Genomic DNA, 54423 nt, shown 5'->3' with positions numbered 1-54423 from the left:
GACGGCTTCCGGGTCTTCGACATCAGCAACCCGAAGTCCCCCAAGACCGTCGCCCAGGTACTCTGCCCCGGCTCCCAGAACGACATCTCCGTCTCGGGCGACCTTCTGTTCCTGTCCACCGACTCCTCCCGCAGCGACAGCAGTTGCAACAGCACCACGCAGCCGGTGACCGAGAAGTCGTCCTGGGAGGGCATGAAGGTCTTCGACATCAGCGACAAGGCGAACCCCAAGTACGTCGCCGCCGTCGAGACCGCCTGCGGCTCGCACACCCACACCCTGGTGCCCGAGCGCAAGAACGTCTACATCTACGTCTCCTCGTACTCGCCGAACGCGGCCTACCCCGACTGCCAGCCCCCGCACGACGGCATCTCGGTCATCAAGGTGCCGCGCAAGACGCCGGAGAAGGCCGCGATCGTCAGCTTCCCCGTGCTGTTCCCGGGAGACGGTCCGGACGGCGGCGGCAATCCTGGCTCGCCCACCAATCCCGGGGTCTCCAAGACCACCGGCTGCCACGACATCACGGTCCTGCCCTCCAAGGACCTCGCGGCGGGCGCCTGCATGGGCGACGGCATCCTGTTCTCCATCAAGGACCCGGAGCACCCGAAGGTCATCGACCAGGTCCAGGACAACGTGAACTTCGCGTTCTGGCACTCGGCGACCTTCAACCAGAAGGCGAACAAGGTCGTCTTCACCGACGAGCTCGGCGGCGGCGGCGCGGCCACGTGCAACGCGGTGACCGGGCCGGACAAGGGCGCCGACGGCATCTACGACATCGTCGGCAAGGGCGACAAGCGCAAGCTGGTCTTCCGCAGCTACTACAAGATCCCCCGTCACCAGGCGGACACCGAGAACTGCGTGGCCCACAACGGCTCGCTGATCCCGGTCAAGGGCAAGGACATCATGGTGCAGGCCTGGTACCAGGGCGGTGTCTCGGTCTGGGACTTCACCGACTCGTCGAAACCGGCGGAGATCGCCTACTTCGAGCGCGGCCCGCTCGACACCCAGGTGCTGAGGGGCGGCGGCTCCTGGTCGGCGTACTACTACAACGGTTACATCTACTCGAACGACATCGCCAAGGGCTTCGACGTGCTGAAGCTCAGCGACCGGCGCACCGACCCGGCCAAGCGGGTCCGTGTCCACGAGCTCAACGTCCAGACCCAGCCGGACTACTTCGACTGACCCTCGCTCCGCGGAGTCGTCGGGTCGGTCGCGAAGAAGCGCGACAGATCGGTGTCACTCCTCCCGTCGGGCGCCTCGGCGTCCGGCGGGACCCCCTGCTCCCAGTCGAGCCGGTAGCGCGCGAACAGTTCGGCGCGCAGCGTCGTGAGGGGCAGGGACACGTTCGGCAGCACCATCGCGTAGACCGCTCCCATCAGCTGGGAGCGCAGCATCGGGTAGTCGTGGTCGAGGTCCTGCGACCCGTGCCGGGCCGCGGTCTCCCGCAGCAGCTCGGCCAGCCGTTGCTGCTCCGGACACTGCACGAACCCCTCGGCCTGCAGAAGGCCCGCCATGTGCTGGCGCATCAGCACCGTACGGTCCCGTGCCAGGCCCAGGATGCCGTCGATGGCCCGCGCCATCCGCTCCCGGCCGTCCTCGGTGCGCGGCTCCCGCTCCAGCGCCTCCTCCAGCGTGCGGTGCATCAGCCGGTGCACGGCCGACTGGACCAGCTGCCGCTTGCCGGGGAAGTAGTACGACACCAGACCACGCGCCGAGCCGGCCCGGTCCGCGATGTCACCGAGCGTCGTCGCCTCGTACCCGCGCTCGCCCACCAGCTCCACCGCGGCCTGAAGGAGCCGCTCCCGGGAACGCCGCCGCAATTCTTCATTGACCGAGGCGCTGCGCGGGGACATCCTGGAACTCCTGCGTTGACTGGCTGGCAGCCAACTATACTCAGGGTCGACCCGGTGGGGTTCCGCTTCGGAGCACACCGGGCTGCCGCCTGCTCTGGGCGACGCGGGGGATCGTCCAGAGTGGGCGCGCTTCTCCCGTAATGGTGGCCTCAGGCGACCGTCGTCGGAGCGGGCCGAGGGTATCGGGTCACCCCGCCCCCCACCAGGTCCAGCACCGTCCGCAGCGTGTCCGGACGTTCGGCCGCCGGCAGATGTCCACGAAGTGCACCGCATCCCAGCGCCGCCGCCCCGCCGTCCGCGCGTCGGTCGTCGCCCACCATCAGGGTCCCGCCGGGATCGGTGTCCAGCGCCTCGCACGCGACCGTGAACACGCGCGAGCCGCGACAGGCCGTCGAGCCCGACGACGTACGTGAACGGCTCCCGCTCCTGCGCCACCGCGTACCCCTCCAGGTCCGCGGCGCAGCGGATCACCCGGCCGCCGGCACCCGGCCGCCGGCACCCGGCCGCCGGCACCCGGCCGCCGGCGCCCGGCACGACCGCCCGCCGCAGGTCCTACGGGCCCACGTAGCCGTACCGTCGCCACCGTCCCCCCGGCAGGATCACGGGCGCCAGCGCAGGTGTGCCGCGATCGCCAGCGCCACCAGCATGGCGCCCAGCAGCCAGCCGCCCAGGACGTCCGAGGGCCAGTGCACGCCCAGCCAGATCCGGGTCAGCCCCACGCCCGCCACGGAGACCACCGCCACCGCCACCGCCGTACGCCACACGACCGGGGCGACGCCGTGCCGGTGCAGCAGCCACAGCAGGAGACCGAACACCACCGTGGCCGTCAGGGCGTGCCCGGAGGGGTACGCCGCGTAGTGGGCGGAGTCGACCGGGTCGGGCCAGACCGGGCGGGCGCGGCCCACCCCCGCCTTGAGGGACTGCTGGATCAGTGTGCCCACCGCCGATGTGACGACCAGCCACCCGGCCGTCCACCAGGCCCCGTGCCGCCACACCAGCCACACGGCGACCGCCGCGCCCAGCAGACGCATGGTCAGGGGGTCCCAGACCCAGTCCGTGAGGATGCGGCAGACCTGGGTGACGTCGGGGTCGGCAACGGCCCAGCGGTGGGTCGTGCGGGAGATGTCGCCGTCGGCGGAGAGCAGGGGATGCCAGTCGGCCGCGACCAGGGCGAGGAGCAGGGCCGAAAGCAGCCCCAGGACCAGGGCGGTCCGCAGCGGCGTGCGCAGGGCGGGGCGGCGGGGCGGGGAGTCGACGGACGGATGGGGCATATGGAGATCCTCGCCGAACGGTGGGGCCAGATGCGAACTCGGGGCGCCCGGTCCGGGTTCCGGGGCGGCCGGCCCCCGTTCCGGGGTCGGTCGGGAGGGCTTCTGACGCGGCTGCCCCGACGGCCGACGACAGCTGTCCCGGGTGCTGGGGTGGCCCGCCCTGCGTCGAGGGTGTCCGTCGTGGGTTCTGGGTGAATGGCCTGCTCAGGTGCGGTGGCGGGTGAGGTCCGGGGTGGTCGGGGTCGGCCGGGTGGGATCGCGGGGCGGTACCCGGGGGGTGCTGCTGGTGGCGGTGACCCTGGGACGGCTGGGGGCCTCGGTGGTGTTCGGTCCTGGCCCGGCGGGACGGCCTGTTCGAGGAGGGCGGATGGGATTCCTGGTGGTCGGGGTCGGCCGGGTGGAGTCGCGAGGTGGTGGCAGTGGTGGCAGGGCTGCTGGTCGTGACCCTGGCACCCGCCCCAGAACCGGAACCAGCCGCTCCGTAGACGGCTGCGCACCCCACTGTCCGACCACCCGCCCCGCAAGCCCGGCCAACCACCACCGGCGCGTCCACTGCAGCGGCCGGAACAACCGCCCCAGAAGCCCCAACGGCCACCCCAGGGGTTCTTCGGGCCGTGGGGTTCAGCCCAGTGCCCGGAGGGCGGGGACCAGGGTCACCAGCACGGGGATCACCGGTACGAGGGAGGCTCCCGCCGTCAGTCGTAGTCTGCGGGCCGCGGTGAGGCGGTCGGGCGGTGTGAGCAACCGGTGCACGCGCTGAGGGACATGGGCCTGCGGGGCGGGGGCGGGGCCGAACACGCCCCGGTCCTCGTTGAGTTCGACCAGCGCGAGCGCGGTCGTCCGCCGGCCGAAGCGCCGCGAGGCCATGTCGTCCGCCGACAACTCGACCAGCCGGTGTATCTCGTCGCGGAACGCGGCGAACACCGGCACCTGCGGAAAGCCGGTGGCCAGTGCGGTCGAACAGTTGAGCAACCAGTCATGGCGTGCCTGGGCGTGCCCCTGCTCGTGCGCCAGCACGGCATCCAGCTGACGTCCCTTCAGGCGCCGCAACGCCGCTGTGGTGACGACCAGTTGGGGTGCCGCACCCGCCAGCCACCAGGCGTCGGGCCGCTCGCCCTCCAGCACGAGCAGCCGGCCGGACGCGGACTCCTCACCCGGCAACAGCGGTGCAAGCAAACGGAGTTCGGCGTGCCGCGATCGGCGTCCGGCGCGGCTGCGCAGCACCTCCCGTACGAGCATCGCCCCGCTCCACAGTCCGCCGCACGCGAGCGCCACCGCTGTCGCGGCCGCCCAGGGGCCCGTCGTGCCCAGCGCGTACGCCTCCACCACCGAGCGCGGGGCCGGCGCGAAGACATGGCCGCGCACCGCCTGCCAGGCCGCCGCCGCGCTGAGCGTCATCGACAGCGCACAGCACAGCAGGACCGCGGCCACCACGCACTGCCACGCCCACAGCGCGACCACCGGTTCGCGGTCCGGCCAGTCGGCCCGGGCGATCAGCCGGGGGGCGATGACGGCGGTCAGGGCACCGAGCAGCAGCAGTACCGCGGGGACCATCATGGGCTGCAGCCTATGAGCGGCGTCCCGCTCAGGGGTACGGCTTGTCACAGCGAAGTGACCTAGACCACGCCCGAGTTGGGTTCACATCGTCAGCAGCATGGCGAGCATCCCGATCCCCATCGACAGCCGGCACGCCCGCGCCACCTCGGGCCGGTCGCTCCAGGCCAGGGCGGTGCCACCCGTCCCGGCCACCGGCAGCAGCCGCACCCCGGCGAGGAGGACGTACCCGGTGAAGTACAGGAGCAGCACCCCCGTCAGCAGCGGGACGCCGGAGCCGCCGTGTCCGTGCCGGTGCGAGGGCGCGGCGGCCATCACGGCGGCCATGTAGACCATGGCCCCGGCCCCCATCAGGTGGTGAAGGTGGTGGGCGCCGGCGCGGGCCGCCCACAGGGCCCGCAGCGCGGCCGTCCCGAAGACCGCCGCGAAGGCCGGCCAGGCCCACGCGGGCGGGGTGAACGCGGCCGCGGGCACGGCCATCGCGGCCATCCCGAAGCCCATCAGCGCCTCGCCGCCCGCGGCTCTGCGCTGTTCTTCGACCGCGCTGCGCATCCGCAGCAGGCAGTAGGCCCCGGTCGCCGCGCACAGCGCCACCAGCAGCCAGCCGGGCGAAGCCGGTCCGTGCATGCGCACCTCCCCGCTCGACGTTCGCAATCGAGGATTGCGATGCCCACGGCACACCGTGCGCACGCGGGCGCAAGGGTGTACACGGGGAGCATTCGGCGGAGCACTAAATATTTCACGGGTAAAACACATGCTAAATTAGTAGGTATGAGCAGTGCGACCCCGCGGCACCCCCGACCCGAAGCCCGCCCGGAACCGCGCGGCGGGCCGCACGGCCGCCGGCGCGGGCAGCGCCCGGGACGCCGCCTCCCGATCGCCGGAGTGCTGCGCCTCGGCAGGCCCTCGGACATCTGGTTCAAGCCCGCCCTGAGCGTGATCGCCGCCGTCGCTCCGCCGAACCTGATCCTGCTGGCCGTCGGGCGGCTGGACCTGGCGATGTACACGATGGCCGGGTCCCTGTGTGCGCTGTACGCCCACAACCGCCCCTACGCGGCACGGGCCCGAGTCCTGGCCTGGGTGGTGCTGGGCATGACCGCCGGACTGGCGGTCGCCCTGCTCGCGGCCTCGCTGACGAGCGACGCCGTCGCCCTGGTCACCGTCGGCGCCCTGCTCGCGGCCGCGCAGAAGGCCCTCTGCGACGCGACCCGCCTCGGCCCGCCCGCCAACGTCGTCCTCACCTTCATCAGCTCCGCCGCGCTGTTCGCCCCGCAGACCCTCGGGCAGGTCCCCGGCCACCTGGGGCTGGCTCTCGCCGCGGGCGCCTGGGCCTGGCTGATCGGCATGGCGCCCGGCCTGCTGCGGCCGCACGGCCCCGAGCGCCGCGCCACCGCCCACGCTCTGAACGCGGCCGCAGCCCACGCCGCCACGGACGGCCCCGGCGACGGCCACGCCCGGACCCGCGCCGCCGCGGCCGCCGCCGTGCACGCCGCCTGGCAGACCCTGCTGGCGGCCCGCGCCACGGAGAACCGGCGGGCCCTGGAGCGTCTCGTCGTCCGAGCCGAGATCGCCCTCGCCGCCCCCGCCGACACCGACCCGAAGCGGCTGCGCGACTGGGCCCGCGATCTGCGCGGCACCGGCCCGGTACCGCACCCGGGCGACCTGGTGGACGACGACGAACTCCTCGGCGTCGACGCCGAACTCGCCACCGGGCGACCGCCGCTGTGGCTCCGCCTGGGCCCCCTCGCGCCGATCGCCGCACGCACGGCCCTCGGCTGCGCCCTCGCCGGGTACGCCTCGCTCGCCGTCGGAGTCGGCCGTCCCTACTGGGCCCTGGTCACCGCCGCATCCCTCTACCAGGCGAACATCACGCTCACCTGGAGCCGCGGAGTCCAGCGCGTCGTCGGCAACCTGGTCGGAGTGCTCGCCTTCGCCGCGCTCGTCCCGCTCGCCCATCTCACCCAGACCGCCCTCGTCCTGACCTGCCTCGCCCTGAACTTCGGCGCCGAGGCGCTGATCAGCCGCAACTACTGGCTCGGCAGCGTCTGCGTGACCCCGATGGCGCTGCTCATCACGGAGTTCGCGCAGGCCCAGGACTCGGGCCGGCTGATCACCGAGCGGCTGATGGACACCCTCGTCGGCGCCGTGGTCGGCTTCGTCGCCGCGGTCGCCGTCACCAACCGCCGGGCCGGCGACCGCCTCGGGCACGCCCTGACGGCCGCCGAACGGGCCCGCGAACACGCCGCCCGCCTCCTGGCGGAGCCGCGCCCCGCCCCCGGCGGCGACCTGGAGTCCGCCCGCCGTGGCCTCGCCGCCGCGCTGGTCGACCTGCGCGCCACCGCCGACGCGGCGTCCGGCGAGTGGTGGCAGCGCGCACTGCCCGAGGAGCGGGTCGTCGCGGCCGAACAGTCCGGACACCGTACGCTCGCGGCGACGGTACGGCGCCAGGGGCTGCTCCTGGACCGGGACGCGAGCACGGGAGCGGAGGACGTACGGCGATGACGGCGACGCAGGGACGGGCGGCGGCCGGGAACGGGACGGGGACGGAACCGGCGACGGGGGCGAAACCGGTGGCCGGTGGCCCCGGAACCACCGGAGACCGTCCGAGGAGCGGCGACGGGCGGGAGCGTGGCGGCAGGCGGGGGAGCGGCGGCCGGACAGGCAACGGCGACCCGGTACGACCGTCACAGCCGTCACGCCTGTCACAGCCGTCCGTGCCGTCAGAACAGTCAGAGCCGGCACAGCCGTCGGAGCCCGCACAGCCGGTACGGAACGACACCGTCGCCGCTGTCGTGCGGCAGTGGCAGACGGTCAGGCCCGACCTCGACACCGGCCCCATGGAGATCATCGGCCGCGTCAACCGCTGCGCCGCGCTGCTCCAGCAGGCCGAGGACGCCCCGCTGCGCCGGGCCGGCCTGAGCCGAGCGGAGTTCGATCTGCTCGGCGCGCTGCGCCGCACCGGACATGAGCTGACGCCGGGCGAACTGGCCCGGGAGACCTTCTCCTCCGGGGCGGCCGTCACCAAGCGGCTCAAGCAGCTCACCGGGCGTGCACTGGTGGAGCGTCGCGTCGACACCCGGGACCGCCGTGTCGCCCACCTCCGGCTCACGGACGCCGGGCGCGACCTCGTCGACGGCATCATGCCCGAGCAACTCGTCTACGAGAGTGCCGTGCTGTCCGCCCTGGACGACGACCGTCAGGGAGAACTGGCCGATCTGTTGGGCGAGTTGTTGAGCCGGCTCGAGGGACACATGCGGGCCCTGCGGATCTGAGCGCCGCCTCCACGCGGGACCGGGCCGGGTGACCGCGACCCGTCGGCGTTCACCCCTCGTCTCCCGCCCGGTACACGCCGAACACCGCGCCCTGCGGGTCCCGCAGTACGGCGATGCGCGGACCGTCCGGCACCGAGGTCGGTTCCATGAGGGCGGCGCCGCCCGCGCCCACCGCGGTCCGGGTGGACTCGTCCACGTCCGTCACCGCGAAGTACGGCAGCCAGTGCGGGGGCACCTCGGGCGGGAACTTCTCGTCCATCGTCGTCATGCCCCCGAAGTCCGCGCCGCCGACGCCCCACTGGAGGTAGTTCTCCGAGGAGCGGACGGTCCAGCCGAACACCGTGATGTAGAAGGTCTCCGCCCGGTGGCGATCGCGGGTCAGCAGCTCGACCCAGCCGAGCGAGCCGGGCGCGTTGAACAGCCCGGCGCCCGGGAAGGTCCGCGCCTGCCACAACTGGAACGCGGCACCACCGGGATCGAGGGCGACCACGAAACGACCCGCGTCGAAGACGTCCATCGGGCCGACCAGCACCTTGCCTCCGGCCTCCGTGAGCAGCCGGGCGCTGACATCCGCGTCGGTCACCGCGAACGAGACGTTCCAGGCGCACGGCTGTGCCTCCTGGTACAGGGGGCTGAGCGCGGCGACGGCCGCTTCGCCGAGGTGCGCGACCGTGTAGCCGCCCGCCTCCTGGCGCGGATCCGTCTCCGCGCGCCAGCCGAAGAGCTCCGCGTAGAACCGCTTCGCCGCCTCCAGGTCACCGGTCCCCAGCTCGGCCCAGCAGGGCCCGCCGGGCACGGGCGCGTCGAGCTTCATGACGCTCCTTCCGAAAGGGGCCCCCTTCAGCACGCTATGCCTCGGTCCGCGCTATGGCATCCGGTGGCCGCCGAGGCCTCGAAACCGGGTCCGGCCTGGCCCGATGGCCTCGACAACCCGCCGGTGAACCGCCCTGCGCGCCCGGCTGCGGCCGGGCGGGCGGCCCGCCGCCCCACCGGCGACCGATGAGGAGGACCGATCCGGCCGCCGGATCGGCCGGGACCTTCAGGTCCCTGCCCCGCCCCGGAATCCGAGCCCTCGGCCCCGTGCCACCGACCGGACCTCGGACTCACCCCGGCCCTTGGCCGTTCATAGTGATGCCCGTGGCAGCAGGGCCCGACGCCCGTCGGGTACCCGACGGGCCCGGATTCCAGGCCGGGACGTGGGTCGCGGACCAGCCAGCTCCCCGGCCGGGGTATCGGATCGGCTCGGTTTCCCCGGCGAGGGGGCCGGATCGGCTCGGTTTCCCCGGCCGAGGGGGCCGGATCGGCTCGGTTTCCCCGGCCGAGGGGCCGGATCGGCTCGGGTTTCCCCGCCGGGGCGGATCGACTCTTCGATTTCCGGCCGGTACGGATCGACCCGGACTCCCCGCCGTGCCCCATCAACTCAGATTCCCGGCCGGTAGCGGATCGGATGGTCCGCCGGCACCTCCACCAGAACGATCGGCGTGCCGTCCGGATCGGCGATCCACATCTCGAGAAGCCCCCAGGGTTCCCGCACCGGCGGCCGGACGATCTCCACTCCCCGGGCGCGCAGCTCGTCGTGCGCCGCCGTCAGGTCCGGCACCTGCAGCCACAGCCGTACGGCCGGATCCGGCGGTGTCTCCGAGCGGCCCGAGACCTCCAGGAAACCTCCGCCGAGGAAGTAGACGACCCCGCGCTCCGGCCCCGTCCCGAACTCGCGGAAGACCGCCAGGCCCAGCTGCTCCCCGTAGAAGACACGGGAACGCTCGGGGTCGGCCGGCCGGAGCAGGGTCCTACTGCTGAGTACGTGCACCATGCAGCCGGAGCCTACCGGCGCAGGGTCTACGCTCGGCGGTGCCCCAGCCGAGTCAGAGACCGGAGAACGCCCGCATGGACACCGCCGCCACCGAATTCACCTTCCGCGACGCCGTCGACGCCGACGTGGACGCGCTCGTCGCGCTCGTCGAGTCGGCCTACCGCGGCGACGCCAGCCGGGCCGGGTGGACGACCGAGGCCGACATCCTCCAGGGGCAGCGGACCGACCCCGACGGCGTGCGCGCGGTCATCAAGGCGTCGGACAGCCGGCTGCTCACCGTCGAGCAGCAGGGCCGGATCGTCGCCTGCTGCCAGCTGGAACACCGCGGCGACCACGCCTACTTCGGCATGTTCGCCGTCAGTCCCGCGGTCCAGGGCGGCGGCCTCGGCAAGACGGTCATGGCGGAGGCCGAGCGGCAGGCCCGCGAGAACTGGGGCGTCACCGAGATGCACATGACCGTGATCTCCGTACGCGAGGACCTCATAGCCTGGTACGAGCGTCGCGGCTACCGGCGGACCGGCCGCATGACCCCCTTCCCCTACGGCGACGAGCGCTTCGGCATTCCGCAGCGCGACGACCTCCGGTTCGAGCTGCTGGTCAAGGAACTCGACTGACCGTCGGGACCCGGTCTAGGCCGTGAAGCGGCCCGTGCGCCTGATCTCCGGGTAGTCGGTGGTCGCGCCGTCGAGTTCCAGGGCGCGGACGAGCCGCAGCTGGTCCTGGGTGTTGACCACCCAGCCGATGATCCGCAGGTCCCGCTTCCGCGCCTCCTCGACGATCTCCAGGGTGAGCCGGCGCAGGTTGAGACAGACCGTCGCCGCGCCGGCCTCCACGGCGCGGTCGACGATGTCGAGGCCGTAGCGGCTGCCGATGAGCGCGGTGCGCACCCCGGGGACGAGGCGCGCGATCTCGGCGACGGCCTCGTCGTGGAAGGAGGACACCTCCACGCGGTCCACCAGGTCGCGCGCGTGCATCACCTCGGCCAGCGCCCGCGCGGCCTGGACATCCTTGATCTCGGCCTGGAGCGGGAGCCGCACGGCGTCCAGGACCTCCTCGAAGAACGGCACGCGCTCGCCGCGGCCCGCGTCGAGGGTCCGCAGTTCCGCGAGCGTCTGGTCGGCGATGGGCCCGGTCCCGTCGGTCGTCCGGTCCACGTCGGCGTCGTGCATGACCACCAGAGCGCCGTCTTTGCTCAGATGCAGATCGAGTTCGATGACGTCCAGGCCGGCGTGCTCCGCGGCGACGAAGGAACGCAGGGTGTTCTCGGGCTCGACACCCATGACTCCGCGGTGACCGATGGTGAGGAAGTTCAAGACACGACCCGCTTCCGTCGACGGCTTGGTCCGGAGGAGCACGCAGCCTAGTGGCCCTGAGGCCGTCAAGGACATGAGCGTGCACCGAGGGTTCCTCTACCCGTCCAGACCGGAGATCCGACCCGTTGGACAGGCGCTAGCTGAAGTGGTCGCATCTTCGGTGTCAGGCAGGAAAAAGTGCGGTGAAGATGCGGGAGCGCAGGATAATTTCCGGAGGTCCCACTTGCTGGAGGAATCCTCATATGCATACGGTGTCCTGACGTGAGCTTCTCCAGTGAAGGATGGGACATGACGGAAATTCTTGTGCAGGCGGCTACGGGGGAGCGGGTTCCTCCGGCGGACAGGGTGGTTGAGCACCCGGCGTGGCGCGTGCTCAAGGATGCGGTGGAGCAGATCCGGCCCTGGCAGTCGAAGGACGGGTCGATCGACTTCGCGGCTGAGGGCGCGCCGCGCCGCACGGACGCCGAGCAGGCCGTCCAGCGGGTCATCGAGGCCGTGGAGGAGCTGTCCCCGCTGCTCCCGCACGACGCCGACTACCACCGGGCGCTCGCCAAGGACCTGCGGGTCTGGGCCGACGGCGGCTTCGGGGTGCCGGACTTCCTCGACTCGCTGCTGGCCTTCCAGCCGGCCGCGAACCGTCGCGACGGGCTCCAGCACCTGGTCGTCTTCGCGATGTACACCCAGAACGGCAACCCGGACCGCAACCTGGAAGCGGTCGTGCTGCGCATGGTCTGGCCCCAGTGGCTGGCCGAGCTGGAGCGCACCCGCTACGACAACCCGCTGTTCTGCGGCATCACCTTCGAGGACTTCACGGCCGGGTACGACACCAACTCCGCCGTCCTCTTCCCCGAGACCATCGCCGTCCGCGAGGCGCCGGAACGTTTCTCCTGGGGTGGCATCTTCTGCGACCGCGAGGCCGCCCGCTTCCGTCGGGTGACCGACGCGGCCGTCGACGTCCTGGGTCTTTCCCTGCCCGAGGACATCGCCGCCATGGTCCACGACCAGAAGCGCTGCGAGGAGGCCTTCGTCCTGTGGGACATGGTCCACGACCGTACCCACAGCCACGGCGACCTGCCCTTCGACCCCTTCATGATCAAGCAGCGCCAGCCGTTCTGGATGTACGGCCTGGAGGAACTGCGCTGCGACCTCACCGCCTTCAAGGAGGCCGTGAAGCTGGAGGCCGACGGCGTTCCGCAGGCCCGTGACGTGCAGTACGCGGTCCTCTTCGACCGCATGTTCCGCTTCCCGGTCACCGGAGACCGGGTGCGCAACTACGACGGCCTCGGCGGCCAGCTGCTCTTCGCCTACCTGCACAAGCACGACGTCGTCCGCTGGACCGACAACAAGCTGCACATCGACTGGCAGCGCGCCCCGCACGTCACCAACCAGCTGTGCGCCGACATCGAGCAGCTCTACCGCGACGGCATCGACCGCCCCAAACTCGTCCACTGGTTCGCCGCCCACGAGCTGGTCTCCGCCTACCTCGCCCCGCACCCGGGCTCCAAGTGGGCCAAGGGCCCCGACGCCCTGGACCTGACGCAGCCGCCCCGCAAACTCGTGGACGACGTGCTTGCGGACGAGTTTCCGCTGAGCATGTTCTATGAGGCACTGTCCAAGAAGCTGAAGAACGTGATCGCCTCGACCCGGGGCATCACGGCGGACGGCGCCGAGCGGATCGCCGCGTGAGCGACCTGCGTACCGAGAACACTGCTCAGGAGGCGAAGACCATGGGGAACGGGGCTCTCAGCGGTGCGGTGATCGCGGTGGCCGGTGCGGGCGGACCGGCCGGCCGGGCGGCGCTGCTCCGACTCGCCGAGGCCGGCGCGATCGTCGCCGGCGCGGACAACGACCCCGAGCGCCTGGCGGAGGCCGTCGACGCGGCCCGCTACGGGGCCGGGGGCGCCACCGTCACCGGTGAGCCGGTCGACCTGCTCGACCTGGACTCGACCCGGGACTGGGCGCAGCGCGTCGAGAAGGACTTCGGCCGGATCGACGGAGTGGTCCACCTCGTCGGCGGCTGGCGCGGCAGCGAGACGTTCATCAAGACGAGCCTGGACGACTGGGACTTCCTGGAGCTGCTGCTCGTCAAGACCGTGCAGCACACCTCGCTCGCCTTCTTCGAGGGTCTCCAGCGCAGCGACCGCGGCCGGTACGTGCTGATCAGCGCCGCCGGTGCCTCGAACCCCTCCGCGGGCAACGCCGCGTACGCCGCCGCCAAGGCGGCCGCCGAGGCCTGGACCCTGGCGCTCGCCGACGCGTTCCGCAAGGCCGGGGGCGCCGAGGGCCCGACCTCCGCGGCTGCGATCCTGGTGGTGAAGGCGCTGGTGCACGAGGCGATGCGCGCCGACCGCCCCAACGCGAAGTTCGCGGGCTTCACCGACGTCAAGGATCTGGCCGAGGCCATCACCGGAGTCTGGGACAAGCCCGCCCCCGAAGTGAACGGACAGCGTCTGTGGCTCACCGAGAAGCCGTGAACCCTCCGAAGACCGACGCACGGCGCCATCACGACCCGGAGGTCCGCGGTTTCGCCAGCGACAACTACGCCGGGGCCCACCCGGAGGTGATGGCAGCCCTGGCCCTGGCCAACGGCGGCCACCAGGTGGCGTACGGCGAGGACGACTACACCGAGCACTTCCAGGGGATCATCCGCAGCCATTTCGGTGCCACGGCGGAGGCGTTCCCGGTCTTCAACGGCACCGGCGCCAACGTCGTCGCGCTCCAGGCGGTCACCGACCGCTGGGGAGCGGTGATCTGCGCCGAGAGCGCGCACATCAACGTCGACGAGGGGGGCGCGCCCGAGCGCATGGGCGGCCTGAAGCTGCTCACCGTGCCCACCCCGGACGGCAAGCTCACTCCCGAGCTGATCGACAGGCAGGCGTGGGGCTGGGAGGACGAACACCGCGCGATGCCGCAGGTCGTCTCGATCACCCAGAGCACGGAGCTGGGCACGCTCTACACGCCCGAGGAGATCCGCGCGATCTGCGACCACGCTCACGCGCACGGCATGAAGGTGCACCTGGACGGGTCCCGGATAGCCAACGCGGCGGCCTCGCTGAACGTCCCGATGCGGACGTTCACCAACGCCGTCGGCGTCGACCTGCTCTCGCTGGGCGGGACGAAGAACGGCGCGCTGTTCGGCGAGGCGGTCGTCGTCATCGACCAGGACGCCGTCCGCCACATGAAGCACCTGCGCAAGCTGTCCATGCAGCTAGCCTCCAAGATGCGCTTCGTCTCGGTGCAGTTGGAGGCCCTGCTGGCCAAGGACCTGTGGCTGCGCAACGCCCGCCACGCCAACGGGATGGCCCAGCGGCTCGCCGAGGGCGTGCGGGCCGTGCACGGCGTGGAGATCCTGTACCCCGTGCAGGCCAACGGCGTGTTCGCGCGGCTCCCGCACGAGGTGGGCGAGCGGCTTCAGAAGAAGTTCCGGTTCTACTTCTGGGACGAGGCGGCGGGTGTCGTGCGCTGGATGTGCGCGTTCGACACGACCGAGGAGGACGTGGACACCTTCGTCGCCGCGGTCAAGGAAGAGATGGCGCGGTAGCGAGGGAAGCAAGGAACGCTTCTTGCATAGGTATGCGGTCACCTGAAAATTCATTGACTCTCGGGTGATCGCTTTCCTATGCTCTCCCGTCATGGAGCTGATCCAGGAGAACCCTGACCTCTCGGCCTATCTGGCCGCTGACGACGTCATCGACCACCACCACCCGCTGGTGCGGGACACGGCCGCGCGCCTCGCGAAGGACGCGAAGGACTCGTATGGTTATGCGCGCCTCGCCTTCGATTTCGTGCGCGACGCCATTCCCCACTCGCAGGACGCCGACGACCCGCGCGTGACCTGGCGTGCCTCGGACGTACTGGAACAGGGCACGGGCATCTGCCACGCCAAGGCCCATGCCCTGGCCGCCCTGCTGCGGGCCGAGGACATCCCGACCGCGCTGTGCTACCAGCGGTTCGTGCACGACGAGGGTGCCGGACACGCCCTCCACGGGCTCGTCGCCGTGCGCTTCAACGGGGCCTGGCACCGCCAGGACCCACGCGGCAACAAACCGGGCGTGGACGCGCGGTTCTCCCTGGACGGCGAACACCTGGCCTTCCGGCCCGACGCGGCGACGGGCGAGCTGGACTACCCAGGCCTCTACGCCACCCCGCATCCGGGCGTCCTCGGCGCCCTGCGGGCCGCCCCCGACCGGCCGCACCTGTGGAAGAGCCTCCCCACCGCGCTGTGACCACCCCCGCCGCGGACCACGGGCGTCGTGGTCGCCGACCTCCCCGGCATGGGTGACGGTGGAGAGGCCCGAGGGGCCGGTGCGGACGGGAACGCCGTCCACCTCGAGGCCGGTGCGGCCCCGTCGCTCCACCTGTGCGGCGGCGAAGGCCGGCAGCGCCCGCTTCTTCGCCTGGTCGACGCCCGGTAGGTCGTCGGAGGCGTCGAGTCCGAAGTGGGCGGCCTCGCCGGAGCGGGGTCGTGCGGACGGGCCCGGCCGGGCGCGTGCCGGACGGGGCCCGTAGCCGTGCGAACCGCGTCAGCGGGCCTCGGCCGCGCGTACCTGCTCCGGCGTCGGAGCCGTGCCGCCCAGGTGGGCCGGCATCCACCAGGTGTCGTTCGCGTCCTTGGGGCGCACGGGGTAGGCGCGCTGAGCGGCCTCCAGGAGCTCCTGGACGCGCTCGCGCAGCTGCCGGGTGATGGCCCCCGCGTACTTGTCGCGGGAGGCCTCGATGGCCTCGCCGACCCGGATGGTGACCGGGGTGTGGCTGCGCTTGAAGTTGCGCGGGTGGCCCTTGGTCCACAGCCGCTGCGTACCCCACAGGGCCACCGGGATCAGCGGGACGCCCGCCTCCTGGGCCATCCGGGCCGCGCCCGACTTGAAGCTCTTGAGCGTGAACGACTGCGAGATGGTGGCCTCGGGGAAGACCCCGACGATCTCGCCGGAGCGCAGCGACTCGAGGGCGTGGGCGTAGGCCGTCTCGCCCTGGTTGCGGTCCACCGGGATGTGCTTCATCCCGCGCATCAGCGGGCCGGAGATCTTGTGGCGGAAGACGGATTCCTTCGCCATGAAACGAACGAGACGTTTCTGCGGGAGCGCGGCCAGACCGTCGAAGATGAAGTCGAGATAGCTGATGTGATTGCTCACCAGCACGGCTCCACCCGAGCGCGGGATGTTCTCCGAACCCTTGCAGTCGATCTTGAGGTCCCAGGCCTTGAACAACGTCTGGGCGAGGCCGACGACGGGGCGGTAGACAATCTCTGCCATGGGCGGGGCGGACCCTTCCTTCTCTTTGCCGGGGAGGGGCTCCCGGCGGCAAAGTTACGCAGCCGTAGGTTTACGGCATCTCGCAGATCGTGCCCGAAGAACGGCCGGGGAGCCAGCCCTGGTGCCCGGGAACGGCGAGATCCTCGTCACTTCAACCCCCTTGATCGACCTCGGGCTTTTAAGCCGCCTTTACTCCGCGCGTACCGCGACCCGCCGTACGAGCAGGTACATCTCGCATCCGAGGCAGTACCCGAAAGCAGCATTGAGGAAGGCGGCCGCGAGCGCCGCCCCGGTCGCCGCGAGGCCCAGCCAGTCGGGACCCAGGGTGAGCCCGACGAGTCCGACCCCCGCGAACAGCAGACCGACCGCCTGCGCGAACCGCGGCGGCTCCGGCGCCTCGAACTCGCTCGGCGGCCCGATCCGCGGCCGCACGGCCCTGCGGAACACCCAGCCGTACGGTGAGCGACCCACCCCGCCCGCCGCGCCGAGCGCGAACGCCAGCGTCTGCCACCCCAGCAGCCAGGCGTTGCCGCTGATCAGCACGACCGCGAGTACTACGGTCGTCACGGCGGCCCCGAAGCGCGGGCCCCTCGCATCGATGTCCATGAATCAAGCATTCCGCAACGGAAACGATTCCTGGGGTCGGGAATCTTTGCAGTCTCGTGAACGCTGGAGGACCTGATGGCCGGACTGCTGGTGTGCGTGGCGGTGCTCGCGGCGGCGAGCGCCTACGGAGTGCTGCACAAGCGGCGGAGCGGGAGGGTGCGGGTGCGCGGGCGCGACGACGGCAAGCGGCTCGGAGCGGACCGGCTGGGCGGCGAACTCGGCGAACGGGCCACGCTCGTGCAGTTCTCCAGCGCCTTCTGCGCGCCCTGCCGGGCCACTCGCCGGGTCCTCGGCGAGGTGGCCGGCGTGGTCCCCGGAGTCACCCACATAGAGATCGACGCCGAGGCGCACCTGGACCTCGTCCGCGAGCTCGACATCCTCAAGACCCCGACCGTCCTGGTGCTCGACGCCGACGGCCACATCGTCCGACGGGCCACCGGTCAGCCCCGCAAGGCGGACGTCATCGCGGCCCTGGGGGAGGCGGTGTGAGCCACCCGCGGGGGACGGTGAGGCATCTCCCAGATACCGGAACGTACTTGACTGTGCGCGCCACCTATCGTCAGCCTGACCGTATGCCTAAGGAACTCCTTCTCCACGGCCGGGTCCACGTGGACCTGGTCCGTACCGCGAGCGCGCGCTGTCCGGCCCGTTGAGCACCCACGGCCCGGCTCGCCACTTCCCGCAGAAGGACAACCCCATGACGGCCATACCCGGCCTCGGTTCCCCCCGCCTGGCCTCTCCCGACCTCCTGCGCTCCGTCTTCCGCCGGCACGCCGCGGGGGTCGCCGTGATCACCGCCTCCGGTGAGAGCGGCCCGGTCGGCTTCACCGCCACCTCGCTCAGTTCCGTCTCCGCCGAGCCGCCGATGCTCTCCTTCGGCATCGGCACCCATGCCTCCAGCTGGCCCGTGCTGTCCCGGGCCACGCACGTGGGCGTCCATGTACTCGGCGAGCACCAGCAGGGGCTGGCCGCCACCTTCGCCAGGAGCGGCGCCGACCGCTTCGGCGCGCCGACCGCCTGGCGCGACGGTCCGCAGGGTGTTCCGGTGCTGGACGACGTGCTGGCGTGGCTGGTGTGCCGGGTCGTCGCGCGGGTCCCGGCGGGCGATCACCGCATCGTGCTGGCCGAGGTGGTCCTGGGCGACCCGGAGGGCGCGGGCCGCCCGTTGCTCTACCACCAGGGGCGGTTCACCACCCTGCGGGATTGATCACTGCCCGGCTCTCCTGCGAACTCGTCGAGTTCCGATTACGCTGCGTTGCAAAGGTCACAGTTCAAAGCGCTTGCTTAGCGGGCATGAACTGGGTGTACTGACGAGTAATATTTCGGTCGGAGCGCGGGCCGCCCCGACCGGGATCGGCCGCTTGTGGCGCCTATGCTGCCTGGAAGAAGGCAGCCGAGAACTGACGATGCAGTAGGAGAGCCGGCGTGAGCTTGAGGATCGTTGTCACTGTGAAGTACGTGCCCGACGCCACTGGCGACCGGCACTTCGCCGATGACCTGACCGTCGACCGGGACGACGTGGACGGTCTGCTCTCCGAGCTCGACGAGTACGCGGTCGAGCAGGCGCTGCAGATCTCCGAGAACTCCGACGACGACGTGGAGATCACCGTCCTGACGGTGGGCCCCGAGGACTCCAAGGACGCGCTCCGCAAGGCCCTCTCCATGGGCGCCGACAAGGCGATCCACGTCGAGGACGACGACCTGCACGGCACCGACGCCATCGGCACCTCCCTGGTGCTGGCCAAGGCGATCGAGAAGGCCGGCTACGACCTGGTCATCTCCGGCCTGGCCTCCACCGACGGCACCATGGGCGTCGTCCCGGCCCTGCTGGCCGAGCGTCTGGGCGTCCCGCAGGTCACCCTGCTCTCCGAGGTCTCCGTCGAGGACGGCACCGTCAAGGGCCGCCGCGACGGCGACGCCGCCTCCGAGCAGCTCGAGGCCTCCCTGCCGGCCGTCGTGTCGGTCACCGACCAGTCGGGCGAGGCGCGTTACCCGTCGTTCAAGGGGATCATGGCGGCCAAGAAGAAGCCGGTCGAGGCCTGGGACCTGTCGGACCTGGACCTGGAGGCCGAAGAGGTCGGCCTCGAGGGTGCCTGGACCGCGGTCGACAGCGCGACCGAGCGTCCGGCCCGCACCGCGGGCACGATCGTCAAGGACGAGGGCGAGGGCGGCAAGCAGCTCGCCGAGTTCCTCGCGGGCCAGAAGTTCATCTAAAGGCCCTTCGCCGACCGCCCCTCAACTTCGTTTCGCAGGAGAGCAATCCCATGGCTGAAGTCCTCGTCTTCGTCGACCACGTGGACGGTGCCGTCCGCAAGCCCACCCTGGAGCTGCTGACGCTGGCCCGCCGCATCGGCGAGCCGGTCGCCGTCGCCCTCGGCGCGGGCGCCGAGAACACCGCCGCCGCGCTCGCCGAGCACGGCGCCGTGAAGGTGCTGACCCACGACGCCTCCGAGTACGCCGACTACCTCGTCGTACCGAAGGTCGACGCGCTCCAGGCCGCGGTCGAGTCGGTCTCCCCGGCCGCCGTCCTCGTCCCGTCCTCCGCCGAGGGCAAGGAGATCGCCGCCCGTCTGGCGCTGCGCATCGGCTCCGGCATCATCACCGACGCGACCGACCTCGAGGCCGGCGACGAGGGCCCGGTGGCCACCCAGTCGGTGTTCGCCGCGTCCTTCACCACCAAGTCCCGTGTCTCCAAGGGCACCCCGGTCATCACCGTGAAGCCGAACTCGGCCGCCGTCGAGGCCGCCCCGGCCGCCGGCGCCGTCGAGGCCCTCGCAGTGACCTTCTCCGCCCAGGCCACCGGCACCAAGGTGACCGGCCGCACGCCGCGTGAGTCGACCGGGCGCCCGGAGCTGACCGAGGCCGCGATCGTGGTCTCCGGCGGCCGCGGCGTCAACGGCGCCGAGAACTTCGCCCTCATCGAGTCCCTCGCCGACTCCCTCGGCGCGGCCGTCGGCGCCTCCCGCGCCGCGGTGGACGCCGGCTGGTACCCGCACACCAACCAGGTCGGCCAGACCGGCAAGTCCGTCTCGCCGCAGCTCTACATCGCCAACGGCATCTCCGGCGCCATCCAGCACCGCGCCGGCATGCAGACCTCGAAGACCATCGTGGCCGTCAACAAGGACGCCGAGGCCCCGATCTTCGACCTGGTCGACTACGGCGTCGTCGGCGACCTGTTCGACGTCGTCCCGCAGCTCACCGAGGAGATCAACACCCGCAAGGGCTGATCACCCGGCAGTCGCAGGACTGTCCGAGGCCCCCGTGACCGCACAGGTCACGGGGGCCTCGGCTCATTCCAGGGTCATCGAGGCCCGCACCGGCAGGTGATCGCTCGGGTACTGGCCGTCCAGGTGGAAGGTGTCGGTCCACTCGCGGTGGACGGTGACGCCCGGCGTCGCCAGGATCCAGTCGATGCGGTCCCCGTTCGGCGTGAGGGGCTTGTACCCGTGGTAGGTCGCATAGGCCCCGCCACGCGCGCGTGCCGTGTCCCAGGTGTCCACCAGCCCGGCGGCCAGCAGCCGGTCATAGACCGGATTGACGTGGGCGACGGCGTTGAAGTCGCCGGTCAGCAGCAGCGGCAGGGAGCGGTCCAGGCGGGCGATCCGTGCGGCGATCAGGTCGGCGGAGCGCACGCGCGCGTACTGGCTGGCGTTGTCGAGATGGGTGTTGAGGACGTAGAACTCCTGCCGCCCGCGCAGATCACGGAAGCGGACCCAGGTGACCATGCGGGGGTAGTCCGCCCCCCAGGTGTTGGAGCCCAGTACCTCGGGTGTGTCGGAGAGCCAGAAGTGCGCGTGCTCGACCGGGGCGAGCCGACGGGTGTCGTAGAAGACGGCCACCGCCTCCGGGTCCTCCACGCTGCGGCCCTTGCCGATCCAGTCGTAGTGCGGACCGAAGTCGGCCTCGATGTCGCGCAACTGGGCCGGCAGGCCCTCCTGGGTGCCGATGACGTGCGGAGCCGCCCGGCGCAGCAGTGCGCGCATCACCGGACGGCGGACCGCCCAGGTGTGGGCGTCCTTGGCACCCGGGTAGCGCAGATTGAAGGTCATGATCTCCAGCGGCGGCACGGGCGCGGGCTGAAGCGCCCCGCGAGCCGGGCTCTCGTGCCGGGTGGCGGACGACCCCGCCGTGCCCAGTACGGGCACGGTCGCCAGGACGGCCAGGGCCGTGCGCAGCCCCGCCCGTCGGGTCTGCCCCGTGGTGCCGGTCATATGTTCCCTCCCTTGTGAGACAGGATGAAGGTGAGGACGGTCGTGCGGAAGAGGGAGGCGGGGGACGTGGTGTGCCGGTGAGCGCGGGGCCCGCGCCGTGGACAGGGTGTTGACCTGCCGGAAGCCGCACGGATAACTTCGCTCAACGGATTGTTGATTCCGTACAGCGGAAAAACTGGAGGGTGTGGAATGGGCCAGGGCCAGCAGGAGACGGTCACGACGAGCCTCGCCGGCGCCGTCAGCGAGGAGATCAGCGCCTCCCTCGCCCCGGTCGACGCCGAACTCGACCGCTGCTACCCCGGCGACCCCGGCACCCGGCAGCCCGTCCACACCGTCTACGTCCCCGGCGACGCCTTCGACGCCGACACCGTCCGCTCCTGGGGCGACCGGGCCCTCGCCGCCCTCGACGAGCACGCCCCCGACGCGGCGTCCTTCGCCGCCTGCCTCGGCCTCTCCCAGGACCTCGCCGAGCCCGTGTACGCGCGCGTGCGGTCCAAACTGGAACGCGAGCCCGTCGAGGACCTGCGCGTCGACTTCGAGGACGGCTACGGCCCCCGCCCGGACGCCGAGGAGGACGCCGCGGCCGCCCGCGCGGCACGGCTGATCGCGGAGGCGAGCGCGAAGGGCACCGCGGCCCCTTACATGGGCATCCGCATGAAGTGCATGGAGGCCGCGGTGCGCGACCGGGGCATCCGCACCCTCGACATCTTCCTCACCGGCCTGATGGAGAACGGCGGCCTTCCCGACGGCCTGGTCCTGACCCTGCCGAAGGTGACCTACCCGGAGCAGGTCACCGCGATGGTCCGGCTCCTGGAGGCCTTCGAGCGGGCACGGGGCCTCGACGCCGGACGGCTCGGCTTCGAGATCCAGATCGAGACCAGCCAGTCCATCCTCGCCACCGACGGCACCGCGACGGTCGCCCGGATGATCCAGGCGGCCCGGGGCCGCGCCACCGGCCTCCACTACGGCACGTTCGACTACAGCGCCTGTCTCGGCGTCTCCGCGGCCTACCAGGCCAGCGACCACCCCGCCGCCGACCACGCCAAGGCGATCATGCAGGTGGCGGCGGCCGGCACCGGGGTACGCGTCTCGGACGGCTCCACGAACGTGCTGCCGGTCGGTCCGACCGAACAGGTGCACGCCGCCTGGCGGCTGCACTACGGCCTCACCCGCCGCGCCCTGTCCCGCGCCTACTACCAGGGCTGGGACATGCACCCCGGCCACATCCCCACCCGCTACGCGGCCGTCTTCGCCTTCTACCGGGAGGGCTTCGCGCAGGCCGCCGAGCGGCTCGTGCGGTACGCCGACCGGGCCGGCGGCGATGTGATGGACGAGCCCGCGACCGCCAAGGCCCTCAGCGGCTACCTGCTGCGCGGCCTGGACTGCGGCGCCCTCGACCTCGCCGAGGTGAGCGGCGCGACCGGGCTCGGCCGGGCGGCCCTGGAGAGCTTCGCGACGCCGCGCCGAGGTGATCTGACGGTCGCCGGGCAGGAGGAGCGGCGGCCGGCGAGCGGCGGCTGCGGGGCCTGACCGTCCGGCGGCCCGGACCTCGGCGTCCCCGCCCCTGCGGCACCACCCGCGATGCCCGCTCCGCTCCCGAGGAGGCGCCGGCCGGAGGAGCAGGGCCTCCCCGGGAGCGGACCGGAGCCGCCCGGCGGATACCGCGCACCCCCTGCCCCACCGGCCTGTGTTCAGCGCTGACTACTGCTGCGGGAGCTGGTACGGACGCGTGATGATCTCCATGCCGTGCCCGGCGGGATCCATGAAGTACACACCCCGGCCGCCGTGGTGATGGTTGATCTCACCCGGCTGCTTGCCGTGCGGATCGGCGAAGTACGTGATCCCCGCCCGCTCGATCCGCTCGAAGGCCGCGTCGAACTCCTCGTCCGAGACGAGGAACGCGTAGTGCTGCATGACGATCGACTCCACCGGGACGGCGGCGAAGTCCAGGGTGACGCCGTTGCTGGTGTTCACCGGGACGAACGGGCCCCACTCGGGACCGACTTCGAGTCCGAGGATGTGGGCGAGGAACTCGGCTGACTCCCGGTTGTCACGGGAGTGGACGATGGTGTGGTTCAACTCGACTGACATGTGTGGAATGCCTCCGTAAGGCAAACTCACGGGCACCTCCATGCCTCACCCGGCCGGTGACCGACACGCGATGCCGTTCGAACATTCTATCGGACGTGCAGGTGTTCCAGGCCGGACGCGGTCACCAGCTCCTCTTCCGCGAACAGCCGGGTACCCTGCTCGCACCGCCATGCGTCGGCCCTGGCGCGGGCACAGAACTCCTCCGGGGTCGCCCCGAACAGCTCCCGCAACGCCTTGGATTGCGCGAGGAGTTCGATGATCAGGGCGCGCTGCCCGGGATGGCTGCGCGGGATGCCGTCGCCGTTGTGCAGCACACCATGGTGGTTCACGTACGCGAACGAGTCGAGGAGTGCCTCGCCGTTCTCCAGCTCGACCCGGAAACCCGGCGCGGGCAGCAGGACCCGGTCGTAGTTCGGCTCCGTCGCGTCGATCAGGGCGAGTTGCTCCGGGTCCAGCCAGATGACGAACAACTCCCGGCTCACGGCGGGGGCGTCGACGGGGGACGCGGACACATAGCCCACGCGGCTGATATGCGCCGAGACGCCGACATCGAGGCCGGTCACCCGGGCCTTCACCATGGGGATGGGTGAGGTGACTTCGAACTCGGCCATCTTGTGCCGCAGTTGGGCGGGACTGGCGTTGGAACCGACGGCCACGACCGGAGTGCGGCCGGGATGCGTCAGCCGGTCCAGCGGCAGCAGCTCGTCCCCGTGGAGCAGCCCGGACGTGGCCGGCCAGGCGCCGGGATAGGACAGCGGGTGGTCGCGCGGCGCGTCGGCCAGGCCCAGCGCGCGAAGTGTGCGGCGCTCGTCGCGGGCGTCCATGGCGTCTCAGTCGGCCGGCGGCAGCTCGCCCGAGCCGCGCAGGACGAGCCGGGTCGGCAGTTCGATGCGCTCGGGGGTGATCAGAGTGCCGTCCAGCTGCCCGAACAGGCGCTCTGCGGCGGTACGGCCCAAAGTGGCCGCGTCCTGGGCGACCACCGTGACACCCGGCTGGAGCAGGTCGGCGAGCTCCAGGTCGTCGAAGGCCACCAGGGCTACCCGCCGGGCCTGCTCGGCGAGCACCCGGATCACGGTGACCGTCACCCGGTTGTTGCCCGAGAAGATCGCCGTGACCGGCGCGGGCCCGGACAGCATCTCCTCGGCGGCGCGGCGCACCCGCAGGGGGTCGGTGGCGCCCAGCGACATCCAGGCGTCCTCGACCGGTATGCCGGCGTCCTCCATCGCCGTCCGGTAGCCGCGCAGGCGCTCGGCGGCGGTGTGGATGCGGGGCATGTCGCCGATGAAGCCGATCCGGCGGTGCCCGTGCGCCACCAGATGGGTCACGCCCTCGTGGGCGCCGCCGAAGTTGTCCGACAGGACGCAGTCGGCGTCGATCTGCCCGGCCGGCCGGTCCACGAACACCGTGGCGACGCCCGCCTTGATCTCGGGCTCCAGGTACCGGTGGTCGTCGCCGGCCGGGATCACCACCAGCCCGTCCACCCGGCGCGCGCACAGGGCCAGCGCCAGCTCCTGCTCCCGGTCCGGGTCCTCGGCGCTGGAGCCGTTGATGAGCAGGGCGCCGTGGGCGCGGGCGACTTCCTCCACCGCGCGGCTGAGCGGCCCGTAGAACGGGTCGGCGAGGTCCTCCAGGACCAGGCCGATGCTGGCCGTGCTGCCCTTGCGCAGCACCCGGGCGCTGTCGTTGCGGCGGAAGCCGAGCGCGTCGATGGCCTCCTGGACACGGCGTTCCGTCTCGGGCGTGACGCCCGGCTCGCCGTTCACCACGCGTGAGACCGTCTTGAGGCCGACTCCGGCGCGAGCGGCGACGTCCTTCATGGTGGGACGGTTGCCGTAGCGGCTCTCGGGCCGGCGCTGCGTCTCGGGCACGATGCTGTGTCCTGTCCTGTCGTCCACGGGAGGTCGGCCATGCACCTCGTCCACAAGATGTTGCGCACGGGGATGCGTGGGTCCCAGGGTGTGTATGAGGATGTGGCGTCGAGCATAGAGCCTGGACAACGTTGTCAGATGCGGGAGAGACTGTCCACCGCATCTCCGGCCCGCGGCCCCCAATCGCTGGACCGGCCAGCCCTTCCATGGTGGACCGGGAGAAACCAGACTGATGTACACCGACCTCGTGGCCGCGCTCGACATCGGCGGCACCAAGATCGCCGGAGCGTTGGTGGACGGCGACGGCACGATCCTGGCCCGCGCTCAGCGCCCCACGCCCGCCCAGGAGGACGGCGACACCGTGATGCGGGCCGTCGAGGAGACGCTGGCGGAGCTGACCGCCGCGCCGCTGTGGGGGCGTGTCCGAGCCGTCGGCATCGGCAGCGCGGGTCCGGTGGACGCCTCGGCGGGCACGGTCAGCCCGGTGAACGTGCCCGGCTGGCGCGACTTTCCGCTGGTCGACCGGGTCCGGGCGGTGACGGGGGATCATCCGGTCGAACTCATCGGCGACGGCGTGGCGATCACGGCGGCCGAACACTGGCAGGGCGCCGCCCGCGGGCACGACAACGCGCTGTGCATGGTGGTCTCCACCGGCGTCGGCGGCGGCCTGGTGCTGGGCGGCCGACTGCACCCCGGCCCCACCGGCAACGCCGGGCACATCGGCCACATCAGCGTCGAACTCGACGGGGATCCGTGCCCGTGCGGCGGGCGCGGCTGTGTCGAACGCATCGCCAGCGGTCCCCACATCGCCCGTCGGGCCCTGGAGAACGGCTGGCTGCCCGGCCCCGACGGCGACACCTCCGCGGCCGCGGTGGCCGCCGCCGCCCGTGCGGGCGACCCGGTCGCCCTGGCGTCCTTCGAACGGGCCGCGCAGGCCCTGGCCGCCGGTATCGCGGCCACCGCGACCCTCGTCGAGATCGACATCGCGGTGATCGGCGGGGGCGTGGGCAAGGCGGGCGAGGTGCTGTTCGCCCCGCTGCACCGGGCGCTCCGCGACTACGCCACCCTCTCCTTCGTCCAGCGTCTGACCGTGGCGCCGGCGCAGATGGGCACGGACGCGGGTCTGGTGGGAGCGGCCGCGGCAGCGCTGTCGGCGAGCACGGGGGCCGGGGCGGGGGCGGGCGCCACGGCGGCGGGGGTCTGACGCCGACGGGCGGCCCCTGAAGGAACGTCTCCGGCGTCGAAGCGAGGCGTGGGGCGGTGGCGGGCCGGGTTGCCCGTGCTCGTGCGCGCGCCGGGTGACCGGAGGCGGCGCCGGCACGGGCGGAGGCCCGACCGTCACACGGCCGGCCGTGCGGCGGTCACCCGACGACGGGCCGCACGGCCGTCCCGGCCGCCGTGACGGCGTCCCAGCCGCTCCAGGCGGGGATGGCCTCGCAGGACCGCCGCCAGGCGGCGGGGACGCCGTCCGTGCCGGTCCGGGACGCGACCACGCCTCCCACGATGGCGCAGGTCGTGTCGCGGTCGCCCCACCCGCCGACGGTCTGCCACAGAGCCTCGGGCAGGTCGTCCGGGTGCCCCGCGGCGGACCAGAGGGCGAACGGCACCGTGTCCGGAGCCGAGATCAGCGTCCCCGAGCCCAGCACGGACGCCGCGTGGCGCACCGAGGCGCGCTCGGGGAGGCCCGCGGCCACCAGCAGCCCGGAGCGGACGTCGCTGTCCGGCAGGTGCGAGGCGACCTCCCGCAGGAACGCCTCGCGCGCGGGCGCGTCCCGGCCCGCGCCGGCGGCCGCCAGCGCGGCGGCGACCGCCACGGCCACCGCGCCCGCGACCGCCTCGGGGTGGGCATGAGTGGCCAGCGCCGACAGCCGGGCCTGCTCGCGGGCCGCGGCGAGGTCGTCCCGGAACCAGGCCCCCAGCGGGGCGACCCGCATCGCGGCGCCGTTGCCGTACGAACCCTGTCCGCCGAACTGTCCCGTCGTCACCGCCCGCCAGTCCTCGCCCTCGCCGACGCGCCGCAGCACGCTGTGCATGGACGGGCCGTACTTGCGGGCCGGGTCGCGGCGGTACTCGGCGGCGAACTGCCGCGCCAGGTCGCCCGGACGGACCTCCCCGTGCTCCGTCAGATGGGCGAACAGGACGAACGCCATCGCCGAGTCGTCCGTCCACGGCCAGGGCGCGGGCCGCGGCGACCGTGCCGCCCACTGCTCCTCGGCGGGCTCGTCGGAGCGGGTGAACCAGCTGTCGCCGAAGGCGTCGCCCGTCACCAGACCGTCCAGGCAGGCATGGGCGTGCTGCGGGCCGATCATGGCGAAGCTCCTTCGAACCGTCGGTGACGACGGCATTCTCGCCGCAGACCGGTCGGTCGTGCGCGGGGATTACCGGGTGACGCGTGACCCCGTGCCCGTCGACGCCGTTGATCCCCGCATGAAGAAGCGCAGCATGCTCGCCATCGCCTCCCTCGCCACCGGCTTCGTCGTCGCGGCGATCACCCCCTCGCACGGCCTGGGCGGTGCCGACCTCGAAGGACTGAACGTGGGCGACACCCTCAGCACCCTCGACCACACCATCGCCGACGACAGCCTGGCCGTCGACGACGACGCCCTGGGGCAGAACGGCTGACGGACCGGGCCCCGACCACCAGCGCCGTGGCGCCGGCACCCCACCGCGTGGGGGCCGGCGCCACGGCGTTCGTGCGCCCTCAACGGGAACTGGTTTCCGTGGCAGGGTGGAGCGGGCAAGCCACAGGGGGCCAACAGAAGAGGGGGAACCGTGACCGTCGTCTGGATCAACGGCGCGTTCGGTGCGGGGAAGACCACCGCCGCACGGGAATTGATCGACCTGATCCCGAACAGCACGCTCTTCGACCCCGAGGTCATCGGCGGAGCTCTCCCGTACCTGCTGCCGCCCAAACGTCTCGCCGAGGTCGGCGACTTCCAGGACCTGCCGATCTGGCGGCGGCTCGTGATCGACACGGCGGCGGCGCTGCTCGCCGAGCTGGGCGGCACCCTCGTCGTCCCCATGACCCTGCTGCGCCAGGAGTACCGCGACGAGATCTTCGGCGGTCTCGCCGCCCGCCGGATCCCGGTCCGCCATGTGCTCCTCACCCCGGGGGAAACGATCCTGCGCGAGCGAATAGCCGCCCGTGAGGTCCCGCCGGACCTCCCCGACGGCGAGATGCGCGTCCGTCAGTGGTCGTACGACCACATCGAGCCGTACCACGCCGCCCTCGCCTCCTGGCTCACCGCCGACGCCCATCCCGTCGACAACGGAGTCCTCACTCCGCGGGAGACGGCCGTCCGGATAGCCGAGGCCGTGGGAAGCGGCGCCGCGGCCGCGTGCGACATCGTGCAGACCCCCGAGCCCACCGCCGAGACGGTGGCCGCCGGGGTCCTCCTCTTCGACGAGCAGGACCGGGTGCTGCTCGTCGATCCGACGTACAAGCCCGGCTGGGAGTTCCCCGGCGGGGTGGTGGAGCCCGGCGAGGCGCCCGCGCGCGCGGGCGTGCGCGAGGTCGAGGAGGAGACCGGCATCCTGCTGGACGACGTACCCCGGCTGCTGGTCGTCGACTGGGAACGGCCGGCCCCGCCCGCCTACGGTGGGCTGCGCCTCCTCTTCGACGGCGGACGGCTCGCCGCCGCCGCCGTGGCGGGCCTGCTGCTGCCGGGCCCCGAACTGCGGGCCTGGCGCTTCGTCACGGAGGAGGAGGCGGCCGATCTCCTGCCGCCGGTCCGCTACGAGCGACTGCGCTGGGCGCTGCGCGCCCGCGAGCGCGGGGCGGCGCTGTATCTGGAGGCGGGCGTACCGACCGGGTGAGCGCCGCTACGGGGACGGGATCCGCCGCAGCGCCTCCGCCGGGAAGGCGGCCGACCGGCTCTCCTCCCCGAACCGCCGCTCGAACCCCTCCATCACCTCGGCGACCGGGGCGTGACGGCTGAGGAGCGCGGCGGCTCCGTCCGGGAAGCCCTCGGGCCGCAGCCCCCGGCGCACGCGCGCACGAACGCCGCCCGTTCCTAGCCGCGGTACCCGTACCAGGTCGGTGACGAGCCATTTCACCAGCTAGGAGCTGGTGTACGCACGGTCGTAACCGCGGTGCGGGCCGAACGCCCGGCAGGCCGGGAGGCGCAGCTCGACGACGTCCATGGGGCGACCGTGGCGAGGGCCCCGCCCGGTGGGCGAGGCCCTCCGCCGACGGCAGAGCGGGTCAGCCGGCCGCGTAGTTGCGCAGGAACAGGGCCTCCGCCACCGAGAGCCGCTCCAACTCCTCGGGGGACACGCTCTCGTTGACCGCGTGGATCTGCGCCTCGGGCTCGCTCAGGCCGATGAGGAGGATCTCCGCCTGCGGGTAGAGGGAGGCCAGGGTGTTGCACAGCGGGATGGATCCACCCTGCCCCGCGTACTGCATGTCCTGGCCGGGGTAGGCGATCGCCATCGCGTCGGCCATCGCCGCGTACGCCGGGCTGGTGGTGTCCGCGCTGAACGCCTGGCCCTGGCCGATCTGTTCGGTGCTCACCCGCGCGCCCCACGGCGTGTGGGCCTCCAGATGGGCCTGGAGCAGCTTCGTCGCCTCGGCCGCGTCCACGCCCGGCGGCACCCGGAGGCTGATCAGCGCACGGGCACCCGCCTGCACGGACGGGGTGGCGCCGTCGACCGGCGGGCAGTCGATGCCCAGGACCGTGACGGCGGGGCGCGCCCAGATACGGTCGGCGACCGTGCCGGAGCCGATCAGGCCGACCCCGGCCAGCACCTTGGCGTCCTGGCGGAACTGCGCCTCGTCGTACTGCAGTCCCTCCCAGCGCGCGTCGTCGGTGAGGCCGTCGACGGTCGTGGCACCGTCCTCGGCGCGCAGCGAGTCCAGGACGCGGATCAGCGCGCCCAGCGCGTCCGGGGCCGCCCCGCCGAACTGGCCGGAGTGCAGATTGCCCTCGAGGGTGTCGACCCGCAACCGCACCATGGTCATACCGCGCAGCGTGGAGGTGACGGTCGGCAGCCCCACCCGGAAGTTGCCCGCGTCGCCGATGACGATGGTGTCGGCCGCCAGCAGGTCGGGGTGCTGCTCGGCATACCGCTCCAGACCGCCCGTGCCCTGCTCCTCGGAGCCCTCCACGATCACCTTCACCGTGACCGGGACGCCCCCGTTCGCCTTCAGGGCCCGCAACGCGAGCAGGTGCATGATGACGCCGCCCTTGCAGTCGGCGCTGCCGCGGCCGTACCAGCGGCCGTCGCGCTCCGTCAGCTCGAAGGGCGGGGTGGTCCAGCCGGCCTCGTCCAGCGGCGGCTGCACGTCGTAGTGGGCGTACAGCAGGACCGTCCTGGCACCGGCGGGGCCAGGCAGGCAGCCGTACACCGACTGCGTGCCGTCCGGGGTGTCGAGCAGGGCCACGTCCTGGAAGCCCTCGGCGCGCAGCGCGTCCGCGATCCAGTTCGCGGCGGCCTCGCTCTCGCTCCTGGGGAACCGGTCGAAGTCCGCCACCGACTTGAAGGCCACCAGCTCGGTGAGCTCCGCCCGTGCCCTGGGCAGCAGCGAGGCGACGGTCTCGGCGACCGGATTCGACGACATGGGCACGCTCCTTGTGGGTGCGACGTTGTACTGGTGTGTACTGGTCCGTACGGGTGATCGTGCGAGCGTACGCGCCTGCCGGTATGTGGGGCGCGCGCGCCGCCGATCCTCCCACAGCGGACCGTGGCGATCTCCGCCGTAGGATGCGGGGGACAGGTGCGGCAAGCGGCTTGATCAGGAGCAGTAGACCATCGTGAGCAGCGAGAACTCTCCGGCGGACGACGAGAACTCTTCGGCGGACGACGCACGGCAGGTGTGGGACGTCGTCGTGGTGGGCGCGGGCCCCGCAGGGGCTTCGGCCGCCTACGCGGCGGCGGTCACGGGACGGCGGGTGCTGTTGCTGGAGAAGGCGGAGCTGCCCCGCTACAAGACATGCGGCGGCGGCATCATCGGACCTTCCCGCGACTCGCTGCCCCCCGGCTTCGAGCTGCCCTTCCGCGACCGGGTGCACGCGGTGACCTTCTCGAACAACGGGCGCTTCACCCGCACCCGACGCTCCCGCCAGATGCTGTTCGGGCTGATCAACCGGCCCGAGTTCGACCATCAGCTCGTCGAACACGCCCAGAAGGCGGGTGCCGAGCTGCGCACGGGAGTCGCCGTGCAGCGGGTCGAGCAGCACGGCTCGGCGGTGCCGGACCGGCGCACGGTCGCGGTCGTCCTCCAGGGCGGCGAGACGCTGCTGGCGCGTGCGGTGGTCGGCGCGGACGGCAGCGCGAGCCGCATAGGGGCTCATGTCGGGGTGAAGCTCGACCAGGTGGATCTCGGCCTGGAGGCGGAGATCCCGGTGCCGGAGACGGTCGCCGAGGACTGGAAGGGCCGTGTCCTCATCGACTGGGGTCCGATGCCCGGCAGCTACGGCTGGGTGTTCCCCAAGGGGGACACGCTGACGGTCGGTGTCATCTCGGCGCGCGGCGAGGGTGCGGCGACCAAGCGCTATCTGGAGGACTTCATCGGACGGCTCGGCCTCGCCGGGTTCGAACCGAGCATCTCCTCCGGCCACCTGACCAGGTGCCGGGCCGACGACTCCCCGCTGTCGCGCGGGCGGGTGCTCGTGTGCGGTGACGCGGCGGGGCTGCTGGAGCCGTGGACCCGCGAGGGCATCTCCTTCGCGCTGCGCTCGGGCCGGCTCGCGGGCGAGTGGGCGGTCCGTGTCTCCGAGGCGCACGACGCGGTGGACGCCCGCCGCCAGGCGCTGAACTACGCCTTCGCGATCAAGGCGGGCCTCGGTGTGGAGATGAGCGTCGGCAAGCGGCTGCTCGCCCTCTTCGAGCGTCGTCCGGGACTCTTCCACGCCGCCCTCACCGGTGTCCGTCCCGCCTGGCGGGCTTTCACCGACATCACCCGCGGCCGGACGACCCTGGGCGAACTCATCCGCTCGCATCCGATGGCCCAGAGGGCACTGGCCGCGGTGGACCGGCGGCAGGCGGCGACGGCAGGTCCGGCGGCCGAGGAGAGCGGCTCCTGACCCGAAGGGCGCGGATCACCGTCGGTTCGTGACGGTGATCCGGAACACCGGGTGGTCGGGGGCGATCCGGCGCATCTCGGCGTCCGGGGAGTCGGGACCCACCCCGTTGAAGAAGACGCCCACCTCGGCCTTCCAGCGCTTGAGGTAGGCGCGCAGCAACGGCGTCTTGTCGTCGTCGGCGACCTCGACCGCGGTGAACTCCTCCACGTTCTTGCCGAGGCGCAGCTCACCGCCGCCCACCGCCCGCATGTTGTGCGTCCACTGGACGTGGCCCCGCGGTGCGATCAGGTACTGCTGCCCGTCCACGGTCAGCAGGTTGACGGGGGTGGTCCGCCACTGGCCGCTTTTGCGGCCGCGGACCGCCAGGACCCGGGATCCCCACACGCTCAGACCCCGGCGGGTCAGCCAGGCCACGGCACGGTTGAAGACGTTGACGGTGAACCAGCCGGGCTTCTGCACGTGGGTGGACATGGCTGATGCCTCCTGAACGACAACGGGACGGAAAGCGTGAGCACTGCTCTCGCTTGATTCGAGTCTGCCGTAGGGGGCCGCTCCATGGCAAGAGCAGTGCTCTCTGTTTTGTGCACCGATCCTCAATGGGTGCGCTGCTCTGACTTCGTGGGACACTGGCACACATGAGCAGCATCGTTCGAGGAGCCCGCGCCCGCGCCCGGATCGAAGTCACCGCCGCCATCAAGGAGGAGGCCCGCAGACAGCTCGCGTCCGACGGCGCGGCCAGACTCTCGCTGCGCGCCGTGGCCCGTGAGCTCGGCATGGTCTCCTCCGCGCTGTACCGCTACTTCCCGAGCCGCGACGACCTGCTCACCGCACTGATCATCGACGCCTACGACTCCCTCGGCGAGGCCGCGGAAGCCGCGCACGCGGCCGTCACCGACGCCGCCCCCGTCGAGCGCTGGGTCACGGTCGGCGAGGCCGTGCGCGGCTGGGCGCTGGCGCATCCGCAGGAGTACGCGCTGATCTACGGCTCGCCGGTGCCCGGATACAGCGCGCCGCAGACGACCGTCCCGGCCGCCGCCCGCGTCGGCGTGCTCCTCATCGGCGTCGTGCGCGACGCGCACCGGAGCCACGCGCTGGAGGTGCCGCTCCTGTCGGACGAGCTGGTCCCCGAGGCGGTCCGGCTGGCGACCGACCTCGCCCCCGACCTCCCGCCGGGGGCGGTGGCGGCGCTGGTGGCGGCCTGGGCCCAGCTGTACGGGCTGGTCGGGTTCGAGCTGTTCGGCCAGTTCAACCGGGTCGTGGAGGAACGTGAGCCGTTCTTCCGGCACGCGGTCACGCGCCTCGCCCAAGGAGTGGGACTCCGTTAGGACGCGCCGCTGAGCCGTGGGGAGTCCCGGCCGGAAGCGCCGCCGGCCCGGACGCCTGGGTCGCTCAGCGTCGTGACCTCCGGTACGAACCGCCTCGTGAGGCGGGCCGGAGTGGCGCGGTCCACGGCCCGCCACTCGGCCGTCGCGCCGTCGGCCTGTCGTCCGTCGCCCCGACGGCCACGCGCCCGGCGAGGGGAAGGCCGGTGGAGCCCGGTGAAGCCCGTCGAGCAGCAAGGTTTCACGCCGTCTCCAGGGGCGGCTTGTACTTCCAGGGGAGTACGGCTGATCACCTCGCCCGGCGGACGTCCGGTGCGCGCGGCGGCGTCTAGCGTGGCGGACATGGAAGAAGAGCGGACGCAGGGGCGCGGCGGCCCGGGACAGCGGTGGTCGCACAGGCCGCCGCGCCTGCTGCGCCACTGGGGGGAAGGCGGGGACGGCAGGGAGGAGGGTGGGGCGGACCCGGAGCCGCGTGCCGTGCGGTGGCCCTGGCGCTCCACCGTGCTGCTCACCGCCTTCGTCCTCGTCGGCTCGAACTTCGCGGCCCATGCGCAGGAGGGTGAGCGGGCACCGCTCGACGCCTTCGCGCGCGTGCTGCTGGTGTTCGCCTCCGGGCTGCTGCTGTGGCGGCAGCGACACCCGGTGGCCGTCGTGTTCGGTACGGCCTCCACCGCCGCGCTCTACCTGGGCGCCGGCTACCCGTACGGGCCCGTCTTCCTGACCGTGGCCGTGGCCTGCTTCACCGCCGTGGTCGCCGGGCACCGGCGGGCCGCCTGGACGGCGCTGGGCCTGCTGTGGGCCGTCCACCTGCTGGTCGCGCACTGGCTGTACCGGTGGCTGCCGCCCGCCGGTGACGACGCGGCCCCCTACGGGCAGGAGATCGTCGTCGCCGGATGGGCCGTGGCGATCGTGGCGGTCGCGGAACTGGCCCGCACCCGGCGCGAACAGTGGGCCCGTGAGCGGGCGGAGCGCGCCCAGGCCGCCCGGCGGCGCGCCGACGAGGAACGGCTGCGCATCGCCCGCGAACTGCACGACGTCCTCGCGCACAGCCTCTCGGTGGTCAACGTGCAGTCGGGTGTGGGCCTCGCGCTCCTCGACTCCGACCCGGAACAGGCGCGCACCGCGCTCACCACCATCAAGTCCGCCAGCAAGGAAGCACTGGGCGAGGTGCGCCAGGTGCTCGACAGCCTCCGCACGCCGGGAGACGCGCCGCGCACCCCCGCACCCGGCCTGGACCGGCTGCCCGAACTGGTGGAACAGGCGGCGCGCGCGGGCCTCACGGTCGATGTCGCAGGACGACCGCCCCGGTTGTCGCCGCACACGGATCTCGCCGCCTTCCGCATCGTCCAGGAGGCCCTCACCAACGTCGTACGCCACTCGGGTTCGCGCCACGCGCGCGTGGGGCTCGAACAGGGTGGCGGGACGCTTCGGCTGCGTATCGACGACGACGGTCCGGCGACCGGTGCCGACGCGGGCGGCAGCGGCAACGGTCTCGCCGGGATGCGGGAGCGGGCCGCGGCCCTGGGTGGCACGATCGAGGCCGGACCGCGCCCCGACGGCGGCTTCCAAGTACTCGCCGTACTGCCCACGAGGGCCGGGGAGAACCAGCGACCGCGGCGGAACCAGTGACCGCGGCGGGACGGGCGAACGGGCCGGGAGCGGTGCATGGGCCGGGACGGGCGAACGGGCCGGGAGCGGTGCATGGGCCGGGACCGGCGAACGGGGCAGGACCGGTGGATGAGGGAGGCACGGTGATCCGCGTACTGCTCGCCGACGACCAGTCGTTGGTCCGGGCGGGGTTCCGGGCGCTGCTCGACGCACAGCCGGACATCGAGGTCGCGGCCGAGGCCGCCGACGGGGAGGCAGCGGTTCGCGCGGTGCGGGAACTGCGGCCCGACGTCGTGCTGATGGACATCCGGATGCCCCTCCTCGACGGTCTGGCCGCCACTCGCCGGGTCACCGACGACGAGGCGCTCTCCCAGGTGAAGGTCATCATGCTGACCACCTTCGAACTCGACGAGTACGTCTTCGAGGCGATCCGCTCGGGCGCTTCCGGCTTCCTGGTCAAGGACACCGAACCGGAGGAACTCCTGCGGGCCGTAAGGGCGGTGGTCGCCGGGGACGCGCTTCTCTCCCCGGGAGTCACCCGCCGGCTCATCGCCGAGTTCGCCGCCCGCTCCAAGGAGCCCGCGGCGGCCGATGCGCTGAGCCGGCTCACCGAGCGGGAACGGGAGGTGATGGCGCTGGTCGGGATCGGCCTGTCCAACGAGGAGATCGCCCGCAGGCTGGTGGTCAGCCCGCTCACCGCCAAGACACATGTGAGTCGCACGATGGTGAAGCTGGGTGCCCGAGACCGGGCCCAACTGGTGGTCCTGGCCTACGAGTCGGGGTTGGTCCGGCCGGGCTGGCTGTGCTGACCGCCCGTCCGGAGGCGGACGAGGACGGAGACCACCCGGGCCACGAACACCACGGGAGCGAGCGCCAGGCCCGCCCGCAGCAGCGACTTCTCCGCCAGGTCCGGCAGTTCGAACAGCAACGCCGGACCGGCGATCGCCCCGAAGAGCACCGCCGCCGCGAACACCGCACTGCACAGCGCGTATCCGATCTCGACGGTGATCGCGTCCCGCTCGGCCTGTGTGCGCCGGCCCCCGTACCCGCTCATACGGCGAGTCTCACAGGTGTGCGCCCGGCGAGGCAATCGGCCCCGCCGGGCGCACACCTGGAGGCGGCTTCCCCCTCGGGGCCCGTCTGTCGGGACAGCCCCTAGTCGCGGGCCCCCACGGGCTCCGCGTCCGCCTCCGGCACGGTGGACCTGGCGATCACTACCGAGCCCCGGGTGCGCCGGGTGCGCAGTCCGGGAAGGGTGATGAGCAGGCCCACGGCGGCGATGGCCGTCACCACCGTCAGTCCGGGCCGGTAGCTGTCGAGGACGGCCTGCGGGGTGGGGTCGGCCGGGGCGCCCGCGGTCACCACCGCCGTCACCACCGCGAGGAAGATCGCACCGCCCACCTGCACGGAGGTGTTGAGCAGCCCCGAGACCATGCCCTGCTCGTGGTCCGCCACGCCGTTGGTGGCCTGGATGTTGAGCGAAGGGAAGACCAGCGCGCAGGCCGCGCCGATCAGCAGCATGGTGGGCAGGATCACCGCCGCGTACACCGGGTCGAGATCGACGCGCAGGAACAGCGCGTACCCGGTGACCATGAAGGCGAAGCCCGCGGCGATCAGTCGCGGAGTGCCGAACCGGTCGACGATCGAGCCCATCTTGGTCGAGGACACCGCGACCAGCGCGCCGGCCGGCAGGAAGGCCAGGGCCGTGTGCAGTGCCGACCAGCCGAGCAGCGTCTGCATGTAGAGGGTGGCCAGGAACTGGAAGCCGACGTACGAGCCGAAGAAGGCCATCGCGCCGAGCTGGGCACGGATCTGGCTGCCGGAACGCAGTACGCCGAGCCGGATCAGCGGGCCGGCCGAGCGGCGCTCGACGAGGACGAACACGGTCAGCAGGGCGGCGACGGCGAGGAACGACAGCAGCGTGCGTGCGGAGGTCCAGCCGGACTCCGGTGCCTGGACCACGGTGAAGACCAGCAGCAGCATGGACGCGGTGCCGAGCACGGCGCCGGGCACGTCGTAGCCGTTGTGGTCCTTCTCGCGTTCGCTGCGCGGCAGCAGCTTGAGACCGGCCGCCAGCGCGATCAGGGCGATCGGCGCGGGCAGCAGCATGGTGAGGCGCCAACTCGCCTCGGTGAGCAGGCCGGAGAGGACCAGGCCCATCGAGAAGCCGGTGGCGGCGCAGGTGGTGTAGATGGAGAGCGCCCGGTTGCGCAGCGGGCCTTCCGGGAACGTCGTGGTGATGATGGACAGGCCGGCCGGGGCCGTGAAGGCGGCGCTGAGGCCCTTGATGAACCGGCTCGCGATCAGCAGCGGGCCCGAGTCGACCAGCCCGCCGAGCAGCGAGGCCAGCGCGAAGACACCGAGGGCGATCAGGAAGACCTGGCGGCGTCCGAGCAGGTCGGCAGCGCGACCGCCGAGCAGGAGCAGGCCGCCGTATCCCAGGATGTAGCCGCTGACGATCCATTGCAGGGTCGAGGTGGAGAGGCCGAGGTCGGAGCCGATGGACGGCAGTGCGACGCCGACCATCGACACGTCCAGCGCGTCCAGGAACATCGCGGCGCACAGCACCAGCAGGGTGCCCCACAGCCGCGAGGTCCAGCGGCCCTCGGTGAGAGGGGACGCGGGGGAGGGGAGCGGAGAGGTCATGGCGGAGAGACTACATGCGCATGCATCAAATGCAAGTGCATTTAATTCCGGTGCAATAATTGACGCTCTCTGCTACGGTGCGCCCCATGGCGGCGAAGAAGGGTGAGGCCGAGGCCGGGCAGGCGCTCGTGGAACAGTGGCGGGACATGCTCGCGCTGCATGCGCGGACCCAGTGCGAACTCGACCGGGCGCTGCACCAACACGGCCTGTGCGGAAGCGACTTCGAGGTGCTGGACGTGCTCGCGGAGTCGGCGGCGCCGGACGGCTCGTGCAGCTATCGAGTCCAGGAGATCGCCGAACGGGTCCATCTCAGTCAGAGCGCGCTGTCACGGCTCGTCGCCCGTCTGGAGAAGGACGGTCTGGTCGAGCGCGGCATGTGCGCGGAGGACCGCAGAGGCGTCCGGGTCGCTCTCACCGGGAAAGGGCGCGCGCTGCACGGCGACGTACTGCCGGTGCAGCGCGCGGTGTTGACCCGGATGCTCACGGACTGACCGCGGCAGACTGCCGGTTGGCGACGGCTTGCCGGTTGACGGCGGCGTGTCAGCCGATGGCGGACTTCTCCCGCCACAGCGTCGCCAGTGCGGCGTCCCCGGTCACGGCCGGGAGCGGCAGTCTGTTCCACAGCGAGAGGTAGAGCGGCGCCGCGGGACCGGACACCTCGCAGTCGGCGTCTCCCTCGCCGTTCCGCTCTGTCACGGGCGGCTCCGCCGACAGGCGTACGGTCCACACGGCGTCGGGCGTGTCCGTCGCCCGCACCCGCAGGACCCGGGGTCTGTCGGTCCGCACCCGGCTCTTGGCGCGCGCGTGGAACCCGCGCAGCAGCTCGTCGATGCCGTCCGCCGCGAAACCGGCGGCGATGTCCCGGGCGGTCTCCTCGGGTGCCCGGCCACGGGCCGATTCCGCGTCCACGCGGTGCACGGCCGTCTCGTGCGCCTGCCGCCTGGCCCAGAACGCGAGCGGTGACGGCGCGGGCAGGAAGTGCCAGCACCGCAGGTCGGGCGAGGCGCAGGACAGGGTGCCGACGAGCCGCAGGTGGCCCTCACGGAACCAGTCGAGCAGCGCGTCGCCGTCGAGCTCCGGCGGTTCGCCGAAGGGGCGGGGCGCACAGGCGCCCTCGGCCACGAACGACGTCGCCCAGCGGTGCACCGCGCCCGTGTGCCGCAGCAGGTCCCTGACCTGCCAGTCCGGACAGGTCGGCACCTTCGCGTCGGGACCCGCTTCCGCCGCCGCGGCGGCGAGCGACCGGCCTTCCTGGTCCAGGGCTTGGATGAACTCGGCAGTCTCCATGTGGGGGAGTGTGCCGGATGGACCGCGGTGGAGGGGAGGGGCGGCGGTCGTCAGCCGGCGGTCGCGCGACGGGTCGTGAAGCCGATCCCCGCGGCCACCGCGGCCAGCACGGCCACGCTGGTGAGGGCGGCGGGCAGGGAGAGCCAGTCGGCCATGAAGCCGATGGCCGGCGGGCCCAGAAGCATGCCGCCGTAACCGAGCGTCGAGGCGGTGGCGACACCGCTCGGGCCGGCCAGGGCGCCCGCGCGTTCCACGGCCACCGGGAAGAGGTTGGCCAGTCCGAGTCCCGCGACCGAGTAGCCGAGGAGCGCAGCCCACAGGGCCGGGGCGAGCGCGCCGAGCATCATCCCCGCCGCCGCGACGCCGCCGCCGATCACCACCGTACGGGTGCGGCCCAGCCGTTCGAGGAGGGTGGTGCCGGTGAGCCGGCCGACCGTCATGGCGAGCGCGAAACACGCATACCCGGCCGCGGCGACCCCTGCGGAGGACCCCAGGTCCTGCCGCAGATGCAGGGCACCCCAGTCGGCCAGGGCTCCTTCGCCGTAAGCGGTGCAGAGGGCGATCAGCCCGAAGACGACGACGAGACGACGGGCGCGGGGTGTCGGCCGGGGCGGAGCCGCCTTCGCGGGCGCCGGATCCTCGGGTCCGGTGGTGGTGGGTCGGGGTCCGGTGGTGGGGTGCTCCGGTCCGGTGGTGGTGGGTCGGGGTCCGGTGGTGGGGTGCTCGGGTCCGGAGGTGGCGGGTTCCGGCGACCGGGGCGGTTCCAGCCGGAGCAGGGTGGGTGCCGTGAGCGCGGTGACGAGCAGGCCGATGATCCCGAGGCTCAGCAGATGGTGCGTGGGGGACAGGGAGCCGGCGACCAGCCCGCCGAGCCCGGCGCCGATCATGCCGCCCAGGCTGAAGGCCGCGTGGAAGGTGGGCATGACCGGCCTGCCCAGCGCCGCGACCAGGTCGACGGCGGCGCTGTTGAAGGCGACGTTGATGCTTCCGTAAGCCGCGCCGAACAGCAGCAGGACGGCGCCGAGCGCGGTGGCGGAGTGGGTGAGCGGGGGCAGCGTCACGCTCAGGGAGAGCAGGACCGCGCAGACCACGGTGACCGGGTGACTGCCGTACCGGCTGCACAGGCGCCCGGTGAACATCATCGTGATCACCGCGCCCGCGGAGACACCGAGAAGTGCGAGGCCGAGGGTGCTGGGGGAGGCGCCGGTCTGCTCCTTGATCGCCGGGATGCGGACGACCCATCCGGCGAAGACGAAGCCGTCGAGGGCGAAGAAGGTGGTCAGGGCGATACGGAGCCGGGTGAGGTCATTGCCGTGACCCGGCACCGCGGCGCGTGTTCGGGTTTTGTTTATTTGCGGCACAAAATCAGGCTAGGTGGTGGTTCTGAGCTGAACAAGGCCGTCGTGGGGTCTTGGCCGCTCTCTTCCGTCAGACCGGTGACGGCCGCCAGGCGGGGTGCGTCGACGGCGCGTGACCGATGGCACGGGCCGGGTGACGGCACCCGGCCTCCTCGGGCCGCGTCGTCATGGCAGCAGTCGTCCCTCCTTGGCGACGGCCACCAGGCCCGACCGCGTCTCCACCCCCAACTTGCCGTAGATCCGCCCGAGATGGGTCTTGACCGTCGCCTCGCTGATGAACAGCGCCCGGGTGATCTCCCGGTTGCCCAGGCCGCGGGCCAGCTGAGCGAGGATCTCGTGCTCACGGGCGGACAGGGTGGGACGCGGACTGCGCAGCCGCCATCGACGAGTGCCTGGCCCACGTGGGGCGGGTGCTCGCGCCCGGCGGCTGGTTCGAATTCACTTTCGACCGTACCGAGGGCGAGGAACACCACGCGCTGCGCAAGGACTTCTACTACCGCACGGACACCCTCGTGGCCCTGGCCGGGAAGCACGGCCTGCGAGCCGGCTTCATGGACGACTGGGAGTGGAGTCGATCGCGGCCGTCGGTACGGGGGACCTCAGCCGGTGGGACACGAAACTCACCAGAAGCTTCGACGGCTGGTCGAAGGTCGCTTCCGTGGGCGGCTCGGGGGACATCGCCTTCACCCGCACGTCCACCGAGTGGCTGACCCGGCTCCGGTGGAGCGGAGCGGAGGGCTTCGCGGAGGTGGAGGAGATCCGGCGCTGATCACCCGCCTTGATCTACCTCCCCGACCGCCCGCCCGACCGCCTGCCCCCATCGCCCGCATCCGGACGATCACGAACGGCGAGCACCGCGGGCTGACTTGGTGTTTTACAGTGGATCTCGCCAGTCCAGGAGACTCCGGAACCTGTGAGGTACACGCCCATCATGTCGACAGAAACGTTTGAGTTCCAGGTAGAGGCCCGTCAGCTGTTGCAGTTGATGATCCATTCGGTCTACTCGAACAAGGACGTCTTCCTCCGCGAGCTCGTCTCCAACGCCTCCGACGCGCTGGACAAGCTGCGTCTCGCCGCACTGCGGGACGACACGCTCGACGCCGACGTCTCGGACCTGCACATCGAGATCGAGATCGACGCCGCCTCCCGCACCCTGACGGTGCGGGACAACGGCGTCGGGATGTCGTACGACGAGGTCGGCCGGCTCATCGGCACGATCGCCAACTCGGGCACGGCGAAGTTCGCGCAGGAGCTGCGCGAGGCCGAGGAGGAGGCCGGGGCCGAGGGGCTCATCGGGCAGTTCGGCGTCGGCTTCTACTCCGGCTTCATGGTGGCCGACGAGATGACCCTGCTGACCCGGCGGGCCGGCGAGAGCCAGGGCACCCGCTGGTCGTCGCGCGGTGAGGGCACCTACACGCTGACGAGGGTGGACGACGCGCCGCAGGGCACCACGGTCACGCTGCACCTGAAGCCGGCCGACGCCGACGACCAGCTGCACGACTACACCGCGGACCGGACGATCAAGGAGATCGTCAAGCGCTACTCGGACTTCATCACCTGGCCCATCAAGCTGGTCCCGAAGGCGGTCGACGCCGACACCACCGACACCACCGACACCACCGACACCACCGACACCACCGACGGGGCCGCCGACAGCGCGTCCGAACCCGAGACGCTGAACTCGATGAAGGCCCTGTGGGCGCGCTCGCGCGACGAGGTGTCCGACGACGAGTACCACGAGCTGTACAAGCACATCAGCCACGACTGGCGCGAACCGCTGGAGACCGTCCGGCTCCAGGCGGAGGGCACCTTCGAGTACCAGGCGCTGCTGTTCCTCCCCTCGCACGCCCCGCACGACCTGTACAACCAGAACTACCAGCGCGGTGTGCAGCTGTATGTGAAGCGCGTCTTCATCATGGACGACTGCGAGGAACTGCTGCCGTCCTACCTGCGGTTCGTCAAGGGCGTGGTCGACGCGGCGGACCTCTCGCTGAACGTCTCGCGCGAGATCCTCCAGCAGGACCGGCACATCCGGATGATGCAGCGCCGGCTCACCAAGAAGGTCGTCTCCACGGTCAAGGACATGATGACCGCGGCCCCCGACCGTTACGCCACCTTCTGGCGGGAGTTCGGCGCCGTTCTGAAGGAAGGGCTGCTGACCGACTCCGACAACCGCGACACCCTCCTCGCCGTCTCGTCGTTCGCGACCACGCACAGCGCGGACGAACCCACCACGCTGAAGAGTTACGTGGAGCGGATGAAGGACGGACAGGAAGCCGTCTACTACCTGACCGGCGAGTCCCGGCAGAGCATCGAGAACTCCCCGCACATGGAGGCGTTCCGGGCGAAGGGCATCGAGGTCCTGCTCCTCACCGACCCGGTCGACGAGGTGTGGGTCGACGCGGTGGGCGAGTTCGACGGCAAGCCGCTGCGGTCCGTGGCCAAGGGCGAGGTCGACCTCGGCGGGGAGGACGACGAGAAGGCCGAAGGCGAGCGCGAGAAGCAGGGCGAGGAGTACGCCGGGCTGCTCGGCTGGATGAAGGAGCAACTGGGGGAGGACGTCAAGGAGGTGCGGCTGTCGTCCCGCCTCACCGTGTCCCCGGCCTGCATCGTCTCCGACGCGCACGATCTCACCCCGGCGCTGGAGAACATGTACCGCGCGATGGGGCAGGAGGTGCCGCGCGCCCTGCGGATCCTCGAACTCAACCCCGACCACCTGCTCGTGAAGGGCCTGAACCAGGCCTACAAGGAGCGGGAGGACCGTGCCGGGCTCGCCGAGACCGCCGAGCTGCTGCACGGTCTGGCGGTCCTCGCCGAGGGCGGCCGGCCGAAGGAGCCCGGACGGTTCGTGAAGCTGGTGGCGGACCAGTTGGAGCGCGCGCTTTAGCCGCCGCCCGGTCCCTCTGCTCGCCCCGGCTCCCCGGAGTCCTCCCCCCCGGCCGGTCCGCCCGGCCCTTCGGCCTGACCCGTTCGCCCGGAGCCCTCTGCCCGGATTCTTCACACGCCGCACACCGAAAGCGCTAGTTGCCTGAGTCAATCAAGCGCGCTTACGATGCTGCGCAGTCGTGCAGAACCGCATCCCCCCACCGAGGCTCGGCCATGTCCCGTGCGCAACCCAGGTCCGTGAAGGCGGGGGAGGGGTCCGCCGCGCCGCGGGCCGGCCTCGTCGTGGCGGCGCTGGCCTTCGGCGGGATCCTGGTCTCGCTGATGCAACCCTGGTGATCCCGATCGTCCCGGAGCTGCCGAAGCTGCTCGACGCCCCGGCCTCCGGCACGGCCTGGGCGGTCACCGCCACGCTCCTCGCGGCCGCCGTCGCCGCGTTCATCCCGCGGCGCGGGTTCAGACGAGGAGGACCCTGATTCCCGCCTCCTCGAACCGGCCCACCGCCGCCGCGTCGGCCGCCGTGTCCGTGACCAGTGTGTCCACCGTGTCGGCCGCGCAGATCCGGGCGAACGCCCGCCGCCCCAGCTTGCTGGAGTCGGCGGCCACCACCACCCGCTCGGCGCGCTCGCACAGCAGCCGGTCGACCGCCGCCTCCGCCTCGTCGTGCGCGGCGGCGCCGTGCGTCACGTCGAAGGACACGACACCGAGCACCGCCACGTCGAGGGTGATCTGGCCCAGCACCCCGTCCGCGAGCGGCCCGACCAGCTCGTACGACTGCGCCCGTGCCACCCCGCCGGTCACCACGATCTTGAACTGGGGGCGCACCGAAAGCTCCGCCGCGATGTTCAGCGCGTTCGTGACCACGGTCAGCGCGGGCGAGCCGGACGCCAGATCACCGCGCACGGCCAGCGCGCGCGCCACCTCCGTGGTCGTCGTGCCGCCGGTCAGCCCGACCGCCTCGCCGGGTGCGACCAGATCGGCCACCGCCCTCGCGATCCGCTGCTTCTCGGTGGCCTGCCGGGCCGTCTTGTACCGCAACGGCAGCTCGTACGACACCCCGTGCACCACCGCCCCGCCCCGCGTGCGCAGCAGCATCTGCTGCTCGGCGAGCTGGTCGAAGTCACGGCGGATCGTCGCCGCCGACACGGCGAGCTCGGCCGCCGCGTCCTCGACGTCCAGCCGGCCGCGCTCGACGAGCAGCTCCAGCAGCGCCTTCCAGCGGGCGTCACGCGACATCGACGTTCTCCGTTCGCATGCTTGAAGTTGCTCGAATGGTGGCTCTATCTTGCATGAACAAGCATGAGCAGTCACCGTCGGGGAGAGGTGGGGCATGACCCACGTCGAGGACGAACTGACCGACCAGCCCGCGTGCTGGACCCGAGCCGCAGCCGAAGTCCCCCGATACGCAGACGAGTTGCCGATGCCCGGGGAGCGGGTGGCGATCGTCGGGTGCGGCACCTCGTACTTCATGGCCCAGGCCGCGGCCGCCCTGCGCGAGGGGGCGGGGCACGGCGAGACCGACGCCTTCGCCGCCTCGGAGTTCCCCCACGCCCGCTCCTACGACCGGGTCGTCGCCCTGACCCGGTCCGGCACCACCACCGAGGTCCTCGGCCTGCTCGGCCGGCTGCGCGGACGCACCCGCACGACCGCGATCACCGCCGACCCGCACACCCCGGTCATGACGTCGGCCGACCACGTCGTGGTCCTGGACTACGCCGACGAACGCTCCGTCGTGCAGACCCGGTTCGCGACCACCGCGCTCACCCTGCTCCGCGCCCATCTCGGCCTGCACGGCGCCAGGGTCGTCACCGACGCCCGCACCGCGCTCGCCGAGCCGCTTCCCCGAGGGCTCGTGGACTGCGGGCAGTTCACCTTCCTCGGACGCGGCTGGACCGTCGGACTGGCGAACGAGGCCGCGCTGAAGATGCGCGAGGCTTCGCTGTCCTGGACCGAGGCCTATCCCGCGATGGAGTACCGGCACGGCCCCATCAGCATCGCCACCGCCTCCACCGCGACCTGGATGTTCGGCGAGGCACCCGACGGGCTGGCCCGACAGGTGGGCGCCACCGGCGCGTTGTGGGTGCCGGGTGAACTGGATCCCCTCGCCGAACTGGTCCGCGCCCAGCGTCTCGCCGTGGCCGTCGCCGCCGCCCGCGGCCTCGATCCGGACCGCCCGCGCCACCTCACCCGCTCGGTGATCCTCACCCCCTGAGCCCCCGACTCCCGAAGAGGAGCTGCCGTGCCGCTCACCACCACCGGCGAACTGGTCAGCCGGGCGCACGCGGCCCGTACCGCCGTCGCCGCCTTCAACATCATCACGCTGGAACACGTCGAGGCCGTCATCGCCGGCGCCGAGTCCGCGGGCGCGCCCGTCGTCCTCCAGGTCAGCGAGAACGCCGTCGCCTACCGCCGGGGGCAGTTGCTCCCGCTCGCGCGTGCCGCCGCCGTCGCGGCCGAACGGGCCTCCGTGCCGGTCGCGTTGCATCTCGACCACGTCCAGAGCGACCCGCTGCTGCGCCGGGCGGCCGACGCGGGCTTCAGTTCGGTCATGTACGACGCCTCCCGCCTGCCGTACGAGGAGAACCTCGCCGCGACCCGTGCGGCCGTGGAGCTGGCGCATGCCCGAGGGCTGTGGATCGAGGCCGAGTTGGGGGAGATAGGCGGCAAGGGCGCGCATGCGCCGGGCGCCCGCACCGACCCGGTCGAGGCCCGCGCGTTCGTGGCGGACTCCGGTGTGGACGCCCTGGCCGTCGCCATCGGCAGCGTCCACGCGATGACCACCCGCACCGCCGTCCTCGACCACGGCCTGCTCGAGCGGCTCCGCACCGCCCTCGACGTGCCCCTGGTCCTGCACGGCTCCTCCGGCGTCCCGGACCGCGAGCTGACGGCCGCCGTCACGGGCGGCATCGCCAAGGTCAACATCGGCACCGCGCTCAACCAGGCCATGACCGGCGCGATCCGCGAACACCTGGGAGCGCATCCGGACGCGGTCGACGCCCGGACCTACCTGAGCGCGGGACGGGAGGCCATGGCGCGCACCGTCGAGCGGATCGTCACCGGTGTCGGGCTCACCCTCGCCTGACGGACCTCAGCACCACGAACTTCCGGTCACCGGCGACCAGTTCACTGTTGCCGAACAGCCGCTTCAGCTTCAGGTGGTAGCCCAGGTGCCGATTGCCCACCACCCACAGCTCGCCGCCCGGCCGCAGGGCGCGCCGGGCCCCCGTGAACATCCGCCAGGCCGTGGCGTCCGTCGTCGCCTGGTGTGAGTGGAACGGCGGGTTGTTCAGCACGACGTCCACACTGCCGTCCGCCACCCCCGCCAGCCCGTCCCCGACCCGGAACTCGGCATGCCCCGGCACTCCGTTCGCCTTGTACGTGGCCTCCGCCGACGCCACAGCCTGGAACGACTCGTCCGTGAACAGCACCTCGGCCTGCGGGTTGGCCAGCGCCACCGCCGTGCCGACGATCCCGTTGCCGCAGCCCAGGTCGACGACCCGGCGGGCGCCGCTGGTCGTCGGCAGGTGCTTCAGGAGGAACCGGGTGCCGATGTCGAGCCGTTCGGCGCAGAACACGCCCGCGTGGTTGACGACCGGACGGCCGCAGAGGGCGCCGCCGACGTCGTCGGGAAGGTCGTAGGCGTACGGCCAGGGATTGGCGGGGTGGCGCAGCGACGGGTCCGGGGCGCAGAAGACGAGCCGGGCCTTCTGCTCGGCGAGTGAGGTCCGGGTCGGCCCGAGGATCCGCTCGAACAGTCTCAGCGTCGAGGTGTGGATCTCCTTCACCATGCCGGTGCCGACGACGACCGTGCCCTCGTGCACGGCGGGCGCCAGCCGCAGCAACTGGTCCTCCAGCAGCGCCAGGCTCTTCGGCACCCGGACCAGAAGCACGTCGATCCGCTCCGGCACCGGGTCCTGGGTGGTGAGCAACCGGACCGCGCCGGTCTCGACGCCGGCCCGCGCCAGGTTCGCCCGGGTCGCCTCCTGGCCCAGCCAGGAGTCGGTGATCTGCGTGGGCCGGTGCGCCGCGAGCGCCGTGACCAGCGCGCCCCAGCGGTCGCCGAGCACCACCACCGTGCCGGTCAGCGGGACGTCCCGCTCCGCGAGGTGTCTGAGCAGGTACGCGTCGGATGCGTCCCAGGCGCGCAGCGTCTCGCGCGGATCCTCGGGGTGGCGGGCCAGCGTGACCTCGCCCCACGGCGTCGTCATAGGGTCGTTCATCGTGCTTCAAGGCTAACCGAGCAGCAGCTCAGGCCCGGTGTCGGACCCATGGCGGAGGATGGGTCCATGGACTCCGAGCTGTTTCCGCGCGAACGTGCGCAGGTCGCGCCCGGGGCGGTGCACGTTCCCGACTGGGCGGACCCGGCACACCAGCGTGAGCTGCTCCGGGCCTGCCGGGAGTGGGCCCGTCCGCCGGCCGGCCTGCGCACGGTCCGTACACCCGGCGGCGGCACGATGACCGCCCGCCAGGTCTGCCTGGGCTGGCACTGGTACCCGTACGCCTACGCCCGTACGGTCAGCGACGGTGACGGCGCGCCCGTCAAGCCCTTCCCCGCCTGGCTGGGCGAGCTGGGCCGGCGCGCGGTGGCCGACGCGCTGGGCCCGGAGCGGGCCCGGGGAGCCGCGTACGACATCGCGCTGATCAACTTCTACGACGGCGACGCCCGGATGGGCATGCACCGAGACGCCGACGAGAAGTCCGACGCGCCCGTGGTCTCCCTCAGCCTCGGTGACACCTGCGTCTTCCGGTTCGGCAACCCGCGGACCCGGACCCGGCCCTACACCGACGTCGAGCTGCGCAGCGGCGACCTGTTCGTGTTCGGGGGACCGTCCCGGCTCGCCTACCACGGAGTGCCACGGGTTCTCCCGGGCACGGCGCCGGCCGCCCTCGGCCTGACGGGACGGCTGAACATCACACTGCGGGTGAGCGGCTTCCCCGACGCCACCTGAGGAACGGATCATGGGAGACTCGCCCTCATGAGCGGCAAGGCGGACCCCCGGCCGGCGGGGGATGGGACCACCTCGAGAGCGCGGCTTGACCGGGGGCGCGGTGCGCTCGGGCCCGCGTTGGAGCTCGTGCACACCGGACGGGCGCCCACCCGCGCGGTCCTCACCGCCGAACTCGGCGTCACCCGCGCGACGGCCGGCGCGGTCGCCGCGGAGCTGGAGGCGCTGGGCCTGATCAGGGTCGACGCGCGGCCGGGCGCCGCCGCCGGTTCGCAGGGCCGCCCCTCCCACCGGCTCGAGGTCGCCGAGGAAGGCCCGGTCGCCCTCGCCGCTCAGGTCCACGCCGACGGATTCCGGGCCGCGCTGGTCGGTCTCGGCGGGCGGATCGTCGCCACCACGCCCAGCTGCGAGACGGTCGACGCCGACCCCGCCAAGGTGCTCGGAGCCGCCGTCGACGCCGGCGCCGAACTGCTGCGGCAGACGGGCCGGCCCTGTGTGGGCGCCGGACTCGCCGTCCCGTCCGCGGTCACCGAACCCGAGGGGCTGGCACTGAACCCGCTGCACCTGGCGTGGCCGGTGGGCGCGCCCGTGCGGGAGATCTTCGCCGAGCGGATCCGCGCCGCCGGGCTCACCGGCCCCGGATTCGTGGGCAACGACGTCAACCTCGCCGCCCTCGCGGAACACCGGCACGGCGCCGGACGCGGCGCCCGCGACCTGCTGTGCGTGGCCACCGGGCACCGGGGTGTCGGTGGTGCGCTGGTACTGGACGGCCGTCTGCACACGGGCAGTTCGGGCCTCGCCCTGGAGGTCGGCCATCTCACCGTGAACCCCGAGGGCCGGCCCTGCTACTGCGGCAGCCGGGGCTGTCTCGACGTCGAGGCGGACCCGCTCGCCCTCCTCACCACCGCGGGCCGCGATCCCGGCCCCGAGGGCTCCCTGCTCCAGCAGGCCAACGAGCTGATCCGCGAGGAGTTCGGCGATCCGGTGGTCCGCATGGCCGCCGAAGCCCTGATCGACCGGCTCGGCCTGGGGCTGGCCGGTCTGGTGAACATCCTCAACCCCGACCGGATCATCCTCGGCGGTCTGCACCGCACCCTCCTCGACGCCGACCCCGACCGGCTGCGCGCCGTCGTCGCCGACCGGAGCCTGTGGGGCCGCAGCGGCGGCGTGCCCATCCTCGCCTGCTCCCTCGATCACAACAGCCTTGTCGGCGCGGCCGAGTTGGCCTGGCAGCCGGTACTGGACGATCCGCTGGGAGCGCTGGGCCCCGTGTGAGACACGACGGCCGCCCACGGCCCTGCCCGGCCTACCGCAGGGCCCGCCCACGGCCCGCCTGGCCACGGCCAGGTCTCACCTCGCCCCCGAAGCAGCGCACCCGGCCCGGGGCGAATGCGGCCGGGTGGGTGAGCGTGAAGGAGACGTCGGTCGTCGACCAGGAGTCGTCCTCGGTCGCTCCGTACAGGATGTGGGTGCGCTGCCGTTCGAGCGTGGCCGGCCGCCGGTCGGCGCTTCGGCCCCCGCCTCCGGTGCGCAGTGGCCAGGTGACGAAGCCGGTGGCGGGCTCCGCGCGGCTCCAGCTCCCCACGTCCTCGGACTCGTCGCCGCCTTCGCCGGTGTACAGGACGGCACTGTCGACGTGGTGATGACAGACCATCAGCACCCCGGCCGGCTCCCGTCCTCGGACACCGTGCTGCCCGTCCTGCCCGCCTCCGGCACCGTGCAGCCTGTCGACGAGGCCGGCACCGCGAGAGCGGCGCAGGCCGCGACGGCGTACCGGATCCGCATGGGCGCCCCCTGGAGCTGACTCACATTCCGACCTGGGCAGCACAACCGGCCAGGCCTGTAAGCCGGGTGCTACCAGACCCGCGCCGCCGCCCGCAGTCGTTCGCCGACCCGCAGCACATCGGGGTTGGCCTCGCTGCCGGGACGCTGGACGAGAAAGAGCGTGTTGAGCGGGGGTTCGTCAGGGGAGTGGAGGCGGGTCAGGCGGCCCGCTTCCAGGTACTCCTGGCACAGCGAGTGCGGCAGCACGCTGTAGCCGGCGCCCGCGTTGACCGCCGACAGGACCGCGTACAGATTGGGCACCGTGACCGCGGCGCGGGCGGTGAGCTGCTTGCCGAAGACGTTCCGCCAGTAGCGCCGGGCGATGGGCAGGTCCTCGGCGTACGTCACCAGGGGGACGTCCCGCAGCGCGGCGCACAGACCGCCGTCCGCCGCCGGGTACCCCTCGACCCGCCGGGCCCAGGCCGCAGAGGCGACCAGGACGTACTCCTCGTCGGCCAGCGGCACCGACTCCAGCGCGCGGCCGCGCGGCCGCCGGGTGGCGATCACCAGATCGTGCCGGCCGGCCCGCATCTCCTCCAGCAGCGGTTCGGTCAGCCCCTGCGTCACCCGCAACTGAAGCCCGTCGGCGACCAGCGGGGCCAGCGCCGGCAGCACCCGCACGCACAGCAGCTCCGACGGCCCCGCCAGATGCACCGGCGCGCACTGTCCGGACTGCGTACCGCCGCCCTCGAGCGAGGCCAGCGCGTCGAGCGGCGCGGCGACCTGCCCGGCGAGCTCATGCGCCGGCGGCGTCGGTTCCACCCCCCTGGGGAGCCGGGTGAAGAGCTCACGCCCGGTCTGCTGCTCCAGGGTTTACCTTCGGCTTCCCTCCCCTGGACGCGCTGGTGGTCGAGTTCCAGGCCCCCGCCGACGGCGTTCCCGGCCGGCTGTCATGGACGGCCGGGCTGGACGGCCCGCCCGAGGAACGCCTGGACGTGCTGCACGCCTGGCTGGTGGAGGACCTGCCCGGCGGCCGGGTCCGCGTCTTGACCCAGGAGACCCAGCTCGGGCAGCCCGCGGCCGCTCTGGCGGGCGAGCGGCCGGACCCGATGCTCAACGGCCACCAGGCGTGGCTGGACGGCCTGGTCGGCGCCGCGTCGAAGTAGGTTGAGGCCATGACAGACGAACTGACCGTGAGCGTCCTCGGCACCGGCATCATGGGCGCCGCGATGGCCCGCAACCTCGCTCGGGCGGGCCACACCGTGCGCGCCTGGAACCGCACCCGGGCCAAGGCCGAGCCGCTCACCGCCGACGGCGTCCACGTCGCCGACACCCCCGCCGAGGCCGTCGAGGGTGCGGACGTCGTCCTCACCATGCTCTACGACGGGGCCGCCGCCCTGGAGGTCATGCGCGAGGCGGCGCCCGGCCTGCGCGCCGGAGCGGCCTGGGTGCAGTCGACGACCGCCGGGACCGGGGCCATCGGCGACCTGGCAGACTTTGCGCACGCACACGATCTCGTATTCTTCGACGCGCCCGTCCTGGGCACCCGGCAGCCCGCCGAGGCCGGTCAGCTGACCGTGCTGGCGGCGGGCCCGAGCGAGCACCGCGACGCGGTGGCGCCGGTGTTCGACGCGGTGGGCGCGCGGACGGTGTGGACGGGCGAGAACGGCGGCGAGGGGAGTGCGACGCGCCTGAAGCTTGTGGTCAACAGCTGGGTCATCGCGGCCACTGCCGCGGCCGGTGAGGTCCTCGCCCTGTCGCAGTCCCTGGATGTGGACCCGAACGCGTTCTTCGAACTGATCGCGGGTGGCCCGCTCGACATGGGGTACCTGAAGGCGAAGACCAGCCTGATCCTCGACGGCCGGCTCTCGCCCGCGCAGTTCGCTGTCGCGACGGCGGCGAAGGACGCGCGGCTGATCGTCGAGGCCGGCCGTGAGCGCGGCGTCCGCCTGGACGTGGCGGCCGCGAGTGCCGAACGTCTGGAGCGGGCCGCCGCTCAGGGCCACGGCGACGAGGACATGGCCGCCGCCTACTTCGCCAGCTTCGACAAGAACGCCTGAACGGCGAGGCGCCTGAACGGCGAGGCGCCCGAACCGAGAGGAGACCCCGTGTCCAAGCCCCCGCTGCCGCCCGAGGCCGTCGAACTGCTGGGCCGCCCCAACCCCTGTGTGATGGCGACCCTGCGTTCCGACGGAGCCCCCGTCTCCACCCCCACCTGGTACGTCTGGGAGGACGGGCGCGTCCTGATCAGCCTGGACGAGAGCCGGGTACGCCTCCAGCACCTGCGCCGAGACCCGCGCCTGACCCTCACCGTCCTCGACTCCGAGGACTGGTACACGCACGTCACCCTCATCGGACGGGTGGCCGAGCTGCACGAGGACGACGGCCTGGCCGACATCGACCGCATCTCCACCCACTACACGGGCAAGCCGTACCCCGACCGGGTCCGCTCCCGGGTCAGCGCCTGGATCGAGGTCGACCGCTGGCACGGCTGGGGCGCCTTGAAGGACAGCGACCAGGCGTCCACCTGAGCGTCCCGCTGCCGGGCCCGGCGTTCAGCGCCACTCGACGCCGAAGGCCCGCCGCGGGTTCTCCGCCAGGATCCGCCCCACCAGCTCATCACCCACGGCGAGCGCCAGCCGTGGCCGGATCCGGCGCAGCAGGTACGGCATCCCGGGGCCGCCGTCGACCGAGCGGGACGCGGCCGTCGTGGTGTCGCCGCCGAGCAACAGCCGGTCGCCGAAACCGGCATCGGCCAGGGCCCGTACGGCGTCCGGCATCCGCCAGTCGGTGGCGTGGTGGGCGCGTGACGGGCCGTCGAAGGCGAGCCGGCAGCCCGCCTCGGCGGCCTGCCGGTGCACCACTGCGTCGGGCGCCCGGTTGAGGTGCCCGAGGATCACCCGGTGCGGGGGCACGCCCAACTTCCCGCACAGCAGGTCGACCACGTCGAGCGCGCCGGTACCCAGCTCCAGATGGACGGCGATCGGCGCGTCCGTCGCGTGATGCGCCTCGGCCGCGGCGGCCATGGTCCAGCGGGTGTGCGGGTCGAGGGCGTGGAACCCTCCCGCGACCTTGATCAGCCCGGCGCGAACCCCGGACGTCCCGATGCCCTCGGTCAGTTCGGCCACGAACACCTCGGCGAGCCGGTGCCGCAGGCCGTCCAGCGTGGCCTCGTCGTAGTGGACGTCCTGGTGCAGCCCCGTCGCGGCCACCACCCGCACCCCGGTCTCCCGGGACAGCAGGGGCAGATCCGCCGCGCGCCGGCCGAGACCGTACGGCGTCCACTGCACGACGGCGTCACCGCCCTGCGCGCGGAACGCGGCCAGCTCGGCACGCGCCGCGGAGCGGCTGTCGAGTTCCTGGCCGGGCAGCCGGGGACTGCCGAAGAACAGGTGGTCGTGCGCGTCGCACACGCCGAGCCGCTCCGCCGGCAGGTCCCCGAGGACGGTCCGCACGGCGTTCACCACTGCCGGCCCCCGGGCAGGGCGGTCCGCCCCGGCGCCGACAGGTGCAGCACCTGGAACAGGTCGCCGTCGGCCGTCGGCGTGTCGTGCGCCCAGAGCGAGACGTGCACCTTCTCCCAGCGGCTCGTGTCGACCGCCGCAGCAGCGAGCACCGCGCCCTCCTCCCGCGCCAGCCGCCGTACCTCGTCCGCCGCGTCCCGCGCCGTCTCGGACAGCACCACCCCGTCCGGGACCGGCTCACGCCGTCGTACGGCGAACAGGGCGGCGGAACCGGCGGCGGCGCCCTGTTCGTAGGCCAGACCGGTCCACTGACGGACCGCCGGACGCCCGAAGTCGTCGCTCAGCCGCTGGAAGGCGCCTCCCCAGAGGAAGGCGTTCATGCCCTCGACGGTGTTCCAGAGGTAGAACGGCGCGTACTGGTTGACCGGCGAACCGTGTACCCCGCGTTCGCGCAGCAGGTACGCCTTGAGACCGAGTCCCTCCCAGTCGTCGAGCAGATGCCCGACACGGGACACGCGCGCGCGGATGACGCCCATGTCGTAGTCGGCGGGCAGCGTGACCTCGTACTGCATCGCGTGCATCGGGTCTCCTAGTCGGCCGGACGGGGCGCGAGCAGCGACAGCAGCCCGCGGACACCCGCGTCGAAGGCGGTCGGTGAACCGGACGCGCGGGCCAGGACGTAACCGCCCTGGACGGTCGCGACGACGGTGGCCGCGATCGCCTCGCCGTCCAGCTCGGACCCGAACTGCCCCTGTTCCTTGCCCTCTTCGACGATGTGCGCGATCCGCTCACGGATCCGGTCGATCGTCTCGTCGACGGGTTCACGCAGCTCGTCGCTCGCGATCACCTCCGGATCCATCGTCAGCCGCCCGATGGGGCATCCGCGCAGCACGTCCCGCTCGCGTGTCAGGTACGCCTCGATGCGCTCGTACGGCGTGCCTGGCCCGTCGAGCACTCCCTCGGCGGTAGCCCGCATCTCGTCGGCGGTCCGCCGGATCGCCGCCAGGGCGAGGTCGGGC

The 54423-nt window shown here is 72.4% G+C and carries 58 protein-coding genes and 5 pseudogenes (2 of these 63 running past the window's edge); 33 read left to right on the top strand and 30 right to left on the bottom strand.

Annotated elements, in window-relative coordinates:
• Positions 1 to 1179: the 3' portion of an LVIVD repeat-containing protein gene (locus tag QQM72_RS03655; protein ID WP_314219306.1), read on the top strand. 324 nt of this gene lie to the left of the window's left edge; the window shows 1179 of its 1503 coding nt (coding positions 325-1503); the start codon falls outside the window, past its left edge; it ends in the stop codon at positions 1177 to 1179.
• On the opposite strand, the gene QQM72_RS03650 is transcribed toward QQM72_RS03655, so the two are convergent.
• From QQM72_RS03650 to QQM72_RS03630, 5 genes and pseudogenes are all read right to left on the bottom strand, one after another.
• Positions 1167 to 1850: a TetR/AcrR family transcriptional regulator gene (locus tag QQM72_RS03650; RefSeq protein ID WP_314219305.1), complete on the bottom strand. Its 684-nt coding sequence runs from the start codon at positions 1848 to 1850 to the stop codon at positions 1167 to 1169. The genes QQM72_RS03655 and QQM72_RS03650 overlap by 13 nt on opposite strands.
• Before the next feature lie 149 nt (positions 1851 to 1999).
• A pseudogene (locus QQM72_RS03645) lies at positions 2000 to 2224 on the bottom strand (hypothetical protein); the annotation flags it as partial.
• Between the two features lie 225 nt (positions 2225 to 2449).
• Positions 2450 to 3121, bottom strand: coding sequence for a phosphatase PAP2 family protein (locus QQM72_RS03640; RefSeq protein WP_314219304.1), 672 nt, complete (start codon positions 3119 to 3121; stop codon positions 2450 to 2452).
• Positions 3122 to 3742: 621 nt separating this feature from the next.
• Positions 3743 to 4678, bottom strand: a complete 936-nt coding sequence (locus QQM72_RS03635; RefSeq protein ID WP_314219303.1) for a M56 family metallopeptidase — start codon at positions 4676 to 4678, stop codon at positions 3743 to 3745.
• Positions 4679 to 4759: 81 nt separating this feature from the next.
• A complete protein-coding gene (locus QQM72_RS03630; RefSeq protein ID WP_314219302.1) occupies positions 4760 to 5302 on the bottom strand; it encodes a DUF5134 domain-containing protein in 543 nt (180 codons plus the stop codon).
• A gap of 258 nt (positions 5303 to 5560) precedes the next feature.
• On the opposite strand from QQM72_RS03630, the gene QQM72_RS03625 reads away from it, so the two are divergent.
• Both QQM72_RS03625 and QQM72_RS03620 read left to right on the top strand, forming a co-directional pair.
• Positions 5561 to 7177 carry an FUSC family protein gene (locus tag QQM72_RS03625; protein WP_314219645.1) on the top strand — a complete coding sequence of 539 codons (1617 nt, stop codon included), beginning with the start codon at positions 5561 to 5563 and terminating at the stop codon, positions 7175 to 7177.
• A gap of 212 nt (positions 7178 to 7389) precedes the next feature.
• A complete protein-coding gene (locus QQM72_RS03620; protein ID WP_314219301.1) occupies positions 7390 to 7947 on the top strand; it encodes a MarR family winged helix-turn-helix transcriptional regulator in 558 nt (185 codons plus the stop codon).
• Positions 7948 to 7996: 49 nt separating this feature from the next.
• Here QQM72_RS03620 and QQM72_RS03615 read toward each other — a convergent pair whose 3' ends face one another.
• Together QQM72_RS03615 and QQM72_RS03610 are read right to left on the bottom strand one after the other, a co-directional pair.
• On the bottom strand, positions 7997 to 8761 hold the full coding sequence (locus QQM72_RS03615) for a VOC family protein (protein WP_314219300.1): 765 nt from the start codon (positions 8759 to 8761) through the stop codon (positions 7997 to 7999).
• 606 nt (positions 8762 to 9367) lie between these two features.
• Positions 9368 to 9760, bottom strand: coding sequence for a VOC family protein (locus QQM72_RS03610; RefSeq protein ID WP_314219299.1), 393 nt, complete (start codon positions 9758 to 9760; stop codon positions 9368 to 9370).
• A gap of 74 nt (positions 9761 to 9834) precedes the next feature.
• Between QQM72_RS03610 and QQM72_RS03605 the strand changes: the two genes are divergently transcribed.
• Positions 9835 to 10374 (top strand): GNAT family N-acetyltransferase, encoded by a 540-nt coding sequence (locus QQM72_RS03605; RefSeq protein ID WP_314219298.1) that lies wholly within the window; start codon positions 9835 to 9837, stop codon positions 10372 to 10374.
• 15 nt (positions 10375 to 10389) lie between these two features.
• On the opposite strand, the gene QQM72_RS03600 is transcribed toward QQM72_RS03605, so the two are convergent.
• A complete protein-coding gene (locus tag QQM72_RS03600) occupies positions 10390 to 11073 on the bottom strand; it encodes a glycerophosphodiester phosphodiesterase (RefSeq protein ID WP_314219297.1) in 684 nt (227 codons plus the stop codon).
• 288 nt (positions 11074 to 11361) lie between these two features.
• Here QQM72_RS03600 and QQM72_RS03595 point away from each other — a divergent pair, with 288 nt between their 5' ends.
• The 4 genes from QQM72_RS03595 (at position 11362) to QQM72_RS03580 (ending at position 15299) form a co-directional block, all read left to right on the top strand.
• Positions 11362 to 12759, top strand: coding sequence for a DUF6421 family protein (locus QQM72_RS03595; RefSeq protein WP_314219296.1), 1398 nt, complete (start codon positions 11362 to 11364; stop codon positions 12757 to 12759).
• A gap of 41 nt (positions 12760 to 12800) precedes the next feature.
• On the top strand, positions 12801 to 13547 hold the full coding sequence (locus tag QQM72_RS03590) for an SDR family oxidoreductase (protein WP_314219644.1): 747 nt from the start codon (positions 12801 to 12803) through the stop codon (positions 13545 to 13547).
• The gene (locus QQM72_RS03585) at positions 13544 to 14614 is read left to right on the top strand and encodes a threonine aldolase family protein (RefSeq protein ID WP_314219295.1); all 1071 of its coding nucleotides are present in this window, start codon (positions 13544 to 13546) and stop codon (positions 14612 to 14614) included. Before QQM72_RS03590 ends, QQM72_RS03585 begins: the two co-directional genes overlap by 4 nt.
• Before the next feature lie 91 nt (positions 14615 to 14705).
• A complete protein-coding gene (locus tag QQM72_RS03580) occupies positions 14706 to 15299 on the top strand; it encodes a transglutaminase domain-containing protein (RefSeq protein ID WP_314219294.1) in 594 nt (197 codons plus the stop codon).
• Positions 15300 to 15596: 297 nt separating this feature from the next.
• Here the strand turns inward: QQM72_RS03580 and QQM72_RS03575 are convergent, their stop codons facing one another.
• The gene (locus QQM72_RS03575; protein WP_020125921.1) at positions 15597 to 16325 is read right to left on the bottom strand and encodes a lysophospholipid acyltransferase family protein; all 729 of its coding nucleotides are present in this window, start codon (positions 16323 to 16325) and stop codon (positions 15597 to 15599) included.
• A 189-nt stretch (positions 16326 to 16514) separates the two neighbouring features.
• On the bottom strand, positions 16515 to 16931 hold the full coding sequence (locus QQM72_RS03570; RefSeq protein ID WP_314219293.1) for a DUF4395 domain-containing protein: 417 nt from the start codon (positions 16929 to 16931) through the stop codon (positions 16515 to 16517).
• A gap of 75 nt (positions 16932 to 17006) precedes the next feature.
• On the opposite strand from QQM72_RS03570, the gene QQM72_RS03565 reads away from it, so the two are divergent.
• The 4 genes from QQM72_RS03565 to QQM72_RS03550 all read left to right on the top strand — a co-directional run bounded on the left by QQM72_RS03565 (position 17007) and on the right by QQM72_RS03550 (position 20158).
• Complete coding sequence (locus tag QQM72_RS03565) at positions 17007 to 17420, top strand: thioredoxin family protein (RefSeq protein WP_314219292.1); 414 nt, start codon at positions 17007 to 17009, stop codon at positions 17418 to 17420.
• Positions 17421 to 17628: 208 nt separating this feature from the next.
• Positions 17629 to 18138 carry a flavin reductase family protein gene (locus QQM72_RS03560; RefSeq protein WP_314219291.1) on the top strand — a complete coding sequence of 170 codons (510 nt, stop codon included), beginning with the start codon at positions 17629 to 17631 and terminating at the stop codon, positions 18136 to 18138.
• A gap of 218 nt (positions 18139 to 18356) precedes the next feature.
• Positions 18357 to 19145, top strand: coding sequence for an electron transfer flavoprotein subunit beta/FixA family protein (locus tag QQM72_RS03555; RefSeq protein WP_314219290.1), 789 nt, complete (start codon positions 18357 to 18359; stop codon positions 19143 to 19145).
• A gap of 50 nt (positions 19146 to 19195) precedes the next feature.
• The gene (locus tag QQM72_RS03550; RefSeq protein ID WP_020125926.1) at positions 19196 to 20158 is read left to right on the top strand and encodes an electron transfer flavoprotein subunit alpha/FixB family protein; all 963 of its coding nucleotides are present in this window, start codon (positions 19196 to 19198) and stop codon (positions 20156 to 20158) included.
• 63 nt (positions 20159 to 20221) lie between these two features.
• On the opposite strand, the gene QQM72_RS03545 is transcribed toward QQM72_RS03550, so the two are convergent.
• A complete protein-coding gene (locus tag QQM72_RS03545; protein WP_314219289.1) occupies positions 20222 to 21142 on the bottom strand; it encodes an endonuclease/exonuclease/phosphatase family protein in 921 nt (306 codons plus the stop codon).
• Between the two features lie 189 nt (positions 21143 to 21331).
• On the opposite strand from QQM72_RS03545, the gene QQM72_RS03540 reads away from it, so the two are divergent.
• Positions 21332 to 22672 carry a DUF6986 family protein gene (locus QQM72_RS03540; RefSeq protein ID WP_314219288.1) on the top strand — a complete coding sequence of 447 codons (1341 nt, stop codon included), beginning with the start codon at positions 21332 to 21334 and terminating at the stop codon, positions 22670 to 22672.
• 171 nt (positions 22673 to 22843) lie between these two features.
• Here QQM72_RS03540 and QQM72_RS03535 read toward each other — a convergent pair whose 3' ends face one another.
• The 3 genes from QQM72_RS03535 to QQM72_RS03525 all read right to left on the bottom strand — a co-directional run bounded on the left by QQM72_RS03535 (position 22844) and on the right by QQM72_RS03525 (position 25101).
• A complete protein-coding gene (locus tag QQM72_RS03535; RefSeq protein WP_314219287.1) occupies positions 22844 to 23233 on the bottom strand; it encodes a VOC family protein in 390 nt (129 codons plus the stop codon).
• Positions 23234 to 23319: 86 nt separating this feature from the next.
• Positions 23320 to 24057 (bottom strand): hypothetical protein, encoded by a 738-nt coding sequence (locus QQM72_RS03530; protein WP_314219286.1) that lies wholly within the window; start codon positions 24055 to 24057, stop codon positions 23320 to 23322.
• Between the two features lie 6 nt (positions 24058 to 24063).
• Positions 24064 to 25101: a LacI family DNA-binding transcriptional regulator gene (locus tag QQM72_RS03525; protein ID WP_314219285.1), complete on the bottom strand. Its 1038-nt coding sequence runs from the start codon at positions 25099 to 25101 to the stop codon at positions 24064 to 24066.
• Positions 25102 to 25333: 232 nt separating this feature from the next.
• Between QQM72_RS03525 and QQM72_RS03520 the strand changes: the two genes are divergently transcribed.
• Entirely contained in the window at positions 25334 to 26305 is a 972-nt protein-coding gene (locus tag QQM72_RS03520; protein ID WP_314219284.1) for an ROK family protein, read from the top strand.
• Positions 26306 to 26462: 157 nt separating this feature from the next.
• Here the strand turns inward: QQM72_RS03520 and QQM72_RS03515 are convergent, their stop codons facing one another.
• On the bottom strand, positions 26463 to 27410 hold the full coding sequence (locus tag QQM72_RS03515) for an ADP-ribosylglycohydrolase family protein (protein WP_314219283.1): 948 nt from the start codon (positions 27408 to 27410) through the stop codon (positions 26463 to 26465).
• Between the two features lie 118 nt (positions 27411 to 27528).
• On the opposite strand from QQM72_RS03515, the gene QQM72_RS03510 reads away from it, so the two are divergent.
• Both QQM72_RS03510 and QQM72_RS03505 read left to right on the top strand, forming a co-directional pair.
• Complete coding sequence (locus tag QQM72_RS03510) at positions 27529 to 27723, top strand: hypothetical protein (protein WP_314219643.1); 195 nt, start codon at positions 27529 to 27531, stop codon at positions 27721 to 27723.
• A gap of 150 nt (positions 27724 to 27873) precedes the next feature.
• On the top strand, positions 27874 to 28917 hold the full coding sequence (locus tag QQM72_RS03505) for an NUDIX hydrolase (protein ID WP_314219282.1): 1044 nt from the start codon (positions 27874 to 27876) through the stop codon (positions 28915 to 28917).
• Positions 28918 to 28923: 6 nt separating this feature from the next.
• On the opposite strand, the gene QQM72_RS03500 is transcribed toward QQM72_RS03505, so the two are convergent.
• Together QQM72_RS03500 and QQM72_RS03495 are read right to left on the bottom strand one after the other, a co-directional pair.
• Positions 28924 to 29091, bottom strand: coding sequence for a hypothetical protein (locus tag QQM72_RS03500; protein ID WP_314219281.1), 168 nt, complete (start codon positions 29089 to 29091; stop codon positions 28924 to 28926).
• Positions 29092 to 29305: 214 nt separating this feature from the next.
• A complete protein-coding gene (locus QQM72_RS03495; protein ID WP_314219280.1) occupies positions 29306 to 30661 on the bottom strand; it encodes a dipeptidase in 1356 nt (451 codons plus the stop codon).
• 193 nt (positions 30662 to 30854) lie between these two features.
• Between QQM72_RS03495 and QQM72_RS03490 the strand changes: the two genes are divergently transcribed.
• The gene (locus QQM72_RS03490) at positions 30855 to 32126 is read left to right on the top strand and encodes a geranylgeranyl reductase family protein (RefSeq protein WP_314219279.1); all 1272 of its coding nucleotides are present in this window, start codon (positions 30855 to 30857) and stop codon (positions 32124 to 32126) included.
• A 15-nt stretch (positions 32127 to 32141) separates the two neighbouring features.
• Here QQM72_RS03490 and QQM72_RS03485 read toward each other — a convergent pair whose 3' ends face one another.
• The gene (locus QQM72_RS03485; protein ID WP_057605354.1) at positions 32142 to 32597 is read right to left on the bottom strand and encodes a nitroreductase family deazaflavin-dependent oxidoreductase; all 456 of its coding nucleotides are present in this window, start codon (positions 32595 to 32597) and stop codon (positions 32142 to 32144) included.
• Positions 32598 to 32761: 164 nt separating this feature from the next.
• Here QQM72_RS03485 and QQM72_RS03480 point away from each other — a divergent pair, with 164 nt between their 5' ends.
• The 3 genes from QQM72_RS03480 to QQM72_RS03470 all read left to right on the top strand — a co-directional run bounded on the left by QQM72_RS03480 (position 32762) and on the right by QQM72_RS03470 (position 35865).
• On the top strand, positions 32762 to 33451 hold the full coding sequence (locus tag QQM72_RS03480; RefSeq protein WP_314219278.1) for a TetR/AcrR family transcriptional regulator: 690 nt from the start codon (positions 32762 to 32764) through the stop codon (positions 33449 to 33451).
• A gap of 339 nt (positions 33452 to 33790) precedes the next feature.
• Positions 33791 to 35077 (top strand): sensor histidine kinase, encoded by a 1287-nt coding sequence (locus QQM72_RS03475; RefSeq protein WP_314219277.1) that lies wholly within the window; start codon positions 33791 to 33793, stop codon positions 35075 to 35077.
• 122 nt (positions 35078 to 35199) lie between these two features.
• Positions 35200 to 35865, top strand: a complete 666-nt coding sequence (locus QQM72_RS03470; RefSeq protein WP_314219276.1) for a response regulator transcription factor — start codon at positions 35200 to 35202, stop codon at positions 35863 to 35865.
• On the opposite strand, the gene QQM72_RS03465 is transcribed toward QQM72_RS03470, so the two are convergent.
• Positions 35826 to 36110: a DUF6332 family protein gene (locus tag QQM72_RS03465; RefSeq protein WP_314219275.1), complete on the bottom strand. Its 285-nt coding sequence runs from the start codon at positions 36108 to 36110 to the stop codon at positions 35826 to 35828. The genes QQM72_RS03470 and QQM72_RS03465 overlap by 40 nt on opposite strands.
• Positions 36111 to 36211: 101 nt before the next feature.
• Complete coding sequence (locus tag QQM72_RS03460; RefSeq protein WP_314219274.1) at positions 36212 to 37702, bottom strand: MFS transporter; 1491 nt, start codon at positions 37700 to 37702, stop codon at positions 36212 to 36214.
• Positions 37703 to 37788: 86 nt separating this feature from the next.
• Here QQM72_RS03460 and QQM72_RS03455 point away from each other — a divergent pair, with 86 nt between their 5' ends.
• A complete protein-coding gene (locus QQM72_RS03455) occupies positions 37789 to 38193 on the top strand; it encodes a MarR family winged helix-turn-helix transcriptional regulator (protein ID WP_314219273.1) in 405 nt (134 codons plus the stop codon).
• 49 nt (positions 38194 to 38242) lie between these two features.
• On the opposite strand, the gene QQM72_RS03450 is transcribed toward QQM72_RS03455, so the two are convergent.
• The 3 genes and pseudogenes from QQM72_RS03450 to QQM72_RS03440 all read right to left on the bottom strand — a co-directional run.
• The gene (locus QQM72_RS03450; RefSeq protein ID WP_314219272.1) at positions 38243 to 38989 is read right to left on the bottom strand and encodes a maleylpyruvate isomerase family mycothiol-dependent enzyme; all 747 of its coding nucleotides are present in this window, start codon (positions 38987 to 38989) and stop codon (positions 38243 to 38245) included.
• Positions 38990 to 39039: 50 nt separating this feature from the next.
• Positions 39040 to 40350 carry an MFS transporter gene (locus QQM72_RS03445; RefSeq protein ID WP_399075808.1) on the bottom strand — a complete coding sequence of 437 codons (1311 nt, stop codon included), beginning with the start codon at positions 40348 to 40350 and terminating at the stop codon, positions 39040 to 39042.
• A 162-nt stretch (positions 40351 to 40512) separates the two neighbouring features.
• Positions 40513 to 40725: pseudogene (locus QQM72_RS03440) on the bottom strand (response regulator transcription factor); the annotation flags it as partial.
• 2 nt (positions 40726 to 40727) lie between these two features.
• Between QQM72_RS03440 and QQM72_RS03435 the strand changes: the two are divergent.
• The 4 genes and pseudogenes from QQM72_RS03435 to QQM72_RS03420 all read left to right on the top strand — a co-directional run.
• A pseudogene (locus tag QQM72_RS03435) lies at positions 40728 to 40913 on the top strand (methyltransferase); the annotation flags it as partial.
• Entirely contained in the window at positions 40913 to 41116 is a 204-nt protein-coding gene (locus QQM72_RS03430; RefSeq protein WP_314219271.1) for a hypothetical protein, read from the top strand. The pseudogene QQM72_RS03435 and the gene QQM72_RS03430, both read left to right, overlap by 1 nt.
• Before the next feature lie 162 nt (positions 41117 to 41278).
• Positions 41279 to 43234, top strand: a complete 1956-nt coding sequence (gene htpG, locus QQM72_RS03425) for a molecular chaperone HtpG (protein ID WP_314219270.1) — start codon at positions 41279 to 41281, stop codon at positions 43232 to 43234.
• A 212-nt stretch (positions 43235 to 43446) separates the two neighbouring features.
• Positions 43447 to 43664: pseudogene (locus QQM72_RS03420) on the top strand (MFS transporter); the annotation flags it as partial.
• 22 nt (positions 43665 to 43686) lie between these two features.
• On the opposite strand, the gene QQM72_RS03415 reads toward QQM72_RS03420, so the two are convergent.
• A complete protein-coding gene (locus QQM72_RS03415) occupies positions 43687 to 44466 on the bottom strand; it encodes a DeoR/GlpR family DNA-binding transcription regulator (protein ID WP_314219269.1) in 780 nt (259 codons plus the stop codon).
• 94 nt (positions 44467 to 44560) lie between these two features.
• Between QQM72_RS03415 and QQM72_RS03410 the strand changes: the two genes are divergently transcribed.
• Together QQM72_RS03410 and QQM72_RS03405 are read left to right on the top strand one after the other, a co-directional pair.
• The gene (locus tag QQM72_RS03410; protein WP_314219268.1) at positions 44561 to 45442 is read left to right on the top strand and encodes an SIS domain-containing protein; all 882 of its coding nucleotides are present in this window, start codon (positions 44561 to 44563) and stop codon (positions 45440 to 45442) included.
• Positions 45443 to 45469: 27 nt separating this feature from the next.
• Positions 45470 to 46312: a class II fructose-bisphosphate aldolase gene (locus QQM72_RS03405; protein ID WP_314219267.1), complete on the top strand. Its 843-nt coding sequence runs from the start codon at positions 45470 to 45472 to the stop codon at positions 46310 to 46312.
• Here the strand turns inward: QQM72_RS03405 and QQM72_RS03400 are convergent.
• The gene (locus QQM72_RS03400) at positions 46299 to 47438 is read right to left on the bottom strand and encodes a methyltransferase (protein ID WP_314219641.1); all 1140 of its coding nucleotides are present in this window, start codon (positions 47436 to 47438) and stop codon (positions 46299 to 46301) included. The genes QQM72_RS03405 and QQM72_RS03400 overlap by 14 nt on opposite strands.
• 78 nt (positions 47439 to 47516) lie before the next feature.
• Between QQM72_RS03400 and QQM72_RS03395 the strand changes: the two genes are divergently transcribed.
• Positions 47517 to 48179: an alpha-ketoglutarate-dependent dioxygenase AlkB family protein gene (locus QQM72_RS03395; protein ID WP_314219266.1), complete on the top strand. Its 663-nt coding sequence runs from the start codon at positions 47517 to 47519 to the stop codon at positions 48177 to 48179.
• Between the two features lie 27 nt (positions 48180 to 48206).
• Positions 48207 to 49451 carry an ROK family protein gene (locus QQM72_RS03390; protein WP_314219265.1) on the top strand — a complete coding sequence of 415 codons (1245 nt, stop codon included), beginning with the start codon at positions 48207 to 48209 and terminating at the stop codon, positions 49449 to 49451.
• A 31-nt stretch (positions 49452 to 49482) separates the two neighbouring features.
• On the opposite strand, the gene QQM72_RS03385 is transcribed toward QQM72_RS03390, so the two are convergent.
• Complete coding sequence (locus QQM72_RS03385) at positions 49483 to 49830, bottom strand: hypothetical protein (RefSeq protein ID WP_314219264.1); 348 nt, start codon at positions 49828 to 49830, stop codon at positions 49483 to 49485.
• Between QQM72_RS03385 and QQM72_RS03380 the strand changes: the two genes are divergently transcribed.
• Positions 49819 to 49980 (top strand): hypothetical protein, encoded by a 162-nt coding sequence (locus tag QQM72_RS03380; RefSeq protein WP_314219263.1) that lies wholly within the window; start codon positions 49819 to 49821, stop codon positions 49978 to 49980. The genes QQM72_RS03385 and QQM72_RS03380 overlap by 12 nt on opposite strands.
• Before the next feature lie 50 nt (positions 49981 to 50030).
• Here the strand turns inward: QQM72_RS03380 and QQM72_RS03375 are convergent.
• Positions 50031 to 50813 (bottom strand): annotated as a pseudogene (locus QQM72_RS03375) (LysR family transcriptional regulator); the annotation flags it as partial.
• Between the two features lie 32 nt (positions 50814 to 50845).
• Between QQM72_RS03375 and QQM72_RS03370 the strand changes: the two are divergent.
• Genes QQM72_RS03370 through QQM72_RS03360 form a run of 3 tightly spaced genes read left to right on the top strand, consistent with a single transcriptional unit; the run spans position 50846 to position 52471 of the window.
• Positions 50846 to 51106, top strand: a complete 261-nt coding sequence (locus QQM72_RS03370; protein ID WP_314219262.1) for an SRPBCC family protein — start codon at positions 50846 to 50848, stop codon at positions 51104 to 51106.
• A 9-nt stretch (positions 51107 to 51115) separates the two neighbouring features.
• A complete protein-coding gene (locus tag QQM72_RS03365; RefSeq protein ID WP_314219261.1) occupies positions 51116 to 52000 on the top strand; it encodes an NAD(P)-dependent oxidoreductase in 885 nt (294 codons plus the stop codon).
• Between the two features lie 48 nt (positions 52001 to 52048).
• Positions 52049 to 52471, top strand: coding sequence for a PPOX class F420-dependent oxidoreductase (locus QQM72_RS03360; protein ID WP_314219260.1), 423 nt, complete (start codon positions 52049 to 52051; stop codon positions 52469 to 52471).
• A 24-nt stretch (positions 52472 to 52495) separates the two neighbouring features.
• Here QQM72_RS03360 and QQM72_RS03355 read toward each other — a convergent pair whose 3' ends face one another.
• The 3 genes in view from QQM72_RS03355 to QQM72_RS03345 are tightly spaced (at most 8 nt apart) and all read right to left on the bottom strand, a layout consistent with a single transcriptional unit that may run on beyond the window.
• Positions 52496 to 53404, bottom strand: coding sequence for a phosphotriesterase family protein (locus QQM72_RS03355; RefSeq protein ID WP_314219640.1), 909 nt, complete (start codon positions 53402 to 53404; stop codon positions 52496 to 52498).
• A complete protein-coding gene (locus tag QQM72_RS03350; RefSeq protein ID WP_314219259.1) occupies positions 53401 to 53985 on the bottom strand; it encodes a DUF4865 family protein in 585 nt (194 codons plus the stop codon). The genes QQM72_RS03355 and QQM72_RS03350 overlap by 4 nt, the downstream gene beginning before the upstream one ends.
• Positions 53986 to 53993: 8 nt before the next feature.
• Positions 53994 to 54423, bottom strand: partial view of a TetR/AcrR family transcriptional regulator gene (locus QQM72_RS03345; RefSeq protein ID WP_314219258.1) — the 3' portion only. It continues 137 nt past the right edge of the window; the window shows 430 of its 567 coding nt (coding positions 138-567); its start codon lies beyond the right edge, outside the window; its stop codon occupies positions 53994 to 53996.

It is taken from the genome of Streptomyces zaehneri (assembly GCF_032248645.1).
Lineage (GTDB): Bacteria > Actinomycetota > Actinomycetes > Streptomycetales > Streptomycetaceae > Streptomyces > Streptomyces coriariae.
Note: the sequence above shows the minus strand (reverse complement) of the source record. Positions and strands in the feature narration are given on the sequence as shown.

Coding starts and splice junctions, on each gene's coding strand:
- QQM72_RS03650 (WP_314219305.1), bottom strand. CDS start 1,850: ATGTCCCCGCGCAGCGCCTCGGTCAATGAAGAATTGCGGCGGCGTTCC.
- QQM72_RS03640 (WP_314219304.1), bottom strand. CDS start 3,121: ATGCCCCATCCGTCCGTCGACTCCCCGCCCCGCCGCCCCGCCCTGCGC.
- QQM72_RS03635 (WP_314219303.1), bottom strand. CDS start 4,678: ATGATGGTCCCCGCGGTACTGCTGCTGCTCGGTGCCCTGACCGCCGTC.
- QQM72_RS03630 (WP_314219302.1), bottom strand. CDS start 5,302: ATGCACGGACCGGCTTCGCCCGGCTGGCTGCTGGTGGCGCTGTGCGCG.
- QQM72_RS03615 (WP_314219300.1), bottom strand. CDS start 8,761: ATGAAGCTCGACGCGCCCGTGCCCGGCGGGCCCTGCTGGGCCGAGCTG.
- QQM72_RS03610 (WP_314219299.1), bottom strand. CDS start 9,760: ATGGTGCACGTACTCAGCAGTAGGACCCTGCTCCGGCCGGCCGACCCC.
- QQM72_RS03605 (WP_314219298.1), top strand. CDS start 9,835: ATGGACACCGCCGCCACCGAATTCACCTTCCGCGACGCCGTCGACGCC.
- QQM72_RS03595 (WP_314219296.1), top strand. CDS start 11,362: ATGACGGAAATTCTTGTGCAGGCGGCTACGGGGGAGCGGGTTCCTCCG.
- QQM72_RS03590 (WP_314219644.1), top strand. CDS start 12,801: ATGGGGAACGGGGCTCTCAGCGGTGCGGTGATCGCGGTGGCCGGTGCG.
- QQM72_RS03580 (WP_314219294.1), top strand. CDS start 14,706: ATGGAGCTGATCCAGGAGAACCCTGACCTCTCGGCCTATCTGGCCGCT.
- QQM72_RS03575 (WP_020125921.1), bottom strand. CDS start 16,325: ATGGCAGAGATTGTCTACCGCCCCGTCGTCGGCCTCGCCCAGACGTTG.
- QQM72_RS03570 (WP_314219293.1), bottom strand. CDS start 16,931: ATGGACATCGATGCGAGGGGCCCGCGCTTCGGGGCCGCCGTGACGACC.
- QQM72_RS03565 (WP_314219292.1), top strand. CDS start 17,007: ATGGCCGGACTGCTGGTGTGCGTGGCGGTGCTCGCGGCGGCGAGCGCC.
- QQM72_RS03560 (WP_314219291.1), top strand. CDS start 17,629: ATGACGGCCATACCCGGCCTCGGTTCCCCCCGCCTGGCCTCTCCCGAC.
- QQM72_RS03550 (WP_020125926.1), top strand. CDS start 19,196: ATGGCTGAAGTCCTCGTCTTCGTCGACCACGTGGACGGTGCCGTCCGC.
- QQM72_RS03545 (WP_314219289.1), bottom strand. CDS start 21,142: ATGACCGGCACCACGGGGCAGACCCGACGGGCGGGGCTGCGCACGGCC.
- QQM72_RS03540 (WP_314219288.1), top strand. CDS start 21,332: ATGGGCCAGGGCCAGCAGGAGACGGTCACGACGAGCCTCGCCGGCGCC.
- QQM72_RS03535 (WP_314219287.1), bottom strand. CDS start 23,233: ATGTCAGTCGAGTTGAACCACACCATCGTCCACTCCCGTGACAACCGG.
- QQM72_RS03530 (WP_314219286.1), bottom strand. CDS start 24,057: ATGGACGCCCGCGACGAGCGCCGCACACTTCGCGCGCTGGGCCTGGCC.
- QQM72_RS03520 (WP_314219284.1), top strand. CDS start 25,334: ATGTACACCGACCTCGTGGCCGCGCTCGACATCGGCGGCACCAAGATC.
- QQM72_RS03515 (WP_314219283.1), bottom strand. CDS start 27,410: ATGATCGGCCCGCAGCACGCCCATGCCTGCCTGGACGGTCTGGTGACG.
- QQM72_RS03510 (WP_314219643.1), top strand. CDS start 27,529: ATGAAGAAGCGCAGCATGCTCGCCATCGCCTCCCTCGCCACCGGCTTC.
- QQM72_RS03495 (WP_314219280.1), bottom strand. CDS start 30,661: ATGTCGTCGAATCCGGTCGCCGAGACCGTCGCCTCGCTGCTGCCCAGG.
- QQM72_RS03485 (WP_057605354.1), bottom strand. CDS start 32,597: ATGTCCACCCACGTGCAGAAGCCCGGCTGGTTCACCGTCAACGTCTTC.
- QQM72_RS03480 (WP_314219278.1), top strand. CDS start 32,762: ATGAGCAGCATCGTTCGAGGAGCCCGCGCCCGCGCCCGGATCGAAGTC.
- QQM72_RS03475 (WP_314219277.1), top strand. CDS start 33,791: ATGGAAGAAGAGCGGACGCAGGGGCGCGGCGGCCCGGGACAGCGGTGG.
- QQM72_RS03465 (WP_314219275.1), bottom strand. CDS start 36,110: ATGAGCGGGTACGGGGGCCGGCGCACACAGGCCGAGCGGGACGCGATC.
- QQM72_RS03460 (WP_314219274.1), bottom strand. CDS start 37,702: ATGACCTCTCCGCTCCCCTCCCCCGCGTCCCCTCTCACCGAGGGCCGC.
- QQM72_RS03455 (WP_314219273.1), top strand. CDS start 37,789: ATGGCGGCGAAGAAGGGTGAGGCCGAGGCCGGGCAGGCGCTCGTGGAA.
- QQM72_RS03450 (WP_314219272.1), bottom strand. CDS start 38,989: ATGGAGACTGCCGAGTTCATCCAAGCCCTGGACCAGGAAGGCCGGTCG.
- htpG (WP_314219270.1), top strand. CDS start 41,279: ATGTCGACAGAAACGTTTGAGTTCCAGGTAGAGGCCCGTCAGCTGTTG.
- QQM72_RS03415 (WP_314219269.1), bottom strand. CDS start 44,466: ATGTCGCGTGACGCCCGCTGGAAGGCGCTGCTGGAGCTGCTCGTCGAG.
- QQM72_RS03410 (WP_314219268.1), top strand. CDS start 44,561: ATGACCCACGTCGAGGACGAACTGACCGACCAGCCCGCGTGCTGGACC.
- QQM72_RS03400 (WP_314219641.1), bottom strand. CDS start 47,438: ATGACGACGCCGTGGGGCGAGGTCACGCTGGCCCGCCACCCCGAGGAT.
- QQM72_RS03395 (WP_314219266.1), top strand. CDS start 47,517: ATGGACTCCGAGCTGTTTCCGCGCGAACGTGCGCAGGTCGCGCCCGGG.
- QQM72_RS03390 (WP_314219265.1), top strand. CDS start 48,207: ATGAGCGGCAAGGCGGACCCCCGGCCGGCGGGGGATGGGACCACCTCG.
- QQM72_RS03380 (WP_314219263.1), top strand. CDS start 49,819: ATGACAGACCATCAGCACCCCGGCCGGCTCCCGTCCTCGGACACCGTG.
- QQM72_RS03385 (WP_314219264.1), bottom strand. CDS start 49,830: ATGGTCTGTCATCACCACGTCGACAGTGCCGTCCTGTACACCGGCGAA.
- QQM72_RS03365 (WP_314219261.1), top strand. CDS start 51,116: ATGACAGACGAACTGACCGTGAGCGTCCTCGGCACCGGCATCATGGGC.
- QQM72_RS03350 (WP_314219259.1), bottom strand. CDS start 53,985: ATGCACGCGATGCAGTACGAGGTCACGCTGCCCGCCGACTACGACATG.